This window comes from Chryseobacterium sp. YIM B08800 (genome assembly GCF_026163565.1).
Lineage (GTDB): Bacteria > Bacteroidota > Bacteroidia > Flavobacteriales > Weeksellaceae > Chryseobacterium.
Map to the genome: position 1 here is coordinate 57,672 of NZ_JAPDKN010000005.1, position 47,715 is coordinate 105,386.

42 protein-coding genes are annotated in these 47,715 nt (G+C 33.7%); 23 read left to right on the forward strand and 19 right to left on the reverse strand.

The features are described 5' to 3' along the window. Positions 1 to 2: 2 nt before the first annotated feature. The 4 genes from OEW74_RS02880 to OEW74_RS02895 all read left to right on the forward strand — a co-directional run bounded on the left by OEW74_RS02880 (position 3) and on the right by OEW74_RS02895 (position 5,235). Positions 3 to 365, forward strand: coding sequence for a hypothetical protein (locus tag OEW74_RS02880; protein ID WP_265427062.1), 363 nt, complete (start codon positions 3 to 5; stop codon positions 363 to 365). Positions 366 to 539: 174 nt separating this feature from the next. Further along, positions 540 to 3,596 carry a choice-of-anchor I family protein gene (locus tag OEW74_RS02885; protein ID WP_265427063.1) on the forward strand — a complete coding sequence of 1,019 codons (3,057 nt, stop codon included), beginning with the start codon at positions 540 to 542 and terminating at the stop codon, positions 3,594 to 3,596. Positions 3,597 to 3,698: 102 nt separating this feature from the next. Continuing rightward, positions 3,699 to 4,511: a hypothetical protein gene (locus OEW74_RS02890; RefSeq protein ID WP_265427064.1), complete on the forward strand. Its 813-nt coding sequence runs from the start codon at positions 3,699 to 3,701 to the stop codon at positions 4,509 to 4,511. Between the two features lie 31 nt (positions 4,512 to 4,542). Then, on the forward strand, positions 4,543 to 5,235 hold the full coding sequence (locus OEW74_RS02895) for a barstar family protein (protein ID WP_265427065.1): 693 nt from the start codon (positions 4,543 to 4,545) through the stop codon (positions 5,233 to 5,235). Positions 5,236 to 5,428: 193 nt separating this feature from the next. Here the strand turns inward: OEW74_RS02895 and OEW74_RS02900 are convergent, their stop codons facing one another. Further along, entirely contained in the window at positions 5,429 to 5,677 is a 249-nt protein-coding gene (locus tag OEW74_RS02900) for a NifU family protein (RefSeq protein WP_265427066.1), read from the reverse strand. Positions 5,678 to 5,719: 42 nt separating this feature from the next. After that, positions 5,720 to 6,823: an Mrp/NBP35 family ATP-binding protein gene (locus OEW74_RS02905; RefSeq protein ID WP_265427067.1), complete on the reverse strand. Its 1,104-nt coding sequence runs from the start codon at positions 6,821 to 6,823 to the stop codon at positions 5,720 to 5,722. 126 nt (positions 6,824 to 6,949) lie between these two features. On the opposite strand from OEW74_RS02905, the gene OEW74_RS02910 reads away from it, so the two are divergent. Next, complete coding sequence (locus tag OEW74_RS02910; RefSeq protein ID WP_265427068.1) at positions 6,950 to 9,751, forward strand: GH92 family glycosyl hydrolase; 2,802 nt, start codon at positions 6,950 to 6,952, stop codon at positions 9,749 to 9,751. An 85-nt stretch (positions 9,752 to 9,836) separates the two neighbouring features. Here OEW74_RS02910 and OEW74_RS02915 read toward each other — a convergent pair whose 3' ends face one another. Beyond that, the gene (locus tag OEW74_RS02915) at positions 9,837 to 10,664 is read right to left on the reverse strand and encodes a lamin tail domain-containing protein (protein WP_265427069.1); all 828 of its coding nucleotides are present in this window, start codon (positions 10,662 to 10,664) and stop codon (positions 9,837 to 9,839) included. Between the two features lie 193 nt (positions 10,665 to 10,857). Next, a complete protein-coding gene (locus OEW74_RS02920; protein WP_265427070.1) occupies positions 10,858 to 11,571 on the reverse strand; it encodes a phytanoyl-CoA dioxygenase family protein in 714 nt (237 codons plus the stop codon). Between the two features lie 103 nt (positions 11,572 to 11,674). Here OEW74_RS02920 and OEW74_RS02925 point away from each other — a divergent pair, with 103 nt between their 5' ends. After that, the gene (locus OEW74_RS02925) at positions 11,675 to 11,989 is read left to right on the forward strand and encodes a hypothetical protein (protein WP_265427071.1); all 315 of its coding nucleotides are present in this window, start codon (positions 11,675 to 11,677) and stop codon (positions 11,987 to 11,989) included. 18 nt (positions 11,990 to 12,007) lie between these two features. On the opposite strand, the gene OEW74_RS02930 is transcribed toward OEW74_RS02925, so the two are convergent. Then, complete coding sequence (locus tag OEW74_RS02930) at positions 12,008 to 13,540, reverse strand: dicarboxylate/amino acid:cation symporter (protein WP_265427072.1); 1,533 nt, start codon at positions 13,538 to 13,540, stop codon at positions 12,008 to 12,010. 236 nt (positions 13,541 to 13,776) lie between these two features. Between OEW74_RS02930 and OEW74_RS02935 the strand changes: the two genes are divergently transcribed. Then, positions 13,777 to 14,268, forward strand: a complete 492-nt coding sequence (locus tag OEW74_RS02935) for a BON domain-containing protein (protein ID WP_265427073.1) — start codon at positions 13,777 to 13,779, stop codon at positions 14,266 to 14,268. A gap of 6 nt (positions 14,269 to 14,274) precedes the next feature. Further along, positions 14,275 to 14,694, forward strand: a complete 420-nt coding sequence (locus OEW74_RS02940; protein ID WP_265427074.1) for an SH3 domain-containing protein — start codon at positions 14,275 to 14,277, stop codon at positions 14,692 to 14,694. A 263-nt stretch (positions 14,695 to 14,957) separates the two neighbouring features. On the opposite strand, the gene OEW74_RS02945 is transcribed toward OEW74_RS02940, so the two are convergent. Further along, a complete protein-coding gene (locus tag OEW74_RS02945; RefSeq protein ID WP_265427075.1) occupies positions 14,958 to 15,647 on the reverse strand; it encodes a DUF6261 family protein in 690 nt (229 codons plus the stop codon). Between the two features lie 409 nt (positions 15,648 to 16,056). On the opposite strand from OEW74_RS02945, the gene OEW74_RS02950 reads away from it, so the two are divergent. Together OEW74_RS02950 and OEW74_RS02955 are read left to right on the forward strand one after the other, a co-directional pair. After that, entirely contained in the window at positions 16,057 to 17,142 is a 1,086-nt protein-coding gene (locus tag OEW74_RS02950) for a hypothetical protein (protein ID WP_265427076.1), read from the forward strand. Positions 17,143 to 17,431: 289 nt separating this feature from the next. Next, positions 17,432 to 19,291, forward strand: a complete 1,860-nt coding sequence (locus tag OEW74_RS02955; protein ID WP_265427077.1) for a CocE/NonD family hydrolase — start codon at positions 17,432 to 17,434, stop codon at positions 19,289 to 19,291. Positions 19,292 to 19,501: 210 nt separating this feature from the next. Here the strand turns inward: OEW74_RS02955 and OEW74_RS02960 are convergent, their stop codons facing one another. From OEW74_RS02960 to speB, 3 genes are all read right to left on the reverse strand, one after another. Beyond that, positions 19,502 to 20,110, reverse strand: coding sequence for an alpha-ketoglutarate-dependent dioxygenase AlkB family protein (locus OEW74_RS02960; RefSeq protein WP_265427078.1), 609 nt, complete (start codon positions 20,108 to 20,110; stop codon positions 19,502 to 19,504). Positions 20,111 to 20,223: 113 nt separating this feature from the next. Further along, positions 20,224 to 21,084 (reverse strand): bifunctional helix-turn-helix domain-containing protein/methylated-DNA--[protein]-cysteine S-methyltransferase, encoded by an 861-nt coding sequence (locus OEW74_RS02965; protein WP_265427079.1) that lies wholly within the window; start codon positions 21,082 to 21,084, stop codon positions 20,224 to 20,226. A 267-nt stretch (positions 21,085 to 21,351) separates the two neighbouring features. After that, complete coding sequence (gene speB, locus OEW74_RS02970) at positions 21,352 to 22,203, reverse strand: agmatinase (protein ID WP_074229564.1); 852 nt, start codon at positions 22,201 to 22,203, stop codon at positions 21,352 to 21,354. Between the two features lie 200 nt (positions 22,204 to 22,403). Between speB and OEW74_RS02975 the strand changes: the two genes are divergently transcribed. After that, positions 22,404 to 23,063 carry an HAD family hydrolase gene (locus tag OEW74_RS02975; RefSeq protein ID WP_230638245.1) on the forward strand — a complete coding sequence of 220 codons (660 nt, stop codon included), beginning with the start codon at positions 22,404 to 22,406 and terminating at the stop codon, positions 23,061 to 23,063. Between the two features lie 31 nt (positions 23,064 to 23,094). Here the strand turns inward: OEW74_RS02975 and OEW74_RS02980 are convergent, their stop codons facing one another. The 6 genes from OEW74_RS02980 to OEW74_RS03005 all read right to left on the reverse strand — a co-directional run bounded on the left by OEW74_RS02980 (position 23,095) and on the right by OEW74_RS03005 (position 28,236). Further along, positions 23,095 to 23,853: a hypothetical protein gene (locus OEW74_RS02980; protein WP_265427080.1), complete on the reverse strand. Its 759-nt coding sequence runs from the start codon at positions 23,851 to 23,853 to the stop codon at positions 23,095 to 23,097. Positions 23,854 to 23,962: 109 nt separating this feature from the next. Then, positions 23,963 to 25,357 carry an arginine decarboxylase gene (locus tag OEW74_RS02985; RefSeq protein ID WP_265427081.1) on the reverse strand — a complete coding sequence of 465 codons (1,395 nt, stop codon included), beginning with the start codon at positions 25,355 to 25,357 and terminating at the stop codon, positions 23,963 to 23,965. 108 nt (positions 25,358 to 25,465) lie between these two features. Further along, complete coding sequence (locus OEW74_RS02990) at positions 25,466 to 26,341, reverse strand: tyrosine-protein phosphatase (protein WP_265427082.1); 876 nt, start codon at positions 26,339 to 26,341, stop codon at positions 25,466 to 25,468. A 64-nt stretch (positions 26,342 to 26,405) separates the two neighbouring features. After that, positions 26,406 to 27,035: a thiamine diphosphokinase gene (locus OEW74_RS02995; RefSeq protein ID WP_265427083.1), complete on the reverse strand. Its 630-nt coding sequence runs from the start codon at positions 27,033 to 27,035 to the stop codon at positions 26,406 to 26,408. A gap of 5 nt (positions 27,036 to 27,040) precedes the next feature. Continuing rightward, on the reverse strand, positions 27,041 to 27,640 hold the full coding sequence (locus OEW74_RS03000; protein ID WP_265427084.1) for a hypothetical protein: 600 nt from the start codon (positions 27,638 to 27,640) through the stop codon (positions 27,041 to 27,043). Positions 27,641 to 27,666: 26 nt separating this feature from the next. Then, positions 27,667 to 28,236 carry a cob(I)yrinic acid a,c-diamide adenosyltransferase gene (locus OEW74_RS03005; RefSeq protein ID WP_265427085.1) on the reverse strand — a complete coding sequence of 190 codons (570 nt, stop codon included), beginning with the start codon at positions 28,234 to 28,236 and terminating at the stop codon, positions 27,667 to 27,669. A gap of 246 nt (positions 28,237 to 28,482) precedes the next feature. Between OEW74_RS03005 and OEW74_RS03010 the strand changes: the two genes are divergently transcribed. Continuing rightward, a complete protein-coding gene (locus OEW74_RS03010) occupies positions 28,483 to 29,211 on the forward strand; it encodes a hypothetical protein (RefSeq protein ID WP_265427086.1) in 729 nt (242 codons plus the stop codon). 102 nt (positions 29,212 to 29,313) lie between these two features. Here OEW74_RS03010 and hemB read toward each other — a convergent pair whose 3' ends face one another. Next, a complete protein-coding gene (hemB, locus tag OEW74_RS03015) occupies positions 29,314 to 30,303 on the reverse strand; it encodes a porphobilinogen synthase (RefSeq protein WP_265427087.1) in 990 nt (329 codons plus the stop codon). A 119-nt stretch (positions 30,304 to 30,422) separates the two neighbouring features. On the opposite strand from hemB, the gene OEW74_RS03020 reads away from it, so the two are divergent. The 5 genes from OEW74_RS03020 to OEW74_RS03040 all read left to right on the forward strand — a co-directional run bounded on the left by OEW74_RS03020 (position 30,423) and on the right by OEW74_RS03040 (position 34,631). Next, positions 30,423 to 30,773 (forward strand): T9SS type A sorting domain-containing protein, encoded by a 351-nt coding sequence (locus OEW74_RS03020; RefSeq protein ID WP_265427088.1) that lies wholly within the window; start codon positions 30,423 to 30,425, stop codon positions 30,771 to 30,773. A 105-nt stretch (positions 30,774 to 30,878) separates the two neighbouring features. Beyond that, positions 30,879 to 31,790: an ABC transporter ATP-binding protein gene (locus tag OEW74_RS03025; protein ID WP_265427089.1), complete on the forward strand. Its 912-nt coding sequence runs from the start codon at positions 30,879 to 30,881 to the stop codon at positions 31,788 to 31,790. A 4-nt stretch (positions 31,791 to 31,794) separates the two neighbouring features. Next, positions 31,795 to 33,105: an ABC transporter permease gene (locus OEW74_RS03030; RefSeq protein WP_265427090.1), complete on the forward strand. Its 1,311-nt coding sequence runs from the start codon at positions 31,795 to 31,797 to the stop codon at positions 33,103 to 33,105. 3 nt (positions 33,106 to 33,108) lie between these two features. Beyond that, positions 33,109 to 33,645 (forward strand): helix-turn-helix domain-containing protein, encoded by a 537-nt coding sequence (locus tag OEW74_RS03035; protein ID WP_265427091.1) that lies wholly within the window; start codon positions 33,109 to 33,111, stop codon positions 33,643 to 33,645. A gap of 86 nt (positions 33,646 to 33,731) precedes the next feature. After that, positions 33,732 to 34,631: a hypothetical protein gene (locus tag OEW74_RS03040; protein ID WP_265427092.1), complete on the forward strand. Its 900-nt coding sequence runs from the start codon at positions 33,732 to 33,734 to the stop codon at positions 34,629 to 34,631. 78 nt (positions 34,632 to 34,709) lie between these two features. Here OEW74_RS03040 and OEW74_RS03045 read toward each other — a convergent pair whose 3' ends face one another. The 3 genes from OEW74_RS03045 to OEW74_RS03055 all read right to left on the reverse strand — a co-directional run bounded on the left by OEW74_RS03045 (position 34,710) and on the right by OEW74_RS03055 (position 37,840). Next, the gene (locus OEW74_RS03045; protein ID WP_265427093.1) at positions 34,710 to 35,387 is read right to left on the reverse strand and encodes a porin family protein; all 678 of its coding nucleotides are present in this window, start codon (positions 35,385 to 35,387) and stop codon (positions 34,710 to 34,712) included. Positions 35,388 to 35,403: 16 nt separating this feature from the next. Continuing rightward, positions 35,404 to 36,276 (reverse strand): succinate--CoA ligase subunit alpha, encoded by an 873-nt coding sequence (sucD, locus tag OEW74_RS03050; RefSeq protein WP_265427094.1) that lies wholly within the window; start codon positions 36,274 to 36,276, stop codon positions 35,404 to 35,406. An 889-nt stretch (positions 36,277 to 37,165) separates the two neighbouring features. Further along, entirely contained in the window at positions 37,166 to 37,840 is a 675-nt protein-coding gene (locus OEW74_RS03055; RefSeq protein ID WP_265427095.1) for a hypothetical protein, read from the reverse strand. A 407-nt stretch (positions 37,841 to 38,247) separates the two neighbouring features. Between OEW74_RS03055 and OEW74_RS03060 the strand changes: the two genes are divergently transcribed. From OEW74_RS03060 to OEW74_RS03085, 6 genes are all read left to right on the forward strand, one after another. Next, on the forward strand, positions 38,248 to 39,924 hold the full coding sequence (locus tag OEW74_RS03060) for a T9SS type A sorting domain-containing protein (RefSeq protein ID WP_265427096.1): 1,677 nt from the start codon (positions 38,248 to 38,250) through the stop codon (positions 39,922 to 39,924). A gap of 6 nt (positions 39,925 to 39,930) precedes the next feature. Continuing rightward, positions 39,931 to 41,697, forward strand: a complete 1,767-nt coding sequence (locus OEW74_RS03065) for a hypothetical protein (RefSeq protein ID WP_265427097.1) — start codon at positions 39,931 to 39,933, stop codon at positions 41,695 to 41,697. Then, positions 41,631 to 43,391 (forward strand): hypothetical protein, encoded by a 1,761-nt coding sequence (locus OEW74_RS03070; RefSeq protein ID WP_265427098.1) that lies wholly within the window; start codon positions 41,631 to 41,633, stop codon positions 43,389 to 43,391. Before OEW74_RS03065 ends, OEW74_RS03070 begins: the two co-directional genes overlap by 67 nt. 5 nt (positions 43,392 to 43,396) lie before the next feature. Then, positions 43,397 to 46,870, forward strand: a complete 3,474-nt coding sequence (locus OEW74_RS03075; protein ID WP_265427099.1) for a DUF6443 domain-containing protein — start codon at positions 43,397 to 43,399, stop codon at positions 46,868 to 46,870. Next, complete coding sequence (locus tag OEW74_RS03080) at positions 46,867 to 47,436, forward strand: hypothetical protein (RefSeq protein ID WP_265427100.1); 570 nt, start codon at positions 46,867 to 46,869, stop codon at positions 47,434 to 47,436. Before OEW74_RS03075 ends, OEW74_RS03080 begins: the two co-directional genes overlap by 4 nt. Positions 47,437 to 47,535: 99 nt before the next feature. Continuing rightward, positions 47,536 to 47,715 (forward strand): hypothetical protein (locus OEW74_RS03085; protein ID WP_265427101.1); only part of this gene is annotated, 180 nt, incomplete at its 3' end.

Sequence of the window (47,715 nt, forward strand, 5' to 3'; positions counted from 1 at the left end):
AGATGGAAAATGAAAATTCAATTGATAAACCGAATGAAGAAAATAAAATTTCTCTTCTGAAGCAATCAATGTTTGAATACATAGAGATAGCACAACCTTCTTACACAAAAACTGATGTAGAAGAATGTGTAAATATTCTTAATAAATACCGCTCAGACTTAGCAAATTCAACATCGAAAGACGAAGGCATGAAAATCGTACAAAATACGATTGAAAGTTTAAATAGGCTTAATGAAAAATGTAATTTTGAATTAATTGAAACTTCTGAACGCGAACAAATTGCAGAAATAATAATTTCAGAAAGTGTTAAAAAAGGCTACAGCAAAGCTGATGAAGATATTACCGAAGATTGGAGAGAGTGGTAGATTAAACAAAACCATTTCTTTCAATATTTTATTTTTGAGTTAAACAAACAACAATTAACAGTAACTTAAAGAATCACCCCTTTTTAAAACAAATTATTAATCAAATCTTAAAATTCGCTTAAAACCCTCACAACGTACAATCTTCATTTTTGCACAAATAATAAATTAGTAAAAATGAAAAACAAATACCTTTTGAGAGGCTTATTACCGATTGCCGCTTTATTTCATGGCGCAGTTTCAGGGCAAAGCACATTAGTTCACTATTGGAACTTTAATAATAATGCATCTGTTGCTGCCATCACAACACCTACTTCAACACTTTTGAATGGTTCTATCACAGCAACTTCTACAGGAACAGGAAGTACAGATACTTTTATTGATTTTGCTGGCGGAACATCACAAAACTTTAATGTAGATAATTTTAATGCAAGAAACGGAGATGCTTCCGGAACGCATTTGAGATACAATTATCCAATCAACGGAAATGTACAATTTAATTTGCCAACGACAGGTTATAACAATGTTGTGGTGAAATTTTCTACAAGAAGATCAGGTTCGGGTGCAGGAAATCAAAACTGGTCTTATTCTTTAGACGGAACTACTTTTGTACCGTATCAAACGGTTACTTCACAGGATGCCAATCCGCAGCTCATCACATTTGACTTTTCGAATGTTACAGGAGTTTCAAATAACCCAAATTTTAAATTAAAAGTTGAGTTTACTCAAGGCAGTGGCGGAGCTGTTGGAAATAACCGCTTCGATAATTTCACGCTAGATGCAACTTCAGTTGGCGGAACTGATACTACTCCACCAACTGTTGCCTATTTGCCTGCAAACAACGTCAATAACGCTTCTACAACAGTAAATCCAACGATTACTTTTAATGAAAACGTAAGATTAATCGACAACTCTGCAATTACTTCTGCAAATGCACAAAGCTTAATTGAATTACGTTTAGGAAACTCTACAGGAAATGCAGTTCCGTTTACAACAACATTTGCCAATAATGTAATTACGGTAATTCCTACGGGAGGTTTAGTTCCAAATCAGGCTTATTATTTAGCTTTAAAGCCAAATATGGTGGAAGATACAAGCGACAATGCGATAACAACGGCAACTTCTAGTATTTTCACAACAGCTGGAACAAGCATCTCTTTAGATAAAACTTTAATTAAGGTTAATGAAAATGCAGGAATTTTAGCATTTAAAATAAATGTCACCAATCCTTCCAATGCAACCGTAAATTTGGTTGCGAAACCGGCTTCTTTCAACACCGCAAACAGCAGTGATTTTACCTTTACAAGCCAAACAATCAACATTACGCCTTCTACAACAAGCGTAACTGTAAATATTCCAATTCTTGATGATACTTTGGAGGAGCAACAGGCAGAATATTTTGTTTTAGGTTTAGAAAATCCAGTAGGAACAACGATTTCAGGAGATACTTCATCAACAGTATATATTATTGATAATGATAAAGCGGCTCCCGTTCCTTCTAACCAAATTTCATTAAATTATATAGGAAGTTTTGATCCTTCAGGAAATAATAACAGTTCAACAGAAATTGTAGTTCATGATCCTGCAACTCAAAAATTATTTACCATCAGTTCTTTAACGGATGTTTTTGATATTATTAATTTTGCTAATCCATTAGCTCCGTCAGTAATTAATACTGTAAATATGGCTCCTTATGGCGGAATTACAAGCATCGCCGTGAAAAACGGACTTGTTGCTGTAGCTTCTCCAAACGGAACAAACGCACAACAAAACGGATCGGTAGTTTTCTTCGACATCAATGGAAATTTCTTAAAACAAGTTACCGTAGGAGTTTTACCGGACATGATTACATTTACCCCGGACGGAACAAAAGTAATGACCGCAAATGAAGGCGAACCAAACGATGCTTATACGGTAGATCCTGAAGGTTCAATAAGTATTATTGATATTTCAGGTGGAATTAATAATTTAACTCAGTCAAATGTTACTACGCTTGGTTTCACAGGCTACAACAGCCAGGAAGCTGCATTTATCAGTTCAGGTGGAAGAAAGGTAAAGTCTACAAGCACTTTGGCGCAGGATCTTGAGCCAGAATACATTGCCATCAGTCCAGACAGCCAGAAAGCTTGGGTTTCTTGCCAGGAAAACAACGGAATTATCGAAGTAAATCTTAGCAACAATACTTTAGGAAATATTTGGGGATTGGGTAAAAAAGATATGAATCTTCCAGGAAACGGCTTTGACGCTTCAGACAACAACGGAGAAATTCTTATCGCAAACTGGCCTGTAAAAGCGTATTACAATCCTGATGCAATGGCTTCTTTCAAAGTTGGAAACACCAATTATCTGGTTACCGCAAACGAAGGTGACGAAAAAGATTTAGGTGGATTCAGCGAAAGAACAACCGTTGGAGCAAATGGTTATACTTTAGACTCAACCATTTTCCCAAATGCTTCTGTTTTAAAAGCTTCACATAATTTAGGAAGATTCAGAGTGACCAATGTAAACGGAAATACAGACGGAGACGCAGATTTTGAAGAAATTCATGCTTTGGGAACAAGGTCATTCTCAATTTTCAATGCAGATACCAAACAAATCGTTTACGACAGTGGAGACAGATTTGAAAGATATATCGCAGCCAATCACCCTTTGATTTTTAATGCAGATAACGAAGCCAACGGAGCGAAAAACCGAAGCCGCGCAAAAGGTCCTGAACCGGAAGGTGTAACTTTAGGAACCATTGCCGGACAAACTTTTGCATTCATTACTTTGGAAAGAACCGGAGGTGTGATGGTTTACAACGTAACCAATCCAAACAACGTCACTTTTGCAGATTACAAACACTCAAGATCAACTTCTGCATTTGGTGGAGACAACGGTCCGGAAGGAATTATTTATATTGCTCCAGAGAATACGACGACCAACAAAGGTTACGTCATCGTTGCAAACGAAATCAGCGGAACTTTATCGATGTATGAAGTACAACCTTCTGCATCATTAGCAACAGGTGAAGTAAAACCTGAAAAAGCAAGTTTCAACATCTTTCCGAATCCTGTAAACAAAGGAAACACTCTTTATTTCAACAGAGCTCAAGGTTATGAGTTGTACGATATGAGCGGAAAACTTATTGGAAAAGAGAAAAACGCATTAACCATCGATACTTCAAAACTAAACACCGGAGTTTATTTAATTAAAACTTCAGAAGGTGAAGTGAAGAGATTCATCGTGAAATAATTTTTTTTACTTAATAATTTACTTTCGTAGCCTCGGATTTTTTCCGGGGCTTTTTTGTTGGTTTAAATTTCATTATTTTTACATAAAGTCGTTAGTAAATACATGAACACTCCGGAAACAATCAAATTATTTGAAAAAGCATATAAAGCAAAAACTGATAATAATTATTGGAATCAAATCTCACAACTCAGAAAATTTGCCACTCAAGAGATGATTTCCGAATGCATTCTTCTCATTGATTCTGAAGATTTAAAATCTAAACAAATTGGAATTGATATTTTATCTCAGCTTGGGAAAAATAGAAAGAGTTTTATTCACAAAATGTTTGATAAAATCTTTAATTTTTTTGAAACATCTAATAACGAAAATTTAATTCTTACAAGCCTATTCGCCATAGGACACAATAATGAATATTTAAAAATAAAACATATTAAAAGTTTAGAAAAATTTAAAAACTCAAAATCAACAGATGTGAGATATGCTTTAACGTTTTCTTTGCTTGGAGTTGAAAAAAAGATAGCAATTGATATACTCATAGAGCTGGCTCAGGATAAAAGCTTAAAAATTAGAGATTGGGCAACTTTCGGCTTAGGAACACAGATAGAGACAGATAATAAAGAGATTAGGGGTATTTTATATAAAAATTCTTTATCAAATAATGATCAGATTAGACAGGAAGCAATAAAAGGTCTTGCAAATCGGAATGACCAGAGAGTCGAAAAATTAATACTTTCCGAACTTTATAAGGAAAATTTCGGCACTTTATTTTTTGATACTTTACTCAATATTAAAAATGGTGAACAATATCTTCCACTCATTATAAATATTTATGAAAAATATAAACATGACCAAGATATTAATACTGAATGGTTATCTGATTTGAAAAAATGTATTAAAGTCTTACAGGAAATATAAATTAATAAATTAGCTATTAAAAAACAATTATATGTTTGCATTCGCTCTTGATACCCTCGAAAAACCACAAATTATTTCTTTAATTGAGAATGTAAAAAATCTCGAAAGCAATAAAACCAATTTTGGTTTTCGCAAACTTAGGTTAATTAATGTTGAAAATCCTACCCGATTAAAATTAGAAATAGAAAAAGCAATTGATAATTCTGACAATCACGGTTGCATTTATCTTTTAGATCAGAATAATTCAATTCTTACAGGAACATTTATCAATAATATTAAAATTTCAAAATCAGATAAGAATAATCTCAGTTTGAGCGGCTATGTTTGGCATCAACCAAAAGGTTATTATAAAGCCTGGAAAATGAAGATGAATAACCAAATTAATGATAAAAATATTTGGAAAAATTTTGAAAAGAATGAATTACAAGGTTGGTTAGTTTTTGCTTTAAACAATATGAATACTGAATCTTCAAAAGAAGATCTAATAATAGAAATCAACGGAGATCATTTTAATAATCTTGATGAGTTCTTTTGTACGCTTGGTGAAGAAATCAATGGAGTTGCAGGATATTTTGGAAGAAACATTCCGGCTCTTTACGATTGTATGAGAGGTGGTTTTGGAGTTAACTCAATTGAAAAACTCACTTGGAAAAACCATCAGAAAAGTAAGAAACTTTTTAAATCGAAATTCTGCAAATATTTGAAGATTTTGATGTTGAAATAAACCTGCAATAAGTTTTGGCTAAAGCCAAATGAATTTTTTGATTTTTGAGCGGGCTAAAGCCCGCTCCTATTGATTTAGAGGCAACCTTGTCAAGGTTAACTTTCATGTGGTTAATAACCTTGACAAGGTTTAAAAACATAAAAAAAAGGCAGACCTTCAAGATCTGCCTTCAAAAAATATATTGTCTTATTTTTTACTCTACATTTACTACCTTCTCAATTTCAGGAGCGTGCTGTTTGATAGTATTTTCTACGCCTAATTTCAAAGTTGAGAAATTAAGAGAGCAACCAGAACAGTTTCCTAAAAGTTTTACAAAAACAGTATTGTCTTTTACATCCAAAAGCTCAATATCACCGCCGTCTTTATTCAAAAACGGACGAATGCTTTCCAGAGCTTCCATTACTCGGGTTACAGTGTCTTCGTGTGTTGTATTTGTCTCCATATTTGGGTTTGGTTTTCAAAAATGTATTTGAAATTATTTTAATTATTTTTTTGGTGAACAACCAGCCATTGTTGATATTTTCACGGCTTCAGTTGGCGGAAGAAACTTATTTCTTTCTACTAAACTCTCTACCATTTTCTTCGCAGTTTCTGTATAGATCTCAGCGATTTTAGAACCTTCCTGTAAAGCTGCTGGTCTTCCTACATCTCCAGCTTCTCTGATGCTCTGAATCAAAGGAATTTCACCTAAAACAGGAATATTTAAATCTTCAGCTAAATATTGCGCACCTTGGTTTCCAAAGATATAATATTTATTGTCAGGTAATTCTTCCGGTGTAAAATACGCCATATTTTCTACCAATCCAAGAACAGGAATGTTGATACTTTCCATATTAAACATGGCAATACCTTTTCTAACGTCTGCCAAAGCAACGTGTTGAGGTGTACTTACGATTACTGCTCCTGTTACCGGAACTTCCTGAATGATAGACAAATGAATATCACCCGTTCCCGGAGGAAGGTCAATTAATAAGAAATCTAATTCTCCCCAAGCTGCATCTCTGATCATTTGGTTCAAAGCTTTTGAAGCCATTGGTCCTCTCCAAACTACCGCCTGATTGGCTCCTGAAAAATATCCGATAGAAAGCATTTTCACACCGTAATTTTCGATAGGTTTCATTAAGCTTTTTCCGTTTACGTCTACAGAAATTGGTTTTTGACCTTCTGTATCAAACATTGTAGGAACAGATGGCCCGTAAATATCGGCATCTAATAAACCTACTTTAAAGCCCATTTTTGCTAAAGTTACCGCAAGGTTTGCAGAAACTGTAGACTTACCAACTCCTCCTTTTCCGGATGCGATGGCAATAATATTTTGAATTCCAGGAATTTGTTTTCCTTTGATCTGACTTAGCTGAACCTCACTCGGCTCCGGAGAAACTATTTTAAGTTTTAAATTAATCTCTTCACCAAATTCACTTGCAAACGCCTGTTTCATTGCTGCCTCAAGCTTTTTCTTTTCGTGCATTGCCGGTGAATGAGCCGTCATATCGATATAAACGTCATTCCCCATCAACTGAAAATTAGTTACCAAGTCATCTACTTCTATTTCTTTAAGGAAATCCTGAACCTTTTCTTTAGTCAACATAAAAATATAAATTGAATGCAAATTTACGGAAATTTTAGCTATTTAGAATCAATAAACATGGTGATAGATAAATTCTTTTGCAAACCTAAATTTTATGTATTTTAGGGGCGATTTTAAATTATATCCATGAAAAAAATAATATTCGTTCTTTTAGGATTAGTTGCTCATAATTCATTTTCACAAAATTATTCGCAATATGTAAATCCTTTTATCGGAACGGGCGGTCACGGACATACTTTTCCCGGTGCGATTGTACCCTTCGGAATGGTTCAGCTTTCTCCGGACACAAGAATTGACGGAAGTTGGGATGGTTGCAGCGGTTATCATTATTCCGATTCTGTAATCTACGGATTTTCTCATACCCATTTAAACGGAACCGGAGTTTCAGATTACGGTGATATTATGCTGATGCCTACAATGGGGAAACCCGGATTAACACCAAAAGAATATTCATCAAAATTTTCTCATAAAAACGAAAAGGCAACAGCGGGTTTTTATTCAGTAAAATTAGATAAACATAATATTGATGCTCGTTTGACGACCACCGCAAGAGTCGGTTATCACGAATATAAATTCAACAAAGCCGGAAATGCAAATATTATTTTAGACTTAAATCACAGAGATAAACTTCTGGAAGGTGAAGTAAGAATTATTGACAGCAAAACGATTGAGGTTTTCAGAAGAAGTGAAGCTTGGGCAACCAATCAATACATTTATGCGAGAATTGAGTTTTCAAAACCGATGAAAGTTTCAAGCAAAAGCTTTAACGGTAAAAACGAAAACAATACTTTTTCTGGAACTAAATTAGCTTTAGCATTTACTTCATCAGTAAAAAAAGGTGAAAAAATAAGTGTAAAAGTGGCGATTTCTCCGACAGGTTATGAAGGAGCAGCAAAAAATATGTTGGCTGAAGGAAAATCAAATAATTTCAGTGAAATTCAGAACCAGGCAATTGCAGACTGGAATAAAGAACTTTCTAAAATTGAAGTTAAATCTAGCGATAAAAACAAGCTGGCAATTTTCTACACTGCAATGTATCACGTTTTCACGCAACCGAATATCAATATGGATGTTGACGGAAAATACCGTGGTAGAGACAACAAATTTTACACAGCAAATGATTTTGGATATTATTCTGTTTTCTCACTTTGGGATACTTTCAGAGGAGCGCATCCTTTGATGACTTTAATCGACAGAAAAAGAACCGCAGATTTTGTGAATACTTTCATCAAGCAACGTGAACAAGGCGGAAGAATTCCGGTTTGGGAATTAGCTTCTAACGAAACCGAATGTATGATTGGCTATCATGGAGTTTCTGTAATTGCAGATGCAATGGCAAAAGGAATTACCGGTTTTGATTATGAAAAAGCTTTTGAAGCTTCAAAAAATTCGGCGATGCAGGATATTTTTGGTTTAAATGCTTACAAACAGAAAAATTACATCAGCATTGATGATGAGCACGAAAGTGTTTCTAAAACTTTAGAATACGCTTATGACGACTGGTGTATCGCTCAAATGGCGAAAATTTTAAACAAGAAAGAAGACTACGAATACTTCATGAAACGTTCTCAGAACTGGAAAAATCTTTACAATCCAAAGAACGGTTTTATGCAGGCAAGAAAAAACGGGAACTGGTACGAACCTTTTGACCCGAGTGAAGTCAATAATAATTACACTGAAGGAAATTCTTGGCATTATTCATACTTTGTTCCACAGGATATTCCGGGATTGATTCAGGCTCATGGCGGAAAAGAAAAATTTGAACAGTTTATCGATGCTATTTTCTCAGCTTCAGATAAAACAACAGGTAGAGAACAGGTAGATATTACCGGATTGATTGGACAATACGCACAAGGAAACGAGCCGAGTCATCATATCGCTTATCTTTATAATTTCGTTGATAAGCCTCAGAAAACAGAAGAAAAAATCAAATTTATTCTTGATAATTTCTACAAAAATACTCCAGATGGGTTGATCGGAAATGAAGATTGCGGACAAATGAGCGCATGGTTTATTTTAAGCTCAATGGGAATTTATTCTGTAACTCCAGGGAAAGCTGAATGGGAAACAGTAACTCCATATTTTGATGAGGTTAAACTGCATTTAGAAGACGGAACGACAAGAATCATCACAAAAAACACTCCGAAAAGTGAGCTTAAAACTTTAGGTTTTGAAAACGTGAAACCGATTAAAGACCTAAAATATGCAGAACAGACTGCTTCACCTGTTATCAGTGCAGATCGTCTTTTTGAGTTTACCACTCAGGTAAAAATCACTCCGCTGAATGAAAAAGATAAAGTGTATTACATGACTTTGGATGATGATGATAAAAATGTAAGAAAAACTTTTAAAGTGTATAAAGAACCGTTCACTATCAACAAAACAACACAGGTTTCCACGTATGCTGAAAGAAATAGTGAGAAAAGCGGAATTACTACATCCAACTTCAACAGAAGACCAAATCATTGGGATGTAACGATTAATTCAACCGTAAATCCACAATATACAGCAGGCGGAAAATTGGCAATTATTGACGGAATCAACGGAGATGTCAACTGGAGAAAAGGTGAATGGCAAGGTTACCAAGGTCAAACAGTGGAAGCAATTATTGATTTTAAATCTCCACAGCAGATCAATGAAATTTCTTCAACGTATTTACAGGACAGCAGAGCGTGGATTTTAATGCCTAAAAAAGTAGAATACTACGCTTCAATGGACGGAAAAACGTTCATTTTACTGAAAGCTTTAGAAAATAACATCGATCCTAAAGATATCAATGTTCAGGTAAAAGATTTCAGAACAACGGTTCTTCCAACTGAAGCAAGATATGTAAAAGTAAGAGCGTATCACTTCGGAAAACTTCCGGAATGGCATCAAGGCGCAGGTGGTGAAGCTTATGTTTTTGTGGATGAAATTTCTGTGAAATAAAAAGTTTAAGATCATTTTGAATTATAAAAAATCCGCTCCATAACTGGGGCGGATTTCTCCTAAACTTAACTGAACATAAATCATTCTAATCCTTCATAATTTTCTGAGAAACAGATTGATTCTCTATTATTCCGGTGATGATATAATTTCCTTTTGGTAAATCGGCAACATTAATACTATTTGTTTTTAAAGAAACAATGGTTTTCACCAATTGACCAGACATACCATAGATTTGTACACGATTTACTTTTTCTCCAAAAACAATCTCATTGTTTTTAACCAGAGTATTTTTTATAAATGATGATTTTACATTTTTAACATCTGAAACGCCTAATGTAGCACCAGAAGAATTCTGTGGACTTGGTGTTCCCGTAGCAAAATCTGCAGCATTATTATTGGTGTCGCCAGAAATTCTTGAAATAGACAGCGCATTAGATGGTGCAGGTGCATAACTCGCTCCTTCAAACTGATTAGCACTGGTTCCGTAACCTACAAAATCTAAAACATTAGTACTTGTAGGGGAAGTAGGTGCAGTAGCATCAGATGTAAGTGCAACTTTCCCTGTTATCGTTGATAGATTTAAAGTTCCTATTAAATCTGGTGTTATTGGCAAATCTGTTCCTTTTGTTCCTGCATTACCTTCCTGAACCAAATAAATTTGTCCGGGAGCTAAAGTTATAGTTGGTATTGCATGGCTATCTGAAAAGCTTCCCGTGCTGCTTGCATATTTTAAGTAAGCACCAGTAAGTGTCACACTTGTAGCACCTATATTTTTCAACTCTATGAAATCATATTTATATACCGATGTAACAACAGCCGATCCGCCTCCTGTATAAATTTCATTGATTACGACTTGAGCTTTTGAAGTCATAGCTAGGGCAACTACCCCTAAAATTGTAAAGATTTTTCTCATAGTTTTTGTATTATTAATTTGATAAAAGTATGATTTTTCAAGGTTAATAATTAGCTATTTATCGGCATTTCTACGAGATAGGTGGTAAGTAGGTGTTCTTTTTAAACGATTTTTACATTGATAGGTGTGATCAGTGAATTTTTTTGTGACCGTTTAGTATTTTTTTGAAATACTTAAAGACTTATTAACAATATTAATTCATTCTTTCAGACCAATTTAATTCCTTAGGAAGTTCTTTATCTGAAAATTCTATATGTATTACTCTTCTTTTCTTTCCGTTTGTTGTTCGGTTTGAACCATGAAGAAGCAAAGGTTTCATAATCATAATCCCACCTTTTTCTACGTTGCAGATATTTTCTGTTTCCACATTCCAATCGATAGTTTCGGGTCTGTAAATTCCTTTTGAATGGGATTTGGGAACAACTTTTAAAGCGCCATTATTTTCATCGGTATCATCTAAATGAATTCTGATGGTAAAGATATTTTCAAGAATATTTAAAGGCGGCTGTACAGCAAACTGATTCTGTTTGGTTGTCCATGGTCCGAAATTTTCTAGTTCAATCTTTTTATCAATAGAAATGGTTAAATCCTGATGATAGGCAACATACCAGTTTGATCTTTCAGGTTTGTCGAAATAAATACTTTTTACGGCAAAATACTCTTCTCCAAAAATATTTTTAATGATCTCTTTTAAATTATCATTAAAAATGAAATCTTTTACTTTAGGAATTTCCTTTAAAAATTGTCTGATTGCAAAAAGGTCTTCCGATTTTCTGAACGTTTCTTTTGAAGTATCAATATTTTGAATGACTTCGCTTATTTTTTCAATTTCTTCGTCTGAAAAAATATTGTTGATTACTGTGAAGCCACTTTCCTGAATTAGATTTTTATGATTTTGTAAATTCATTATTATAAGTTTTTATTTCCACATGTTTATCATTTTGAAAGAAGTATAGCGGATTGAAGAATCTATTTTAAACGCAAATATCGCAAAGATTTTTTTTAAATGTTTGAAAATATTTTTCGTTCGCAAAGGCGTTCCACTCAGCAAAGGAATACAATATTTATCATTACGGAGAAATCTTAATGATAGTATTAAAGATTCATGGTTGGATTCTTTCAGAATGACAAACTTTGTGTTTATTTCTATACTGAAAAATAATGACTGCAACCCTAGCCTCGATTGGAATGACATCCTTTTTGGTTGCGGGTGGAGCGAAGCGGAACCCGTAACCAAAAAGATACAATGGAAAGCGGGAAAAAGCTTCAAAATAAAAAAATGGTCAATAATGAAGATTAAAAATTCACTATTGACCATTTATTAGCTTATCTAAATTGATACTTTACATATCTCCACCATGACTTTCAAGCTGCCCTTCCCATTTTGAAACGGCAGAAGTTGCCAAAGCATTCCCTAAAACATTGGTCATACTTCTCGCCATATCGCAGAAGTGGTCGATAGGAAGAATTAAAGCAATTCCTTCTGGTGGAATTCCAAACATAGAGCAAGTGGCAACAATAATTACCAAAGACGCTCTTGGAACTCCGGCAATACCTTTTGAAGTTAACATTAACACCAAAAGCATAGTAATTTGTTGTCCGATAGACATTTCAATTCCGTAAATCTGAGCGATAAAGATCGATGCAAAAGTCATGTACATCATACTTCCATCTAAATTAAATGAATATCCTAAAGGTAAAATAAATGATACCACTCTATTGTTACAGCCAAATCTTTCTAATTCTTCAACTAATTTAGGAAAAACAGCTTCCGAACTTGTTGTAGAAAAAGCAATCAGCAAAGGTGATTTAATTCTTTTTAATAGATCAAAAAGACGGTTTCCTAAGATTAAATATCCTACAATCAATAAAACAAGCCACAGAACGGCAATCGCAAAGAAAAAGTCTCTCAGATAAATGGCATATACCTTAAATATTTCAAAACCATTCGTTGCGACAACGGCAGCAATTGCACCTAAAACTCCAAGTGGTGCAAACCACATGATGTAACCCACCATTTTTAGAATCGCATGAGCAACCACATCAAATAATTTAATAACAGGCTGCGAATATTCGTCACCCAAATTAGCCAAAGCCACCCCAAACATAATCGAGAAAACTACGATTTGAAGAACTTCATTTGTTGCAAAAGCTTCAAAAATACTTTTAGGCACAACGTGTTTTACAAAATCTTCCATAGAAAAACCTTTACTTGATTTTAAAAGTTCTTCTGCAGACGCAGCATCCTGTATCGGAAGTTTGGTCACATGTCCCGGTTCAAGCCAGTTTACCAAAATCAGACCTATGAAAAGAGAAACTAGAGATGCAGAGATAAACCAAAGCATCGCTTTTGACCCTACTCTACCAATCATTTTGATATCGCTCATTTTGGCAATTCCTACCACCAAGGTTGTAAAAACCAAAGGCGCAATGATCATCTGAACCAGTCTGATGAAAATAGTTCCGAGAAGTTTGATCAGTTCAGAAAATGAAACAATATTGTCAATTGATGTTTCCCTACCTAGTTGAGTTTTTTTCACAGAAAGTAAATCTACATCAGATTTATTACTGATAACCTTAGGTGTAAAAACAGTTTTTGCTCCTTCTACAACAGGTTGAATATCAGTTTTTGGATTGTTTTTATAAAATAATTTAGCCTCTGCTTCATTTTTTACAATCGTTATTTTCTGTTTATATTGTATGTTGTCTGTTCCTACAAAAGAAACAACATCAAAGTTTGAGTTATCATTATTTATTTTTTCGGTGTTCATTCTAATTTCATTCCCTCTACCGAAATTGTGAACGTACCCTCCAATTATTACACCCAAAATAAGTGAAACAATGATGGCAATAAATAGTTTATTTTGTCCTTTCATATCTATTATCAATTGCCACAAATATAATAGTTTTATAATTGAGGTTAAAAGTTTGTTTCGAGGCGTTACAATTTCATCATTCAAAAAAAATTAAACCTCAGATTATGAAAAAATTAAACCTCAGATTATGAAAAACTTAAAACAAAATATTTTTGAGAATTATTCTTTTTTTAGATAATTGGTATAGATTTTATTGTTACATTTGAGTCTAACGAAAACATTAAATTATCTTAATTATGAAAAAAACAATCACAATGTCTGCCCTAGCTTTGGCAGTATCATTTGGAGCTATTTCGTGTAAAAAGAAAGTTTCTGATGCTGATCTTCAGACTCAGGCAACAACTGTTGTAGCAGCAAGTCCTACTGCAACTATTGAGGTAAAAGAAGGAGTTGCCCATCTTGGCGGAACCTTTGCCACTCAGGCTGAAAAAGATGCAGCTATCAAATCTCTAAAAGAAATTAAAGGAGTAAAAGATGTGCATGATATGGCAACTGTAGAATCAGTTCCACCTCCACCACCGCCTGTAGAAACTGCATCAGCAGTAGATCCTATGATTCAGCAAAAAGTACAGGATGCTGTTAAAGATTTCCCTTCTGTAAAAGTAGAAGTTGTAAACAACGAATTAACACTTACAGGAAATGTATCTTCAGCTCAGGCCAGAAAAATTAAAGAATCTGTGGATGCTTTAAAAATCGGAAAATATAACAATAACTTAGTCGTAAAATAATTAAAGATGAGCACATTACAAGATAAATATTCAGGTGTAGTTTCTGCTGCTCAGTCTGCAGGAATTTCAAATCTACAAGTTCAGGAGCAGGACGGAATTCTTTATGTTTCCGGAAATGCATCAAACACCGCTGCAAAAGACGCAGTTTGGAATGCTTTAGGAGCAATTGATTCTACGTATTCTGCTTCAGATATTAATATCGACGTGCAGGTTGCAGGTCTTGCTGCAGGTGCAAATCTTACGGTTGCTACTGAAGAATCTAATCTGAACATCAGACAAGAGCCTTCTACTGAAGCTGCAGTTGTAGGAAAAGCGGCTAAAGGAGCTTCTGTAACTTTAGTGGAGCAAACTTCAGACGATTGGTGGAAAGTAAAAACTGCCGATGGACAGGAAGGTTACGCTTACTCAAGGTATTTGAAAGCTTAATTTCAATCGAAAAAATTTAAATATGAACATCTCCATTTTGGAGATGTTTTTTTGTGTGTTACTTTAATCATCCACCAAAAAAGAAGTCTTCAATTGACTTATTTTTAAGTTATACCATTAAATCTTAGAATAGACTTTTTTATAAAGTACTCTGGAGGAGCACTATCTGTGTAGTAGAAAATGATACCTCACACAGTGGAACTCCGTAGGAGTTCAATCTATTTCCAGTCAATTTAAAATAGAAATGGTATTACATTCAAATTTTACTCTTTTTTTCTCTCTAATGTCGAATTCTTTGTTGCTTTTACCAGCTCATTAATCTCGGCATAAGCTTCCTGCCATTCGGGAACTTCTTTCATAGCAGTGAGAATATTAAAATAAGATCTTAATGTTTTTTCTAAACTTCGGCGCACTGATGAGGCACTTTTCATTTGCCTAAGCTCCGCATTGGCTTCGCTCTGTTCTTCAAAAATATCTTCAAAATATTCATGCTTGTTTTTCATTTCTAAAAAAGCAATCGATAAAGATAAGTTGGCAATCTTCTGAGTATTTTCAGGACGTTCGAGTGCTTCAATCAGTTTTTTCATCTGTGCCGTTTGCGAAGAATAGCTCATCCGGTCGAGGTCTAGACCAAAATGTACAAAGACCTGATATAAATCTTCCGCATCCTGATAATTCGGTACCGAAACGACCTGTCGATACCCATTGAGAAAAGCTTTGATACAACTAAAGGCAACATCTCTGTCATGGTCTGCCGCTGCAACATCTTTTCCTTTTCCGCTAAAAGTTTTCTTGGTATACACCTCAGAATAATCTGCATAATGTGTGGTGAGCTCGTTCATCAAAGGATGATTGGTCAAAACCGGATATTTTCCGGAAGTAGAAACAGTGAGGGTTCTTTCTGTGAGGGTCGCCAAATCTTTGGTGCTCACTCTTTGTAGTGAAATTTTCATACGTCAAATGTGTTTTTGTTATTAATAATTAAAAAATTACTTCTATCAAATATAAAATAAATTGTATTTAAATACAAACACCTCTATTTTGATTTAAATATAAACCTACAGAAAGGACAAACACCCCTATTTTAATTAAATGTAAAATGTATTTTAATATAAACACCAGTGTTTTTACTTAATGTAAACTTGCAGAAAGGACAAACAAGGGTGTTTTAATTCAATGTAAAAATACAGAGAGGGGAAATGGTTGTGAGTTTTTTTTAATTTTTTTTGTGGGAATGTGAGATAGCGTAAAATTCATATGATGAGGAATTGTATATTTGAAAAAAAAATAGACTCGGAAAAATATTGCTTGCAAATATTTGGAAGTTAGTAAAAATTTTTATTCAATATATACTCACAATTTATGGACGAAAAATATTTTTCTAATTCAGAATTTGAAGAAACAGATAGAAGAGATATTGCTTTTCAGTTAGTTAATGCATTAAGGGAGGTCGTAAGTATCTCAAAAAAAATGAACCAGCCCATTTCATATGAACAAACACTTGACTTACTAAGTGATTTTTCTCCAGAAACTTATGATGCAATTGTTCCTTTAATGCAAAGAAAAAATGAAAGTGATTGGGTGAAATATTTTAAGGAGAAAGCCGATGCTTTATCTAGTGATGATAAAGTTGTCACGCCAATTGAGGTTATAAATGAAGAATTATCCGAATTAAAGAAAATAACTAATGGACGATATGATAAAAGATTTCTTAATAAAAGAGTACGAGATTACGAAAACGCACTTGATTATTTTTCACCAAGAAAAATTTCTGAACATAAAATATTGAACAGAGATTTCTATCAAACTGAAAGAGAAGACTTCGGAATTATAGAAACACTTTATGAAGATGAAGAGCATAAAGATTACAGACTTGATAATAATAAAATTCTAAGATTACGACTAATTCATCCAGATAGACCAGAACATATTATCGGAGCTGATTTAATTTACGAACATTTAGATACTAAAAATAAAAATGTTAGGTTTCTTCATATGCAATATAAAACTTGGAATAATAAAAGTTTAAATTTTAAAGCTGGAAGCTTAGATGAACAAATTAATAAATTAGAAAACATTTTATGCAAAGCCGGCTACTGCAAAGACTATGATGGAAAAAGAATTGGTAGATTTTACAGATTACCCTATTGTTGTGCATTTTTAAGACCAACAAGTAAAATGCAAAATTCAGACAGTAAAATGGTTAGCACAGGAATGCATATCCCAGTTTGTCAAGTGAAGGAATTAATGGAAACAGAAAAATCACTTACAAAAGACAATATTAAAGGAAAAAATATATCATATAAGATTTTTGATGAATTATTTAATTCAAATATGATAGGTTCTCGTGTTTTATCATTCGCTGAACATAGAAAATTCTATGAAGATAATGATTTATTGGACAATCGAAACATAGTAAGACTTCACGCTCAAGAAATTAGATTATAAAACTTCTTTAGCATCCCCACTGATGTGAGCATCATACTCGTACCCATTGATAAAGCGGACACAAGCGAGACACTTGCGCCAGCAAAGTGGTTGTTCATAAAAAATTGTTTAAAGCTTAGAAATCTTATCAAGGTTATTTTTATCATTAAGATTAACCTTGACAAGGTTCAGCAAAGTTCAATTCTAAATAAAACCGTAAAAGACCAGAATCCATTCCGGTCTTTTTGTTTTGTGTGAAGTCGCTGAGAAAAGCAATTTAATCATTAAATTAGCATCAAAATTTTTATCAATGAAGAACTACCTTTCAATGTTATTGATGTTTTTGTTTTTTGTGGGAACTGCGCAAAATACGCCGCCAAAAGACACGTATGTAAAAGACAATTACACCAAACAGGAGTTTTATATTCCGATGCGTGATGGTACAAAATTGTTTACGGCAGTTTATATTCCGAAAGATATTTCGAATAAAAATAAATATCCTTTTTTGATGCAGAGAACCTGCTACAGCATTGCGCCTTATGGTGAAAACGAATACAAACAGAGAATTGGTCCGAATCAGTTTTTAATGAAAGACAAATACATTTTTGTGTATCAGGATGTTCGCGGAAGATATATGAGTGAAGGGATCTTCACGAATATGACACCGCAGGTTGAGAGAAAAACCAAGAAAGATGTTGACGAAAGTACAGATACCTACGACACGGTAGAATATTTGGTTAAAAACATCAAAAACAACAACGGTAAAGTCGGTCAGTTCGGAACTTCATATCCTGGTTTTTACACTGCGGTAGGAACTTTGGCGCAACATCCGGCTTTGGTGGCATCTTCTCCACAAGCTCCGATTTCAGATTTCTGGAACGACGATTTCCTGCATAATGGAAGATTTATGCTCGGTTATTTTAAAACGTTTCCGGTATTTGGAGTTCAGAAAACAAAACCTGAAAATAAAGCATGGTATTCTGATTCTATGATTAAAGCGACTTCTGAAGACGGTTTAAAATTCTATAGAGATATGGGAACTTTAAAAGACGGTTACGAGAAATATTACAAAAATAATTTCTTCATGACCGAAATTATGAACCATCCAAATTATGATGAATTTTGGCAGAAAAGAAATCTTTTGCCTCATCTTAAAAACATCGATCATGCAGTAATGACCGTTGGTGGGTGGTTTGATGCAGAAGACCTTTCAGGTCCTTTAAATATTTACAAAACCATTGAAAAGACAAGTCCGAAAGCTAAAAATACCATCGTGATGGGACCATTTTCTCACGGAGGTTGGGGACGTGAAGAAGGAAAACATTTTCATAATCAAATCTATTTTGGAGACAGTATCGCAACGTATTATCAGAAAAATGTTGAAACAAAATTTTTCAATCATTATCTAAAAGGTGATTCTAAAAAAGATGCAGGATTGCCTGAAGCTTTAATGTACGATACCGGAGCAAAACAGTGGAGAGAATTTGCAACATATCCTCCAAAAGAAGCAAAAAAAGTTAACTTTTATTTAGCTAACGGAACTTTAAAAAACAATGCACAACAAGGATTTTCTGAATATTACAGCGACCCAAATAATCCAGTTTTAAGTTCTGACAACCTGAAAGACTTTAACGGATTCACGCCAAGAAATTATATGTCGGAAGACCAAAGATTCGCTGTCGGAAGACCCGATGTTTTGACTTTCACCACCGATGTTTTAACAGAAGACATGACTTTCGCAGGAGAAATTTTAGCTAAATTAAATATCGCTTCAACTTCCACCGATGCTGATTTCGCAGTGAAAGTAATCGATGTTTATCCTGAAGACTTTAAACCCATTGAAAAGAAAGACGGCGTGATCTACGGAAATTATCATCAAATGGTAAGAAGTGAAATAATGCCTGCAAGATTCAGAAACTCCAGAGAAAAAGGAGAAGCTTTGGTTGCCAATCAGAAAACTGCCGTGAATTTCAGATTGCAGGATGTTGTACATACTTTTAAGAAAGGTCATAAGATACAGATTCAAATTTCTTCCACCTGGTTTCCGCTTTTTGCCATTAATCCGCAGAAATTTTTAGACAATCCTAATTTTGCAACGAAAGAAGATTATACAAAAGCATTTATAAAGGTCTTTGAAGATTCTTCGATTGAAGTTGAGGTTTTGAAATAAATTTTAAAAGCTGTTCGGATTGAACAGCTTTTTTGTTTTAAACGCAAAGGTTTTTAAGATTAAATTTATTATTTTAAGGAGCAAAGAATGGCGACAAGTCGCTGATTAAGCTTGAATAAAGCGTTCGCTTATTCAAATCAACTCTGTTGATGTTATCTTTGCTCCTTAAAAAGATAAATGATCATCAATAAATCTTTGCGTTAAAAAAGTTTATTGCTCAATAGTTCTAAAAGTCAAATTTACTCTTGGAGTTTTTACTTTTGTCGTTGGCGGAAGCCGATGCAGCCAGTTTTCCTGTGTAATTCCTTTCATTACCAATAAACTTCCGTTTTCCAATGAAATATCAATTCTTTCTTTGGAAATTTTATGTTTGAACGAAAACTTTCTTTCCGCTCCAAAAGTTAAGGATGCAATCGCTCCATGTTTTTTCAGGTCTTTTTCGCCGTCACTGTGATAAGCCATTCCTTCGCTTCCGTCGTGATATAAATTCAGAAGACATGAATTGTAAGTTTCACCGGAAACTTCTTCACATTTTTGTTTTAATTGCAATAATTCTGGAGTCCAGGGTTTTGCATATTTTGTCCGGTTTGAATAAGTGTATTCAAATGCTTTTTCACCAAACCATGCCACTTTTCTTTTGGTATAGATTAGTTTTCCAAAGATGACCGCCTCATCATTTTCCCACGGAATTTGGTTAAATAAATATTGATAATATTTTACGCATTCTTGATCAGAAAAAATCTTTCCGTAATAGTCTGTGACGCCGTCTTTGGGAAGGATATTGATGGGGAAATCTTGAATTTCGTCGAACAAACTCATCAGTTCAAATAATTTATAGATTAATAATTTAAACACAAATTACACAAATACTTCTCACTAATGAACACTAAAAAAATCTGTGGAAATTCGTGCAATCTGTGGGAGAAAATTACTTAGAGTAAGATAGAATCATCAGAATAAACCTTCGCACTTTCCCAGCCAATTATCAGTTGTTTTCTATCACTTCCCCACATATAGCCACCAATTTTCCCTGAAGATTGTATTACTCTATGACAAGGAATTAAAAACGCTACAGGATTACTTCCAATCGCAGTTCCTACAGCTCTTGAAGCTTTTGGATTTCCAATTTTATCGGCTAAATTTCCATAGGTTGACAATTTTCCCATTGGAATCGTTAATAAACTTTCCCAGACTTTGAGCTGAAAATCTGTTCCTTTAAGGTGTAATTTGATGGTATTAAGCTTTGTCCAATCTTTATTGAAAATCGACAATGCGTTTTGCTGAAAATCATCCTGCTTTTCAAAAAAAGATGCATTGGGAAATCTACTTTGTAAATCTCTCAATGCATTTTCTTTATCTTCTTCGAAAGCCATATAACAAATCCCTTTTTCGGTGGAAGCTGTGATGATTTTTCCAAACGGGCTTTCAGAGAAGCTATAATTGATATTTAAATTTTTTCCGCCATTTTTATATTCTGCAGGCGACATACCTTCAATTTTCACAAACAAATCATGCAATCTGCTTGTGCTTGAAAGTCCGGTCTCTAATGCTGCGTCAAATAATGTGGCTTTTTCTTCTTTCAGTAAACTTTTTGCATGCTCAAGACTGATGAACTGCAAAAATTTCTTCGGACTTGTTCCTGCCCAGTCTGTAAATATTCTCTGAAAATGTGCCGGACTTAGATTTACTTTTTCAGCAACCTCATCCAAATTCGGCTGAAGCTTAAAATTGCTCTGAATAAATTCTATCGCTTTGGCAATTCTCTGATAATCTATTTCGTCTTGTGTGAACATTTCGTTTTGTTTTGTATCACAAATTTCAAAAGAAAAACTGAAAGAAAAAATCCGTTTCGTGCGGAATTTTTGAAACTTTATAAAGTATATTTTTAACACATAAGTCACATTAGTTTTAGCTTAATACTTTGAAAATATTTAGAACACATCAGAGAAAATCAAAGATTTTCAAAGCTTATATGTTCTAAATATACATAGTCAAATTAAAACTCTCTGTGACTTATGTGTTTAATCTTTTTGTAATTAAAATTAACTCAAAAAAAGATTTTAGTCTTTGTTGATGTGATAATAAGCCAACATTTTATAATACAGTTTTGCTGCTAAAAATGCGCTTGGTTTTGAATACGCAGAATCCATCAATTCAACGATATCAAAAGCAACAACGTTACATTTTTCGAAAACTTTTCTTAACAATTCCAATGTTGGATACCATTGTAAACCACCTGGTTCCGGAGTTCCTGTTGAAGGAGCAATTGAAGGGTCAAAAGCATCCAAATCGATTGTGATATAAACATTTCCTGAAACTTTTTCTAAAACATCGTTTACCCAATTCTCATTATTGGCAATTTCATGAGCAAAAAATACTCTTCCTTCTGGTAAATATTCAACTTCCTCAACATCCATAGAACGGATTCCAACCTGAACCAAATTATGCTTTTGATTCGCTTCAAAAACCGCACACGCGTGATTAGAAGTAGAACCGTGGAATTCAGGACGAAGATCTGTGTGAGCATCTAACTGAAGAACCGTAAGATTTTCAAATTTCTCTCCAACCGCACGAATTGAACCAATAGAAACTGAATGTTCTCCACCAAAAAGCGTAAACAATTTATCCGTTGCCAAAAGCTCTTTTGTTTTCTGATAAACAGCTTCCGTCATAGCTTCAGGAGTTGAATTTTCAGAAACTTCTCCAGCTAAATAAACTCCTTCAAGATAAGGTTCTGTACCTGTTTCTATGTCGTACAATTCCATATTTTCAGAAGCATCAAGGAATAATTCAGGGCCTTTGTCTGCACCTTTTCCCCAAGTTGAAGTTCCATCATAAGGAACGGTTACCAAAACTACTTTTGAATTTTCTAATGAAGCATTTTCTTCAGGAATTCCTGCGTATGTTTTCATAATTTATAATTAAAAAATTAAATGATTTAAAGATTAAAATATTTGCGGCAAAGATAAGAAGAAGTTAGGAGAAAGCTGAAAGTTGGATGATGGAAGCCGGAAGTTTTTACTATTATAAATTAAATATCCGGATTTCAACTTCCCTCATCCAGCTTTAGGCTTCCAGCCAAAATCCTTACCTTTGTGAAAAATTCAAAAATATGTCCTTAAAAGCTGTTCTTTTCGATATGGATGGAGTAATTGTTGATACAGAACCTCTTCATAGAAAAGCTTATTTTAAAACATTCAACCAGCTAGAAATCGAGGTTTCTGAAGACCTTTACACTTCTTTTACAGGAGCTTCTACCAAAAGAGTTTGTGAAACTTTAATTTCTGAGTTTAATTTAACACATACTCACGAAGATATCACCAATATTAAAAGAACCCATTTCAAAGATTATTTTTACAACGATGAAGAGTTTGATTTAATTCCAGGAGTAAGGAAATTAATCGAACATTATTACGAAAATAACGTTAAATTGATTGTCGCTTCTTCAGCAAGTATGACCACCATCAATATGGTTTTTGACAAATTTGGTTTAGAAAAATATTTTAGCGGAAAGATAAGCGGTGCCGATTTAAAAGAATCAAAGCCTCATCCTGAAATTTTCCAGCTTGCTGCAAAAATGGCCAACGAACCGATTGAAAACTGTATGGTGATCGAAGATTCTACCAACGGAATTTTAGCAGCGCACAAAGCGAATATTTTCTGTACAGCGTATAAAAGTTTTCACTCTCATAATCAGGATTACAGTTTGGCAAATATGGTTATTACAGACTATTCCGAAATTGAAGTTGATAAAATTTCTAAACATTTTTAAAATATGAAAGCTCTCCAAATTGGAGAGCTTTTTACTTACTTACAATTAAATGAGTTTTATTTGAAAAAATAATCTGGTCAATTAGAACAACGTTTAATTCCTTAATTTTTTTTCGATTGGCTTCACTTAAATACTCATTAATTACAGGATTATTATAAATCTTAATTTGCATTTTATAGTTTTTATTTTCAAGCAAATATCCTATACCAGTTTTAGAAATTTTATCATAATAATAATTTCTAAAATCAACTTTTGTATTAACTATTATTTCTTCAAAAGGTTTCAAGAAGATAATATTATCATTAATGTATTTAGCTCTTACAACCCAATTCAAGGATTTTGTTTTATAAAATTTGTCTTTATAAGTTTTCAAAACGTTTAAACTATCATCATCAATTTTTTCTTGAATACTTTGTAGCCTACCAAGTTCTTCTACTAAATAATGAATTCGTGGAATATTTAATTCTAATGTATCTCTTAAATTATTAGAATCGAATAGTAATAATCTTGGATTAAAAACTTTTTCGTCAAGAGAAAGTTTTGTACTTGCATTTTCACCAAAATAATAATGATTAGGCGTTGCAAAGACACCAAAACTATTTTTATCCAGAATAAAATAAACATTATCTGATGTATTATTCTTAATACTATATTTAATATTGATAGGATTATAAAAGTCATTTAATTTAAAAGCAGTTTCAGAATCCAAAATTTCTACACTTACTTTTTGAGCATTTGAAAAAATCCCAAGACAAAATGTTAAAAGCATTAAAAATTTCACTCGCATCATTAAATAATTTGATTTTTAAATCTACATAAAATAAAAAGAACAGCTCCCATATTTGAGAACTGTTCTTTTATAATTTTTGGCTAAAGCCCGTTCCTATTGATTGATAAAATTATTGATATCCTAATAATTTCAAAATGTCTTCAGGTTCCTGTCTTTCTCTAAAGATCTCATACTGGAATTCTCCATTTTCATCTTTCTGGATCAAGATATGTCTTGGTTGCGGCATCAAACAGTGATGAACTCCACCATAACCACCAATTGTTTCCTGATACGCTCCAGTGTGGAAGAAACCAATATACAAAGGTTTTGTATCACTAAAAACTGGCAAATAGATTGCGTTAGTATGCTGTTCAGAGTTGTAATAATCATCAGAATCACAAGTTAATCCACCTAAGAAAACTCTTTCGTAAGAATCTTCCCAACGGTTTAGCGGAAGCATGATAAAGTGTCTTGAAATTGCCCAAGTATCAGGAAGCGTGGTCATAAAAGATGAATCAATCATATTCCACTTTTCTCTGTCGTTCTGACGTTTTTGAGAAATGATTTTATACAAATTGGCACCGCTTTCTCCAACTGTAAAACTTCCAAATTCAGTATAAATATTTGGTTCTTCTACTCCTTCTTCCTCACAGAATTTTTTGATCTGAGAAACGATTTCTTCCACCATATATTGGTAATCGTAATCAAAATTTAATGAAGTTTTAATTGGAAAACCACCACCAATATTTAATGAATTTACTTCCGGAGCAATTTTCTTTAAACGTGCATAAACACGAAGACATTTGTACAATTCATTCCAATAATAAGCCGTGTCTTTGATCCCGGTATTAATGAAAAAGTGAAGCATTTTCAGTCTTGCATTCGGATGTTCTGCAATTTTTTGACTGTAGTAAGGAATAATATCTTTATATCCGATTCCTAATCTTGAGGTATAAAATTCGAATTTCGGTTCTTCTTCAGAAGCAATTCTGATTCCGATATCAAAAGTCGTGTCGATACTTTCAGTTAACTTATCAAGTTCCCTGTAGTTATCTAAAATAGGAGTGATATTTTCAAAACCACTGTTGATCATATCTGAAATTTTCGCCAGATAATCATCCGTTTTGAAGCCGTTACAAATCACTTCTATACTTTTATCTACTTTACCTTCTGTGTAAAGCGATTTTACAATATCCATGTCGTAAGCTGAAGATGTTTCGATAGAAATATCGTTCTTCAAAGCTTCTTCAATTACAAATTTGAAATGGCTTGATTTTGTACAGTAACAGTATCTGTAGTTTTTTTTGTAATCGATTTTCTCAAAAGCTTCCTTAAACCAGCCTTTTGCTTTCTGAATATTCTGAGAAATCTTCGGGAGGTAACTTACCTTAAGAGGCGTTCCAAACTTCTCAACAACATCCATCAAAGGAATATCGTGAAAAGACAAATTGTTCTCAGAAACATTGAATTCTTCGGTTGGAAAATACAATGTCTGATCAATAAGTTCCGAGTATTTTATTTTCATTTTCTAATGAGTAAATTAAGAATGCAAAATTGCTAAAAAAGTTTGATTTTTTAGCGTTAAATTTATTATAAATTTCTGCAGCTTTTCGACTAAAAAATTAGTCTTTGATCAATACGTGAACTTAAGAATATATTCGTTTCTTTTATTTTCAGAGATTCCCAAATTTTGATGAATATAAATATCAATTGAGCCGTATTTCTTATCAATTTCAGAAAAAGCAGTCTCTAAATAATTCTTTTCTACCCAGCTTAATTTTTCGATAACATTTAAATCCATTTTTGGATACAAAAAATGCAGATTATGAGCGAGATGAAGCCTATTTTGCACTAATTGTTTGCGGTAATTGTTCGAAAGAAGATAATCGTTCTCAATCGTTGCTCTGTCAAATTTTAAAATGGTTAAAATTAATGCTGTTATTATTCCGGTTCTGTCTTTTCCGGCAGTACAATGATATAAAACAGGATTTTCTGAATCTAAAATCTCATGAATAATGTCCTTAATAATTCCCGGATTTTCTGTGACATAGTTTTTATAAAAATCCAGCATTCTTTCGTCTGCATCTGAACCTTTCACTTTTCCTTTTAAAACAAGTTTTTTTGCCTGATCCAGCTGATCGCCTTCATCTTCAAATGCAGAATAGTTTTTATAAATAAAAGTATCGGAAAGTTGATCCGGTTTTTGCGAAATTTCCTTTGAGTTTCTAAGATCAATAATCTCTTTAATTCCTAAATTTTCAAGAGTTTTAATTGATTTTTTCTTGAGTTGATGAAGATGTGCACTTCGATAAAGCATTCCTTCTTTTAAAATTCTGCCATCGATATTTTTGATATTTCCAATCGTTCTGAAATTGGTTACTTTCTTAATTGCAAATTGATTGTCAGTTTGTGAAATTCCGTATTCTGGCGTTGAAAAAGGCTGAGTTTTGCACGAGGAAACGCAGAGTAATAAAATGAACAGACTTATTATTTTAATTTGATTCTTCATCCTTTATTCCCACAGACTACTCTGTTTTTCAAAGTTTTTTCATCTTATTTTTATTGACTTCTACTTAAATATCACGCTTCTTGTTTCCTATAAAAATCAACAAATCTCCTTTTTCGTAATCAATAGAAACTTGATTTTCTACAGCCAAATTTCTCGTTAACATATCGGTTGTCATATTGGCGTTGACATTATCCAGTTCCCACTTCAGACCTTTTGTTTTAATATTTTCAACTACAGGAAAAGGATAAAGCGATATCATTTTATCTTTCACATCATTAATGATAAAACTTTCAGGAATAAAATAATATTCAGAAAATTCATCATAAAATTTAATATCCATTTTATCTTTAAATCTAAAAGCCACCGTAAGGTTTCCTAAAAAATGATCCTGCTCTCCTCCACTTCCACCAAAAACATCAACATTATGAAACCCTTTTTCTAAAATAATTTCTAAGGCTTTATGAAAATCTGTTTTCTCCTGATCAAGTGTAAGAATAAATTTATCCTGATACACATTTTCATCTGACCCAATATGAGAATCAAAATCTCCGGAAATAAAATCTAACTTTTCTAAAGGAAAATTGAGTTCCTTCAAATAATGAAAAGCACCATCAGTACAGGCAATCAGATTATAATTTTCTAAATTGGGAAAAGATCTCGGTGCATTACCATTGATAAAAAGAAGAACTTTCAATTTTTTTATTTTAATTTTACATTAGCTACTTTATCACCTGCCTTTACCTCTACAATCCTTATCAGCAAATCTTCATAATCATTACTGTAATATTTTTTTTCGTAATAATTTGTTACTCCTCCATTTCCATAAGCACTTCCAGTGTACTGGTTGTATGAGCCTGATAAAGTCCAAGGCAAATTTCCCATCAAAATATATTTTCCGGGTTTCATTTTAGGAAAAGTAAACTCTCCTTTTGAGTTGGTCTCGCAAGTGAGCCTATATCTGTACGCCTGAGTAGTCATATAAACCACAATTCCCTTTTTTAAATTTTCTTTTTGTGTTTTCAGGGTGTACCATTCTTGAAAATAAGGAGACAAAGGAAACAAATTTACCGTAATTTTATTAGCATAAACTTTTTCCGGATTTATTTTCCCAATAGATCTAGCCCTTGTAAAAGCTACACCGTGCATAGTAACATTACCTTCTGCCAGTCTCATTTTTGCGTCTAAAGAATCAAATTTTGTTTTTGGAAAAATTTCTTCTTTATATTCTCCTTGCTTATATTGTGCAGAAAACATTGATGTTAGTATCAAAAATACCAACAGTGTAAAATTTTTTTTCATTATTTATATTTTTTGTGTTTTAAAAATTATCTTTCATTCGGATTCCAATATTCTTCCGGCTCGTTATTTATTTTTGAAATATATCTTGCCAAAACAAACAGGTAATCAGAAAGACGGTTCAGGTATTTAATCAATTCAGGGCGCACTTCTTCAGATTCATTTAAGAATACCAGTGAACGTTCCGCTCTTCTACAAATAGTTCTGGCTGCGTGTAAAAAAGTCGCAGATTTTCCTCCACCCGGAAGAATAAAATATTGAAGTGGCTCTAATTTATCTTCAAAACCATCCATCCAGTTTTCTAACTCTTCAATTTCCGTACCAGAAATAATGAGAGGAAGACGAGATTTTCCGTTGGCCAACATCAATTTATCAACTGGAGTTGCTGCTTCTGAACCTACCGTAAACAAATCAAACTGAATTTTTTTTAACTGTTTCAAAACTTCTTCATCAGTGATATGGCTTTTTGAAATTCCAATAAAAGAATTCAGCTCGTCAATATTTCCGTAGCTGTCAACTCTTGCGCTAGCTTTTGAAACTCTTGTTCCGCCATATAAAGCGGTCTGTCCTTTATCTCCCGTTTTGGTATATATTTTCATAAGTAAATTTTCGTTGTTATTAAAAACCATTCATAATAATGGCAATTTCAAAAGACTAAATTACTTTTTTAAAATTATGCTGACAAATGTTTTAGAGTAAGTTTAAAGCAACATTGTTTACATGGAGCTTTTAATGATATAAACCGATTATTAAATCTTGTGAATTCATTTAATTGCAATGATAAAATAAATTTGATTTCGATATTTTTTATTTAATTTTAAATCACCAAATCATAAATAATAATTATGCAAACCAATCAACAGTTAAGCGACTTAATGGCGCTCGATTTAGGAATCAACCTAATCAACAGAAGACCTTACGCAAAAGAAGTTTTTAAATGGCAGGATATCGAGCTTCTTCCCCATTCGTCAACCGATACTTTACTTTGTGAAATCTACGAATGGAACGGTAGAAACTGGCGCACAACGAACAATAATCTTATTGGTTATTTATTTTCGGGTGAACAATTGAATACGGTAAAAAATCAATTATTAAACACTCCAAAATACACCGCATTAATCCCAGATTTTGAATTTACCAAAGACAGTATGATTGAATACGGCTTGTCGTTACCCTCTTTATTTAATATTGGAATTAATGGAAACATCAACAGTGCAAAAAATTTCTCAATTCGTGTAAATGGAGTAACAAAATCCAGAATTACCAATATCGATTCGCCAGGAATTGAAATTTTGAAAAGCTTTTCAGAATTTACACAGTCAAAATCTAAAACGTATCGTAAAAATATTAAGTTTAATTACTTGAGTATCTCTTTATTTTACGCTGAAAGTGTAGAAATTTTTCTTGAAAAAGAATCGGGAGTTGGTTTAGATGTCAGTTTTCAGACAACCAATGTGAATGTAGAAGCAAAAGTAGATACCGATACCAAAAAGCATTTTGTTTTAAAATATTCCGGAAATCAGGCTCCTTTTGCCGCAAAGTTTGTAAAAGGAAAAAACTTTGATGTGGAATAATTTTTTTTAAGTTATGAGTTAAAAATTATGAATTATGAGTTGATTGAAACCGAAGATTTCTTTGAAATCAGCTCATAATTCATAACTTATCATTTTAAACTTTTATTTGTTTAAAATCATTGCAGCTTCTTTTGCAGCATAAGTGAAAATCATGTCTGCTCCTGCTCTTTTGAAGCATGTTAAACTTTCAATAATTGCTTTATCATTATCAAGCCAGCCGTTTTGAGCAGCAGCTTTCAGCATTGCATATTCTCCGCTTACATTATAAACAGCAATTGGCAGATCGATCGCTTCACGCACTTTTGAAACAATATCTAAATACGGAAGACCCGGTTTGATCATAATAATATCTGCACCTTCTTCCACATCTTTGAAAACTTCATTCAACGCTTCACGCGAATTATGAAAATCCATCTGATAAGTCTTTTTATCTTTCGGAATTTCCATATTGTCTTTTGGAGCACTGTCTAAAGCACTTCTGAACGGTCCGTAAAACGAACTTGCATATTTTGCAGCGTAACTTAGAATTCCCACATCATGAAAACCGCTTTCTTCCAATGCTTCACGAATTGCCAAAACTCTGCCATCCATCATATCACTCGGTGCCACAATGTCAGCTCCGGCTTCAGCATGTGAAACAGCCATTTTTGCCAACGCATCATTGGTTGCATCATTGATGATTTTTCCGTTTTCTATAATTCCGTCATGACCGTAAATTGAGTAAGGATCTAAGGCTACATCGGGCATAATCACCATTTCAGGCACTGCATCTTTAATTGCTTTGATGGTATTTTGCATTAAACCATCTTTGTTCCACGCTTCTTTTCCGGTGTTATCTTTCAAATGATCTGAAACTTTCATATAAAGATTAACCGCTTTCACGCCTAAAGAAAATAATTCTTTACATTCTTTTACCGTAAGATCGATGCTTCGCCTGAAAATTCCGGGCATTGAAGCAATTGCTTCTTCTTTATTTTCGCCCTCCATTACGAAAATAGGCATTACAAAATCGTTCACTGAAAGACTGCATTCTCTTACCAAACCTCTCATCGATTCATTCACTCTTAGTCTTCTGTTTCTAGAATATATCATCTTTGGAATACTTTTTGAATAATTTATTGCAAATTTAATATAAGTTCTACAAAAAACTATTGCAGATGATTATAGAATTTATTATTTTTGTTAGTAATATTTAAGCAAATATATCGTTGATGAAAAAACTTTTACTTTTATTTATATTTAGTGGTGCTACCATTGGGTTTTCTGATAATCTGAAAGCACAAATAAAAGAGCCAACTTCCACTACTCAGAAATCAGATGACGGTGTTTTAACAGCATATCCTAATCCTGCGAAAGATTTTTTGATGGTGAAAGCGAAAGATTCTTCATTGAAAATTAAAAATGTTTCTTTTTATTCTATATTGGGAACTCAGGTTGCCAGTTACAATATCAACAGCAACAATGCTGAGATTAATATTCAGAAACTGAAACCCGGAAAATATCTTATCAGATATATTCTAAGCGACAATACACAAAAAGTTACTCAAATAGTAAAGCAATAATATTGAAATCCTGATAATCATCAGGATTTTTTCTTTTAGCACATTTTTTTTCAATTATTCCGTAACTTTCGGGATATTTCATAACTAATTGTAAAAACAATTTTAATGCTAAAAGCTGAACAAATTACTAAAACCTACAATGCCGGAAAAAAGACTGCATTAGACGATTTTAGCATACACGTTCCGAAAGGAAGTATTTACGGTCTTCTGGGACCAAACGGAGCAGGAAAAACTTCATTCATCCGAATTATTAATCAGATTACACAAGCCGATTCAGGAAACGTTTTCATTAACGGAGAAAAGCTGAATCCGAATCATATTAAAGATATTGGCTATATGCCTGAAGAACGTGGTCTTTATAAAAACATGAGCGTTGGAGATCAGATTCTTTACTTCGGGGAACTGAAAGGAATGACCAAAAATGATGCTCTGAACGAAGCAAAAAAATGGTTTGATAAGCTTAATATCGATCAATGGTGGAAGAAAAAACTCTCTGAACTTTCAAAAGGGATGGCTCAGAAAATACAGTTCGTTGTAACCGTTCTTCACAGACCGCATCTTTTAATTTTGGATGAACCGTTTTCAGGTTTTGATCCGGTGAACGCCAATTTAATTAAAGATCAGATTATCGAGCTTAAAAATAACGGAACGACCATCATTCTTTCAACTCACAGAATGGAAAGTGTGGAAGAAATGTGCGATTATGTAGCTTTGATTAATAATTCTAAAAAAATAATCGACGGAAGAGTTTTTGACGTACGTGAAAAATTTAAGAAAAATATTTTTGGAGTTACCTTGTCTGAAGTCAACGATTATCAATTTGATCAGTTTAAAAACAAATATGGAATTTTCAACATCAGTAATGAAAATAACCTCGTTTCTTTTGATTTGAAAAACGAAGCAGATCAAAATAATATCCTTTTAGATCTGGTTAATGTAGGAAAAGTAAGATCTTTCGACGAAAGAATTCCGAGCATGAATGAAGTATTTATCAATGCGGTAAGCAATCACTCTTAATTTTATGAACAATATTTTTTTAATTACAAAAAGGGAATTTCTTACGCAGGTTAAGAAAAAATCCTTCGTTATACTCACATTGTTGGCTCCGGTTATGATTATTGCTTTTGGAGCGGTTGTAGGAATGATGTTTAAAGCTAACCAATCTCACAATGTGATTGAAGTGGTTGATAACAGCGGGCTTTTTAAAGGGCAACTGAAGTCTGATGAAAAAATCAACTATGTATTTATTCCTTCTGCAGAAGAACAATCTAAGCTTAAAAATCTAAAAGGCAATGAAACTTTGGACGGAATTTTAATACTTCCGGCTTTATCAGGGAATAATTTGGATGATTTAGAGAAAAGCACCCGATTGGTTGTTAACACTAAAATCGGTTTCGACACCAAACAACAGATTATTTCAGACATTACCAATGTTATCAAAAAAGAAAAAATAAAGCAACTTGGAATTCAGGAAGCGCAACTTGCCAATCTTGATAAAAGCTTTACTTTAAAAACCATTAACGTTTCTGAAGATAATAAAGAAGATTCAGATTTGGCATTTGGTGTAAAAAGCGCTCTAAGCATGGTTTTGATGTATGTAACATTTATGTTTATTATCATTTACGGAGTTCGTGTAATGCGAAGTGTTTTAGAAGAGAAAAACAACCGTGTTGTAGAAATCATCATTTCTTCTGTAAAACCTTTTGAGCTGATGATGGGGAAAATTTTGGGTGTAACCATGGTTGCTTTAACGCAGTTTATTGTATGGATTATGATGTCTGTAGTTGGAGCTTTGGTTTTAAACACAGGTTTTTCATCACTTCAGAAAAATATTCCGGGAGGAAATGAAGAATTGATGAGCAAACTAGATATTGCGCAAATAGCAACACAGGTTTCTCACAGTTTATTAGAATTAAATTTCCCGTTGATTATTTTTGTATTCATTATATTTTTCCTTTTAGGATATATGTTTTACAGCTCTGTTTATGCAGCGATTGGTTCGGCGGTTGACAACGAAACAGAAACTCAGCAATTTACTTTATTTGCCATTCTTCCGCTTACTTTAGGAATGTATGGAAGTATTTCTGTACTTAATAATCCTGACGGACCGGTTGGTTTCTGGATGTCTATTATTCCGTTTACTTCACCCGTTGCGATGGTTGCAAGAATTCCGTTTGGAGTTCCGGCTTGGCAGATTGCTTTGTCGATTGCTTTATTAGCAGGGACTACTTTTTTTATGATTTTCCTTGCTGGAAAAATTTACAGAGTAGGAATTCTGATGTATGGAAATAAGGCGACTTTGAAGGAAATCTGGAAATGGATTAGAGGATAAAAGATGAAAAATAAAATTCAATTATTGAGGGAGGAAAACAGACTTACTCAAAAGGAACTCGCCGAAAAAGCTGGTCTTTCGTTAAGAACCATCCAGAGAATTGAAGCAGGAAATATTCCTAAAGGTTTTACACTGAAAGCACTTGCTGAAAGTTTAAATACAACACCTGAAAATTTAATTGAAAAAGAAAATGATAATGTAGAAAGGGCAAAACTGATAAACAGTTCTGCCCTTTTTGGTTTAATTATTCCGTTTGGAGGAATAATTTTTCCACTTATACTTACTTATAAAACACATGATGTTTACAACAAACTCCTCGGAAAAAATATTGTTGCTCTTCAAATCATTCTTTCTGTAACAATGTCTTTGTTTTTAATTGCAAGCCCGTTTCTTCAAAAAGAATTATCAATTAAATTTCCTGTTTTCTTGATTGTATTGATTACTTTTTTATTCCTAAAATTAATTGCTATCATTATCAATGGAATCGCTTTGAACAAAAAGAAAGATTTACATATAAAACTGAAATTCAATTTCTTGTAAAATAAAAAATGAATTGACGTAAAATTGTCGTATCATTTTTATCGCAAAATTCAGTTTTAAAACGGAATCTTGCATAAAAATAATATATGAAAATTTTAAAGAAAATTGTCTTAGCATTTTTACTTATCTTAACTCTTCTTTGCCTTGGTTTTTATTTTTATTTCGACCAAAAATTCAGTCCCGAAGAAAATTATTTAACCGTAAAAAATGAAAGTGGAAAAGTCAATATAAAATGGCTCGGCGAAAACAAAAATGTCTTGCTTTTACCAGTTCATCTTCAAAATGATTCTGTAACTTATTTTATGCAATTTGATACAGGATCTCCCACCACTCTATTTTATGAGAATTCATTAGAAGCTTTTAAAAATAAAAACCAAATCAAAACTCAATTTAAAATTGGAAATACTGACGTTTCTTCGGATCGATTTAAAATAATTTCAGTGGGCAAAAATAACGATAAAGATTCCCTTAAAATTATCGGAACAATTGGAAGTGATCTTTTGGATCAAAATAAAACCATGATTAATTTCAAAGAAGGTTATGTTGTTTTTAATATATTAAAAGAGCCAAAAAGTTTCAGCAATACAAAGTTGGATTTCAAATTCAAAAAGAGAAAAATAATTATCACGGGTACTTTAAATGGAAAACAAGAACAATTCTTATATGATTCCGGAACCAGTGCATATGAACTTTTGACTAATAAAGAAAATTGGGAAAAATTAAAATCACCAAATTCAAAACCTGTTGTAGAAAAAGCTCAGTCGTGGGAAAGAATACTTACAAGCTATACTGCAAAATCGAATCAGACCATCAAGTTTAAAAATAAAGAGCTTATTTTGAGTGAAGTTACCTACGTTGAAGGAATTTCACAATCCCAATATATGCTGATGAAATTTTCCGGAATGACCGGAATGCTGGGAAATAAAATTTTCCTAAACAATTCTTTATATATTGATTGCAAGGAAGAAAAAATTTCAATCAATTAAAACTTTACAGGCAACTTTATAAACAAAAATCCCGAAGTGTAAACTCCGGGATTTTTTATGCTTTGATTTTAAAAAATTTTATTTAAAAATATAGCTCAAAGTCAAACTAAGAACCTGTTCAGATTTCTTTTTAGCCGTATTGGGATCTTTGGTAAAATCCTCAACAAGATCAGGATACGTATTTGAAAGTCCTAAATCATATTTTAAAGCTAATTCTAACTGTCTTTTGTAGCTATACCCTATTCCTGCGCCAATGGCAAAATTAAAGCTGTTTGCTTTACCGCTAATCTTTGGGTACTCGGGAACAGTTACATCAGGATCATAATAAGGTCGTCCTGCAGGAGCATTTTTTACATTCTGACTAAGCAAGAAGTTGAATCTAGGACCAATTAATCCAAAAAACTCTGATTCTGCTTCAGAAAAATACCCCTTAAAGTAGATAGGAACACTTACATAGTTATTGGCATACATTGCGTTATAACCATCAGCTCCTTTCGAATCTTTATGTTTTCCTGACTCTCCGGCTCCGTAATACGTAACCTCGGGTTGCAAATAGAACTGATTTGCTCCACCCATTGGAATTAAAGCTAAAAACCCACCCTGAAAAGCAAATCTTGCTCCTGAAGGATTGTGTGCATTTTTAACTCTGGAATAGTTTGCACCTGCGGTAAGACCGAATCTTGTACTTCTTAAATCGATTTGTGCGAACGATAAAAAAGAAAAAGCCAATGCAGATGTTAATAAAATTTTTTTCATATCATATTGTTTTTATTTATCCTAAGATTTTTGCTACAGTAGCACCGATATCAGCAGGAGAATCTACAACGTTGATTCCGTTTTCTCTCATGATTTCCATTTTTGCCTGAGCTGTATCTTCTGCACCACCAACGATTGCACCAGCGTGTCCCATTGTTCTTCCTTTAGGAGCAGTTTGTCCTGCGATGAAACCTACTACCGGTTTTGTAGAACCACTTGCTTTGTACCATCTTGCAGCTTCAGCTTCAAGACCACCACCGATTTCTCCGATCATTACAACCGCTTCAGTTTCTGGATCGTTGATGAATAATTCTAAAGCTTCTTTAGTAGTAGTTCCGATAATTGGGTCACCACCAATTCCGATTGCAGTAGAAATACCGTAACCCGCTCTTACCACCTGATCAGCAGCTTCATAAGTAAGAGTTCCTGACTTAGAAACGATTCCTACTTTTCCTTTTTTGAAAACGAAACCTGGCATAATACCAATTTTAGCTTCTTCAGAAGTGATGATTCCAGGACAGTTTGGTCCGATCAATCTGCAGTCTTTGTCTGCGATATAAGCTTTTACTTTCACCATATCTGCAACAGGAATACCTTCTGTAATACAAACGATTACTTTAATACCCGCTTCAGCAGCTTCCATAATAGCATCTGCAGCAAATGCAGGTGGTACGAAAATGATACTTACATTAGCTCCAGCTTTAGATACAGCATCAGCAACAGTGTTGAATACCGGCTTTCCTAAGTGCTCGCTTCCTCCTTTTCCTGGAGTAACACCACCTACAACGTTTGTTCCGTATTCGATCATCTGACCTGCGTGGAAAGTACCTTCGTTCCCTGTAAATCCTTGTACAATTACTTTAGAATCTTTGTTTACTAAAATTGACATTTTATTGTTTTTTAAATTTATTTATTTTAATGCTCACAAATTTACTTATTTTTCTTTGATTTCAAATAAAACCTTACTGCGAATCTTTATACAACGAGTTAAAATATTCAAAATTTGTATTTATCGGTCTTTGATTACCTTACTGAAACTGAGGAAATATACTGCAAGGAAGCTGAGGTTCTGAATCTTTACAGGATTCTAAAGGAATGCCTTCTGTCTGCTTAGGAATATCATCTTACCACCTCGGAAAATCATCTGTCTGTATCGTAATACCATCTTACCATCTCGGAAAATCATCTTACTACTACGGAAAATCATCCTGATAGCAAAAAATACTATCTGTCTGCTTCGGAATACCATCTTACTACTACGGAAAACCATCTGTACACTTCGGAATGCTATCTTACCACCTCGGAAAGCCATTTTACTACTTCGGAAAATCATCTTTCTGCTTTGTCATTCCGCAGAAATAAAAGATTCGCATTGAAGTGTCTGTGAAACGAATGTAAAATACTCATTAATAGAACTTTTGTATTTAACTCAAAGTTTGATTTTTATAAATTTTATTTTATGGAGCAAAGATGAATCAATAAATTGATTTTATGAAGCGTACGTTTATTCAGGCTTCATCAGAGACTTTGTCGCTATTCTTTGCTTACTTAAGATAATAAGCTCATAATTAAAATCTTTGCGTTAAAAAAAAAAAGAATTTCAATTTCTTATTCCAAGTTCAGTTAATTAGAGAGTACAAAATACCTCCTTTAGTAAAATACAATAAATACAGGCGTACTATTCTTTTATCGAAGAATAATAAAGCAACGATTGAAAAAAACATAGCATTCACTTTCAATAAAAAATGCCCGATTAAAGAATCAGACATTTTTAGCTTTTATCCCTGTAATGGAATTTCATTATCGTGACGGGTTCCAAGATCAGATATTTTACGGGAAATTTTATAATTGCCGTGAAATGAAGGATTCAGAATATCATACTTTTTCATCAGCCTGTCGAGTTTTTTCAAGCATGCATTCAGTTTTTTGAATTCCTCTTCCAGAAATTTGGTCGCATTTTTTGTAGTGTCTTTGCTTAAACCGGCATCATACGCTTTTGCATCAAAATTATTAATTGCAGTAAGCCACTGCTCTGCTTCTGTAATAGTAACGTAATCGGGGTTAAGATTCCCTATATTATCATTCACCAATGTATAAAGCTTATTACAGTAAATTTTAGCCTCTACTCCACTCATATTTTTAATTTTAGTTTTATTGGTGGTAAGCTGTTTGCTCAACGGGCTATTTTTATCATCAAAATAATCAGCTGCCGAATTGGCGTAAGCCACAGTAAGATTAATCATTAATAATCTTGCATCTGTTTTTAAACTTGTATTAGCAGTGGTATCTGTACTTTGAACAGTCGCTAAAGATTCGAGATTATCTACAATAGAGTTAAATTCTGAAATTCTTGTGACAAGAGGGTTATTACCTTCATATTTTGTCTGTTCTGCTGAAAAAAGCTGCTTAAGGATTTTGGCCATGTTTACCCTGTTGGATTGTTTTGTCGTCATTGTGTTTTTATTTTAAGAATAATAACAAATGCAGAAAATATTTTAATATATGCAAATATTATTATCGTTAATAATAAAAAAAAACATCTTTTTATTATATTATCTAAAGAATTAATAAAATAGGATTTAAGAAACTAATTTTAAAGTGTTTTCATTTTGATCATTGACTGCAAGTAAACAAAAAAGCTCTTAGGTGAAATCGAAAAATTTTAAAAGATTCTTCATTTCATAATACTGCGTTTTGGTTTCACTTAATTTTCGATAATATAAAAACACGTCAAGTTCTGTCGTAATATTCATTTAGCTTTACACCACAAATGACCTATTTATGAGAATTATATCAATCATTTGTGATATGTATTAAAATATGTTAAATTAGCAAAAAATATTAACTAAAAACGCAAATCATGAAAAAGCTCTACACGAGTGCATTTTTCGTATGCACAACCGCTGTATCATTTGCTCAGAATGTGGTATGGCAAAAGGATATTAAATCCTCTACTCAGGATTTTCTTTCACAAGTCACCACAACAGTAGATCAACAATATCTTGTAACAGGTAGCAGTATTCAAGCAGGAAGCGGGAAGCTTGGTGCCGGAAGTTTACCATCTCAAGGTAAAGGAAATCAAAACAACGGTTACGATTTTCATCTTGTTAAATTGAATCAGCAAGGAGAAGAAGTCTGGGAAAAATATTTCTCAGGACAAAACCACGACTTTTTATCGGCAACGGTTTCAACCCAAGAAGGAGGATTTCTTCTGGCGGGAACTTCTTTTTCAGGAAAAGGTTTAGACAAAAAAGATGCTTCTAAAGGAGGATCTGATATCTGGCTGATCAGAATCAACGAATTTGGAGATGAGCTTTGGCAAAAAACTTTGGGAACCTCACAGGATGAAGAAGCAAGATCGGTGATTCAGACTGCGGATTTCGGATTTATGGTCGCAGGAAATGTTCAGAATGCAGCCAACGGATTCGGCTCGAAAGATGTAACGGTAACAAGACTCGATAAAAACGGAAAAGTACTTTCAGAATTAGTTTTAGGCGGAAGAGGATTAGATGAAGTGGAAAAGATGATTCCTACTCCGGATGGAGGAGCGTTGCTTGGAGTTTATTCGAGGAGTTCTGAGTTTCGGGTTTCGGGTTCCGAGTCTCATGGTTCGGGTTCCGGTAACGAAAACTCGAATCCCGTATCACGAAACTCCAAATCCAGCCCCAATTTCGGAGAGGGTGATTACTGGGTAATCAAGCTTAGCAAAGACAATAAAATAGAATGGGAAAAGAATTTCGGAGATAAAGGTGATGATCATTTGAGAACGATGGTTTTTACTTCTTCAGGATATATTATTGGCGGAGAATCGAGATCTGAGAAATCAGGAAATAAAACGGTTGGAATTGAAGAAGGAACAGATGTTTGGTTGATCTCCTTAAACACGAAAGGAGAAGAACAATGGCAGAAATCTTACAATTTTAAAAACCGGGATATTTTAATGAGTATGAATACAATCACCGGAAAATCATCAACCAACAACCATCAACCATCAACTAAAGGCATTTTGTTGGGTGGTTACACTCAGGTAGAAGGAAGAATTGAAGCAGATGATGAAACATTTTGGATGATGTATATCGATAATGAAGGAAACGAACAATGGAGAAAGCATGTAAAAGGAGAATCGAGAAAGAAAGAGGAACGGCTTTCTGACCTGAAAATGAATAAGGATGGTTCGATTGTTTTGGCAGGGACAAGCGCTGAAGAATTAGGAAAAGAGAACTGGAAGATTGTAAAATTGGGAGATTCTCAGATTGATCAGTTAATCGAGAAACAAAATATTAAGATTTATCCTAATCCGGTGTCTGATTACTTTTATGTTGAGATTGGGTTTGAGGATGGAAGCTGGAAGCTGGGTGACGGGAAGTCTGAAGCCGATATTACACTTTATGATATGGGTGGAAGACAGCTTCAAAGTCTGAAAACAAAGAATAAAGTAACTAAGATTAATACGCAGAATCTTATTCAGGGCGCTTATCTGATTGTAGTGAAAACGGATAATGAGAAAACTGCGAATGCTAAATTGATTAAAAAATAAAAACAAATGAGAAAAATAATTCTAACTACAATCTTTCCTTTATTAATTATAACCAATTATAAAGCACAGGATTCAAAAAACTATGCACCCAATATCATTCCACCTGCTCCATCAGTTAATAACCTGATGAAGTTTGAAGAAGTTCCGGTAAGTCATTACACGGGAGTTCCGGATATTTCGATTCCGATTGCTGCAATGCCTACAGGACTCAGCAATGTTAATATGAATTTGAGTTTAAAGTATCATTCGCTAAGTCTCAAACCAGAAGACAGAGCGGGTGAAGCAGGTATCGGCTGGAATCTTTTTGCAGGAGGAACCATTTCTAGAACTGTTGTAGACCTTCCTGACGATATAGAAACTGTAGTATCAACAGGGGCAGGAAGTAATCCTGCAGTACATAAATTTGGAATCTACCTGGATGAAACAACGGCTAATTTACCTGCAATAAACAGAAATCACACAAAAAAATTTATTGAAGTTCTTGAATCCGGTAATCCTCTGTTATATGATAACCATAACTACAGAAAGCTATTGTATGAAGCAAATTTTCACAATAGGTTTGATACAAGCTATGATTTGTATCAATATAACTTCATGAACTATACAGGGCGATTTATTGTTAAGAAAAACAGCAATAATGTATTGGAAGTGGTAAAGCTAGACCGCACTAATCTAAAAATTGTCTGTAATACGGATTCCAGTAATACCAATACAATTAACTCATTTGACATCACAGACGAATATGGAAATATTTTCACCTTTGATGTAAAAGAACTGTCTAATACGAGTGTTTTTTCATATTCTGCGAATATTTTTGAGGGAGATAATATTAATTATTCAAGTAATAATCAATACACAAGCAGTTATCATTTAAGTAAAATAAAAGACCCTTCAAATACCGAATTTGTAAAATTTAATTATTACCCTAAAAAAGAAATAAGCATCAATAATGTATCTGAGATTAACCGAAACTATTCGGGGGCTCTTGATTTCCCATGGGGTATAAAATCATTTGCCAATACTTCTCTTCCCAAGAAAAGAGAGATCATAAACAGTACGATAACTACTGAAACAAGGCAACTACAGGAAATAGAAATTAAAGATCGCGGAAAGCTTATTTTCGAATACGAATACGGAAGACAGGATACCAACTATGACGGTTCTCTACTTGGTAATTTACCAAGATTACAAAAAATAAAAATGTTTGATGCTTCCAATCATTTAATTGAAAGTAATGTTTTTGATCATAATTATACGAATCGCGACAGGCTTACCTTACAAAGTGTAAAAAAGTATGACAAAAATAACCAGTTTATTTCCGAATATACTCTTAACTATAATATGTATTACTCAGGAATGGTGGAAGATGAGTGGAAATACTTAAAATGTAAAGATTCTAACTATTCTTACAGGGATGATTGTGTAAGTGCAGGACAGCTAAGTTCTATCACACTTCCTACAAAAGGAAAAATTGAATTTAGCTACGAATCTAACTCTTACAGCTACCATCCAAATTCTGAAATTTTTTCACCCGAAACAGTGGAAGTTTCTAATTATGATGATAATGAATTGAATTGGGATCCTGTTTCGAGCAATGTAAATTTCACCAATTTTAATTCAGGATACAAATTAGCTTTTACAATTAGCAATCCCGTAAAAGCTTCCCTTAGTTTTAATTTTGATGCTTTATACCAGAGTAACTATTCATGGTATCTTACACTACTAAGAAAGGCAGTAATTATGTTACCGTTGCCGGAACCGGCCCCGGACTAAATAATGATGCCAATGCCTACAGTACCGGGCTAGAAACAAATGTACTTCCTGCCGGTGAATATTATTTAAAGCTCGATAATTATATGGGAAGCAACGCCGGAGTATTCAATGTTTGGGTAAATTCGTTCTATAAAATAAAAAACCTTAACGACTATCGTTTTCTACCCGGAGGTGGAATCAGGATTAAAAGAATAAAATATTATGATGCAACCGGCGGAAACATTATTCTTCCTGTTAAAATGACTGATTATAGCTATAACAGTCTGGAGAGCGATAAAAAAAGCAGTGGTGCATTGGTATTCCCCAAACCTATGTATCAGTATGAAGACCCTTATAATTATAAATTTATTTATACTGACGGAAGTTATCAATCAAGTTATAGTGGTAGCTATATCAATTCAACTCAATCCAAAAATAATTTTCTTGCCGTACAGAAAACAAAGGGAGGTGATGTAGGTTACCAATATGTGGTACAAAAAGAAATAGGAAAAGGTAAAACAGTATATAAATTTACTTCACCTATAGACTATCCCAATACTGAACTCCCAACCTTCCGTCCTACTTTTCTTCCTGCAGACAATTATGATTTCAGAAGAGGGAATATACTGAATAAAAAAGTGTACGCCGAAGGAAGCTCAGCTCCCTTAGCAGAAGAAAAATTTGAGTATTCGGAGCAGCTTACACAAACCGTTCCATTGGGTATTGGTTTGAAGTTTAATGCAACGTCTACCTTTGATGAATTCTATTACGGATCGGTATTTAAAAACTATGAAGAATATGAGTTTGCCCATGATAACAATAATATCGTTGTAGATGGTCAAGTTATGATGAATCATCCTTATCGTCTCTATTGCCTTGCCCTGACCAAAGATTCTTATAATTTTATCAACCAATTTATGAAAAAAGAGATTGTAGGTAAAATGAATCTTGTGAAACAGGAATCTATACAATATTTCGACAATCAGCAGCCTGCAAAAGAAATAACAAATTTCGAATATAACAGCAGAGATTATCCTACCAAAAAGAAAACAGAATTTTCTGACGGAACTATACAGGAAACAAGCTATCAGTATGCCCATGAGAAAGGAAATACAAAACTCATCAATGCCAATATGATAGCTATGCCATTAGAGACCACAATTATAACGAAGAAAAATACATCTGATCCGGGAGAAACAGTTTCTAAAACCGAAAATCTTTATGATAATGCTTCTCACAAATACCCCACTTCAGTTAAGTTATTTGATTTTCAAAATATTGCTTCAACAGAAGTTACCTATGATCTGTATGATTCTAAAGGTAATCTGCAACAGTATACGACAAAAGACGGTATTGTAACTTCAATAATCTGGGGTTATAACGCTACACAGCCGATTGCAAAAATTACAGGTGTACCCTATTCTACAGCCTCTGCATTAGCTTCGGGTATCATCACAGCTTCAGCTTCAGACGCAGCCAATCCTGCGAACGAAGGAGCATTGATTGATCTTTTAGATGTTTTCCGTAAGAATTCGGCATTCCAAAATGCACAGGTTTCTACTTACACGTATGATCCTCTGATTGGGGTAACCACCATTACACCCCCTTCAGGAATCAGGGAAGTTTACAAATATGACAATGCCAACAGATTGATCGAAATAAAGGATGTAAACGGAAAACTGCTTAAAGAATTCAAATACAACTACAAACACTAAGAATCATGAAAAAAATATTCATTCCGATAGGCGCAATCTTCATTGCAGGCTTTTCTCAAGCCCAGCTTACCAGTACAGAGAATTACGTTTACACCAAAACATATATCACAGATCCTACACAATCAAATCCTAAAACTTCAGAAACTGTACAGTATCTTGATGGCTTAGGAAGAACAAAACAGATAGTCAATATTAAAGCATCACCTTTAGAAAGAGATGTCGTTTCTCACTTTGTTTATGACCAATACGGAAGACAGCCCTTGGATTATCTTCCCGTTCCACAGGGAGCAACTACCAACGGTGCTATTGTATCTAACCCCTTAGCCAATGCTGTTATGCCCAATATTTACGGAGCAGAGAAAATCTATGCCGAAAAAATTTTTGAGCCTTCCCCATTAGACAGAATACTCGAGCAGAAACAGGTAGGAAATGCATGGACAGACAAACCCGTGAAATTGCAGTACAACACCAATGCAGATGGCGAGGTAAAAAAATATGTTGCTGCCTTCAATTATTCTACATTTCAATCTTCTGTTTCAATCTCATCGACTTCGTACACAAGCGGTCAGCTTTATAAAAATACGGTAACCGATGAAGACGGCAATAAAACCATTGAATTTAAAAACGGTAAGGGACAAATCGTACTCGTAAGAAAAATGCTTGATGAGAACACTAAAGTTGACACTTATTATGTATACAATAACTATGAACAGCTTGCTTACGTGATTGCTCCTTTGGCAGTGACAGCCAATTCCGTAGACAGCAATACCCTTAATAACCTTTGCTATCAGTACAAATATGACAGCAGAAACCGTTTGGTGGAAAAAAAGCTGCCGGGGAAAGGTTGGGAATATATGGTCTATGATAAAGCAGACCGATTAATATTCACTCAGGATGCCGTAATGCGACCATCCGGGAAATGGCTTTTTTCTAAATACGATCAATTCGGAAGAACTATTCTTACAGGAATTGTTGCAGGAACTACAGATAGAGCAGCTATGCAGAATATGGTTGGTAATCTTGTGATCACAGAAGCAAGAAACTCAGGCGGTTTTACCAAAAACGGACAGTTAATAGAATACTCTAATGCGTATTTCCCATATATGGAAACTGTGTTATCTGTCAATTATTACGACACTTATCCAAACGGAACACCGGGTTTTACACCCACTCTTCCGGGAAATACCGCCATTACAGACAATTCAAACCAAAACATCAATACCAAAAGTTTACCTGTAGCCTCTTTTGTAAAAAACATTGAAGACGATAGCTGGACGAAAAATTACACTTGGTACGACCAAAAAGGAAGAGCTATCGCCTCTCATTCTGTGAATCATCTTGGAGGATACACCCAAACAGAATCTCTGCTCGATTTCTCGGGAACGCCTTTACAGGTAATTACAAAACATAAAAGGCTGAGCAGTGATCCCGAAAAAGTGATTACAGAAACATTTACTTACGACCATCAGAACAGACTCAAAACCCACAAGCATAAAATCGACAACAATGCCGAAGAAATTTTAGCTCAGAATGAATACAACGAACTCTCTCAGCTGAAAACTAAAAAAGTGGGCGGAACAGTTTTAGGAAGCGGTCTTCAGACGATAGATTACCAATACAACATCAGAGGATGGATGACGCACATCAATGATCCCAATGACTTAGGGGGCGACCTTTTTGGATATAAAATAAAATACAACCAGGTGGAAGGTCTTACAAATCCTGATGCATCAGAAGCACCGTTGCAGGTGGTTCCGAAGTTCAACGGAAACATTGCGGAAATAGACTGGAAAACGGGAGCTTCTCCCAATGAATCTCTGAAAAGATACGGTTATGTTTATGATAAATTAAACAGATTATCAGCAGGATTTTACCAAAATTCTACCAACCCTTCATTGAGAGAATATTACGAAAAAGCAACCTATGACCTGAACGGTAACATTAAAACCATGGTAAGAACTGCCCAGAGAATAGGAGCAACTTCTTTAATGATCGATAATCTGACCTATCAGTATGAAAATGGCAATGCAAGTAACCGACTGCAGAAAGTAACCGACGCTGTTACCATTGCACAGGGATTTCCTTACAAAGCCAACCCAACCAATATAGGATATGACGAGAACGGAAACATGACTGCATTTCAGGACAAAAACATTTCTTCCATTCAATATAATTATCTAAATTTACCCAAGAAGATTACCCAGAATGCTCAGGTTACAGATTACGTTTACCGTGCAGACGGAGTAAAAGTAAAGAAGCTCTTTAATGGTTTGGAAACAGATTACCTCGATGGCTTTCAGTATAAGTTTACTAATGCATGGGAAGATGAATCAGGAAGCATGATAAATGATGAAATGAGATTAAGAATCATCCCAACTTCAGAAGGTTATTTTGATGCTTTAAGAAACAGGTATTTTTATAATTATACGGATCATCTTGGAAATGTAAGATTAAGCTACAGCGATGCAGACGGAAATGGTGAAGTTACAGGAGATATTGTGGTGAACAATTGTTATGATACTCCCGATGGACAGGTTTGTAATAATTACATCATCACAGGTGAGGCTGAAGGTGTAACGAATTATTATCCTTTTGGTTTGATGCATAATGCACAGACTCATAGTTTTGATAATGCTTATCAGTACAAGTACCAAGGACAAGAATTACAGGAGACAGGCTTTTACTCGTTTAAGTGGAGAAATTACATGCCTGATGTAGGAAGGTTCTTTAATATAGATCCTCTTTCTGAAAAGTATAGCTTTCAATCTCATTATAACTTTGCCGAAAATAAAGTTATTACATTTAGAGAATTAGAAGGACTTGAAGGAATACATCATACTCAGATTGACCAAAATGGTAAAAAATCTCATGTTATAGAAAAAAATTTAGTTGTTTTAACCCAAAAGAGTCAGGATGTTCCTATTTTATCTGCATCAGCATCTAAAAAAGAAACCAAAGCAAGAGACAAAATAGTTAGAAAAAATGAAAGAATTAGATCTGAAAACGAAGCTAGAATTAATTTTGCCAGAGAGGACACTGATAATTTCTATTCAGGAAATCATAAAAATAGTGATGGTGAAAATGTTACCTTTAAAATTAACATATCAGGAATGGAAGTCAATGATACAAGTGCTAAAAAAGGTATGATAGATGGTACGAAATTAACAACTATTGCGTGGAGAAATGGAATAGAATCTTCTTTAGTAGAAGGAGGAAAACCTGTACGTGCCTCAGCTTCAATTTGGACAACTGCTAAAACATCCGCTACAGGCAGTGCGCAAGTTCTAGGACCAATGATTTATGAAGTTTACAGTCGAGATGCATCTATTGGGAATTTCTCTCATGAATTAGGTCATAATTTCGGATTAAGTCATCCAGAAGGAGGAAGTAGATCTGGAGATTTAATGGATTATCCTCCCAATGGTTTGAGTACACAAAATATAGATACAATTATTAAAGAATCTTATCCAGCAAAATGAAAAAAATATTTAAAATCTTATTGCTTTTACTTACATTTTTATGCTATGGTCAAAAAAATTATTTTGTAATTACTATAGATAAAATTGATAAAAATTATCCTAACGAGCATCCTTTATATTTTTGGATTATCGATTTATCTGAAAAAGATTCCAAACCAGCTCCTCTTTATTTTTGGGACATAAATAAAGAAAATGTAGATGATTGCTCTAAATATAATGGAATATCTGTCTTTAATGAAGATCAAAGTATATCTTCATTAGATAATCTTTTAGAAAAAATTTATAAAAACAGAAAACAAGTTTTAAATCTTGAAAAGCAATGGATAATAGGAAGAAATAAAAAACCAATCAAATTTAAAGTCTTTATTACTCCTATTTCTGCAGATTTATTTTCATGTAATATTAGCCAAAGAGAAGGTGAAAAAATAAATTATCAAGGTAAAGTTTACTTTTTAAATGAAAAATTTATAATTAGTGAAAAATTATTAGAAACTAATACAAATGGTTTAGAATCTTTAAAATGGATAAACTTTAGCTTTGTTAAAACTTATCCATATTCCCAATAAATAACTTTAAATTTACCCAAGAAGATTACTCAGAATGCTCAGGTTACAGATTACGTTTACCGTGCAGACGGAATAAAAGTAAAGAAGCTCTTTAATGGTTTGGAAACAGATTACCTCGATGGCTTTCAGTATAAGTTTACTAATGCATGGGAAGATGAATCAGGAAGCATGATGAATGATGAAATGAGATTAAGAATCATCCCAACTTCAGAAGGTTATTTTGATGCTTTAAGAAACAGGTATTTTTATAATTATACGGATCATCTTGGAAATGTAAGA

Excerpts from the sequence above, each read along its gene's own strand:
- speB (WP_074229564.1), bottom strand. The coding sequence starts at position 22,203 with ATGAAAACATACGCAGGAATTCCTGAAGAAAATGCTTCATTAGAAAAT.
- OEW74_RS03005 (WP_265427085.1), bottom strand. The coding sequence starts at position 28,236 with ATGAAAATATATACCAAAACGGGAGATAAAGGACAGACCGCTTTATAT.
- OEW74_RS03010 (WP_265427086.1), top strand. The coding sequence starts at position 28,483 with ATGCAAACCAATCAACAGTTAAGCGACTTAATGGCGCTCGATTTAGGA.
- hemB (WP_265427087.1), bottom strand. The coding sequence starts at position 30,303 with ATGATATATTCTAGAAACAGAAGACTAAGAGTGAATGAATCGATGAGA.
- OEW74_RS03025 (WP_265427089.1), top strand. The coding sequence starts at position 30,879 with ATGCTAAAAGCTGAACAAATTACTAAAACCTACAATGCCGGAAAAAAG.
- OEW74_RS02965 (WP_265427079.1), bottom strand. The coding sequence starts at position 21,084 with ATGTTCACACAAGACGAAATAGATTATCAGAGAATTGCCAAAGCGATA.
- OEW74_RS02980 (WP_265427080.1), bottom strand. The coding sequence starts at position 23,853 with ATGATGCGAGTGAAATTTTTAATGCTTTTAACATTTTGTCTTGGGATT.
- OEW74_RS02985 (WP_265427081.1), bottom strand. The coding sequence starts at position 25,357 with ATGAAAATAAAATACTCGGAACTTATTGATCAGACATTGTATTTTCCA.
- OEW74_RS02960 (WP_265427078.1), bottom strand. The coding sequence starts at position 20,110 with ATGAGTTTGTTCGACGAAATTCAAGATTTCCCCATCAATATCCTTCCC.
- OEW74_RS02935 (WP_265427073.1), top strand. The coding sequence starts at position 13,777 with ATGAAAAAAACAATCACAATGTCTGCCCTAGCTTTGGCAGTATCATTT.
- OEW74_RS03020 (WP_265427088.1), top strand. The coding sequence starts at position 30,423 with ATGAAAAAACTTTTACTTTTATTTATATTTAGTGGTGCTACCATTGGG.
- OEW74_RS02890 (WP_265427064.1), top strand. The coding sequence starts at position 3,699 with ATGAACACTCCGGAAACAATCAAATTATTTGAAAAAGCATATAAAGCA.
- OEW74_RS02950 (WP_265427076.1), top strand. The coding sequence starts at position 16,057 with ATGGACGAAAAATATTTTTCTAATTCAGAATTTGAAGAAACAGATAGA.
- OEW74_RS03030 (WP_265427090.1), top strand. The coding sequence starts at position 31,795 with ATGAACAATATTTTTTTAATTACAAAAAGGGAATTTCTTACGCAGGTT.
- OEW74_RS02905 (WP_265427067.1), bottom strand. The coding sequence starts at position 6,823 with ATGTTGACTAAAGAAAAGGTTCAGGATTTCCTTAAAGAAATAGAAGTA.
- OEW74_RS02945 (WP_265427075.1), bottom strand. The coding sequence starts at position 15,647 with ATGAAAATTTCACTACAAAGAGTGAGCACCAAAGATTTGGCGACCCTC.
- sucD (WP_265427094.1), bottom strand. The coding sequence starts at position 36,276 with ATGTCAATTTTAGTAAACAAAGATTCTAAAGTAATTGTACAAGGATTT.
- OEW74_RS02920 (WP_265427070.1), bottom strand. The coding sequence starts at position 11,571 with ATGAATTTACAAAATCATAAAAATCTAATTCAGGAAAGTGGCTTCACA.
- OEW74_RS03075 (WP_265427099.1), top strand. The coding sequence starts at position 43,397 with ATGAAAAAAATATTCATTCCGATAGGCGCAATCTTCATTGCAGGCTTT.
- OEW74_RS03040 (WP_265427092.1), top strand. The coding sequence starts at position 33,732 with ATGAAAATTTTAAAGAAAATTGTCTTAGCATTTTTACTTATCTTAACT.
- OEW74_RS02900 (WP_265427066.1), bottom strand. The coding sequence starts at position 5,677 with ATGGAGACAAATACAACACACGAAGACACTGTAACCCGAGTAATGGAA.
- OEW74_RS02990 (WP_265427082.1), bottom strand. The coding sequence starts at position 26,341 with ATGAAGAATCAAATTAAAATAATAAGTCTGTTCATTTTATTACTCTGC.
- OEW74_RS03045 (WP_265427093.1), bottom strand. The coding sequence starts at position 35,387 with ATGAAAAAAATTTTATTAACATCTGCATTGGCTTTTTCTTTTTTATCG.
- OEW74_RS03000 (WP_265427084.1), bottom strand. The coding sequence starts at position 27,640 with ATGAAAAAAAATTTTACACTGTTGGTATTTTTGATACTAACATCAATG.
- OEW74_RS03065 (WP_265427097.1), top strand. The coding sequence starts at position 39,931 with ATGAGAAAAATAATTCTAACTACAATCTTTCCTTTATTAATTATAACC.
- OEW74_RS03055 (WP_265427095.1), bottom strand. The coding sequence starts at position 37,840 with ATGACGACAAAACAATCCAACAGGGTAAACATGGCCAAAATCCTTAAG.
- OEW74_RS02930 (WP_265427072.1), bottom strand. The coding sequence starts at position 13,540 with ATGAAAGGACAAAATAAACTATTTATTGCCATCATTGTTTCACTTATT.
- OEW74_RS03060 (WP_265427096.1), top strand. The coding sequence starts at position 38,248 with ATGAAAAAGCTCTACACGAGTGCATTTTTCGTATGCACAACCGCTGTA.
- OEW74_RS02885 (WP_265427063.1), top strand. The coding sequence starts at position 540 with ATGAAAAACAAATACCTTTTGAGAGGCTTATTACCGATTGCCGCTTTA.
- OEW74_RS02895 (WP_265427065.1), top strand. The coding sequence starts at position 4,543 with ATGTTTGCATTCGCTCTTGATACCCTCGAAAAACCACAAATTATTTCT.
- OEW74_RS03080 (WP_265427100.1), top strand. The coding sequence starts at position 46,867 with ATGAAAAAAATATTTAAAATCTTATTGCTTTTACTTACATTTTTATGC.
- OEW74_RS02940 (WP_265427074.1), top strand. The coding sequence starts at position 14,275 with ATGAGCACATTACAAGATAAATATTCAGGTGTAGTTTCTGCTGCTCAG.
- OEW74_RS02975 (WP_230638245.1), top strand. The coding sequence starts at position 22,404 with ATGTCCTTAAAAGCTGTTCTTTTCGATATGGATGGAGTAATTGTTGAT.
- OEW74_RS02955 (WP_265427077.1), top strand. The coding sequence starts at position 17,432 with ATGAAGAACTACCTTTCAATGTTATTGATGTTTTTGTTTTTTGTGGGA.
- OEW74_RS02880 (WP_265427062.1), top strand. The coding sequence starts at position 3 with ATGGAAAATGAAAATTCAATTGATAAACCGAATGAAGAAAATAAAATT.
- OEW74_RS02910 (WP_265427068.1), top strand. The coding sequence starts at position 6,950 with ATGAAAAAAATAATATTCGTTCTTTTAGGATTAGTTGCTCATAATTCA.
- OEW74_RS03070 (WP_265427098.1), top strand. The coding sequence starts at position 41,631 with ATGGTATCTTACACTACTAAGAAAGGCAGTAATTATGTTACCGTTGCC.
- OEW74_RS03035 (WP_265427091.1), top strand. The coding sequence starts at position 33,109 with ATGAAAAATAAAATTCAATTATTGAGGGAGGAAAACAGACTTACTCAA.
- OEW74_RS02915 (WP_265427069.1), bottom strand. The coding sequence starts at position 10,664 with ATGAGAAAAATCTTTACAATTTTAGGGGTAGTTGCCCTAGCTATGACT.